The organism is Gillisia marina, from assembly GCF_000258765.1.
Classification (GTDB): domain Bacteria; phylum Bacteroidota; class Bacteroidia; order Flavobacteriales; family Flavobacteriaceae; genus Gillisia; species Gillisia marina.
The window spans coordinates 1-57,671 of record NZ_AJLT01000014.1 but is presented as its reverse complement, the minus strand read 5'-3'; the positions used below and the strand labels follow the sequence as shown (position 1 = coordinate 57,671).

The 57,671-nt window shown below is 34.3% G+C and carries 57 protein-coding genes and 2 pseudogenes (1 of these 59 running past the window's edge); 23 read left to right on the top strand and 36 right to left on the bottom strand.

Going from position 1 to position 57,671, the window contains the following annotated elements:
* The 3 genes and pseudogenes from ON07_RS04505 to ON07_RS14535 form a co-directional block, all read right to left on the bottom strand.
* Positions 1 to 340, bottom strand: the 5' portion of a protein-coding gene (locus tag ON07_RS04505; protein WP_010228540.1) for a redoxin domain-containing protein. It extends 176 nt beyond the left edge of the window; the window shows 340 of its 516 coding nt (coding positions 1-340); the start codon lies at positions 338 to 340; its stop codon lies off the left edge, out of view.
* A 98-nt stretch (positions 341 to 438) separates the two neighbouring features.
* Complete coding sequence (locus ON07_RS04500; RefSeq protein ID WP_010228539.1) at positions 439 to 1,467, bottom strand: threonine aldolase family protein; 1,029 nt, start codon at positions 1,465 to 1,467, stop codon at positions 439 to 441.
* A 138-nt stretch (positions 1,468 to 1,605) separates the two neighbouring features.
* Positions 1,606 to 4,005, bottom strand: a pseudogene (locus ON07_RS14535) (zinc-dependent metalloprotease).
* Between the two features lie 97 nt (positions 4,006 to 4,102).
* Here ON07_RS14535 and prfB point away from each other — a divergent pair.
* The 3 genes from prfB (at position 4,103) to ON07_RS04480 (ending at position 6,015) form a co-directional block, all read left to right on the top strand.
* Positions 4,103 to 5,201 (top strand): peptide chain release factor 2 gene (gene prfB, locus ON07_RS04490; protein ID WP_155807138.1). Its coding sequence is split into 2 segments (ribosomal slippage): positions 4,103 to 4,165 and positions 4,167 to 5,201, totalling 1,098 coding nucleotides; the frame shifts between segments, so codons are not numbered across the junction.
* 57 nt (positions 5,202 to 5,258) lie between these two features.
* Positions 5,259 to 5,603: an arsenate reductase (glutaredoxin) gene (arsC, locus tag ON07_RS04485; RefSeq protein WP_010228537.1), complete on the top strand. Its 345-nt coding sequence runs from the start codon at positions 5,259 to 5,261 to the stop codon at positions 5,601 to 5,603.
* A gap of 34 nt (positions 5,604 to 5,637) precedes the next feature.
* Positions 5,638 to 6,015, top strand: a complete 378-nt coding sequence (locus ON07_RS04480; RefSeq protein ID WP_010228536.1) for a hypothetical protein — start codon at positions 5,638 to 5,640, stop codon at positions 6,013 to 6,015.
* Positions 6,016 to 6,174: 159 nt separating this feature from the next.
* On the opposite strand, the gene ON07_RS17680 is transcribed toward ON07_RS04480, so the two are convergent.
* On the bottom strand, positions 6,175 to 6,303 hold the full coding sequence (locus tag ON07_RS17680; RefSeq protein WP_316928086.1) for a hypothetical protein: 129 nt from the start codon (positions 6,301 to 6,303) through the stop codon (positions 6,175 to 6,177).
* On the opposite strand from ON07_RS17680, the pseudogene ON07_RS17675 reads away from it, so the two are divergent.
* The 3 genes and pseudogenes from ON07_RS17675 to ON07_RS14530 all read left to right on the top strand — a co-directional run.
* Positions 6,248 to 6,409: pseudogene (locus ON07_RS17675) on the top strand (hypothetical protein); the annotation flags it as partial. The gene ON07_RS17680 and the pseudogene ON07_RS17675 overlap by 56 nt on opposite strands.
* Positions 6,410 to 6,466: 57 nt before the next feature.
* Positions 6,467 to 6,643, top strand: a complete 177-nt coding sequence (locus ON07_RS17670; protein ID WP_316928085.1) for a hypothetical protein — start codon at positions 6,467 to 6,469, stop codon at positions 6,641 to 6,643.
* A gap of 20 nt (positions 6,644 to 6,663) precedes the next feature.
* The gene (locus tag ON07_RS14530; protein WP_316928084.1) at positions 6,664 to 8,595 is read left to right on the top strand and encodes an outer membrane beta-barrel protein; all 1,932 of its coding nucleotides are present in this window, start codon (positions 6,664 to 6,666) and stop codon (positions 8,593 to 8,595) included.
* A gap of 120 nt (positions 8,596 to 8,715) precedes the next feature.
* Here ON07_RS14530 and ON07_RS16665 read toward each other — a convergent pair whose 3' ends face one another.
* Positions 8,716 to 8,892 carry a hypothetical protein gene (locus tag ON07_RS16665; RefSeq protein ID WP_010228534.1) on the bottom strand — a complete coding sequence of 59 codons (177 nt, stop codon included), beginning with the start codon at positions 8,890 to 8,892 and terminating at the stop codon, positions 8,716 to 8,718.
* A 207-nt stretch (positions 8,893 to 9,099) separates the two neighbouring features.
* Between ON07_RS16665 and fumC the strand changes: the two genes are divergently transcribed.
* A complete protein-coding gene (gene fumC / locus ON07_RS04465; protein WP_010228532.1) occupies positions 9,100 to 10,497 on the top strand; it encodes a class II fumarate hydratase in 1,398 nt (465 codons plus the stop codon).
* Positions 10,498 to 11,017: 520 nt separating this feature from the next.
* Here fumC and ON07_RS04460 read toward each other — a convergent pair.
* Complete coding sequence (locus tag ON07_RS04460; protein WP_010228529.1) at positions 11,018 to 11,479, bottom strand: DUF4442 domain-containing protein; 462 nt, start codon at positions 11,477 to 11,479, stop codon at positions 11,018 to 11,020.
* A 145-nt stretch (positions 11,480 to 11,624) separates the two neighbouring features.
* Between ON07_RS04460 and ON07_RS04455 the strand changes: the two genes are divergently transcribed.
* The 6 genes from ON07_RS04455 (at position 11,625) to ON07_RS04430 (ending at position 18,251) form a co-directional block, all read left to right on the top strand.
* Positions 11,625 to 12,149, top strand: a complete 525-nt coding sequence (locus ON07_RS04455) for a DUF4870 domain-containing protein (RefSeq protein WP_010228527.1) — start codon at positions 11,625 to 11,627, stop codon at positions 12,147 to 12,149.
* Positions 12,146 to 12,490, top strand: coding sequence for a PadR family transcriptional regulator (locus tag ON07_RS04450; protein ID WP_010228525.1), 345 nt, complete (start codon positions 12,146 to 12,148; stop codon positions 12,488 to 12,490). The genes ON07_RS04455 and ON07_RS04450 overlap by 4 nt, the downstream gene beginning before the upstream one ends.
* The gene (locus tag ON07_RS04445; RefSeq protein ID WP_010228523.1) at positions 12,483 to 14,312 is read left to right on the top strand and encodes a PspC domain-containing protein; all 1,830 of its coding nucleotides are present in this window, start codon (positions 12,483 to 12,485) and stop codon (positions 14,310 to 14,312) included. The genes ON07_RS04450 and ON07_RS04445 overlap by 8 nt, the downstream gene beginning before the upstream one ends.
* A 225-nt stretch (positions 14,313 to 14,537) precedes the next feature.
* Entirely contained in the window at positions 14,538 to 15,389 is an 852-nt protein-coding gene (locus ON07_RS04440) for a GIN domain-containing protein (RefSeq protein ID WP_010228521.1), read from the top strand.
* Between the two features lie 37 nt (positions 15,390 to 15,426).
* On the top strand, positions 15,427 to 15,690 hold the full coding sequence (locus ON07_RS04435) for a hypothetical protein (RefSeq protein ID WP_010228519.1): 264 nt from the start codon (positions 15,427 to 15,429) through the stop codon (positions 15,688 to 15,690).
* Between the two features lie 173 nt (positions 15,691 to 15,863).
* The gene (locus ON07_RS04430; RefSeq protein ID WP_010228517.1) at positions 15,864 to 18,251 is read left to right on the top strand and encodes a hypothetical protein; all 2,388 of its coding nucleotides are present in this window, start codon (positions 15,864 to 15,866) and stop codon (positions 18,249 to 18,251) included.
* A gap of 59 nt (positions 18,252 to 18,310) precedes the next feature.
* On the opposite strand, the gene trxB is transcribed toward ON07_RS04430, so the two are convergent.
* Positions 18,311 to 19,291 (bottom strand): thioredoxin-disulfide reductase, encoded by a 981-nt coding sequence (gene trxB / locus ON07_RS04425; protein WP_010228515.1) that lies wholly within the window; start codon positions 19,289 to 19,291, stop codon positions 18,311 to 18,313.
* A 173-nt stretch (positions 19,292 to 19,464) separates the two neighbouring features.
* Between trxB and ON07_RS04420 the strand changes: the two genes are divergently transcribed.
* A complete protein-coding gene (locus ON07_RS04420) occupies positions 19,465 to 20,106 on the top strand; it encodes a trimeric intracellular cation channel family protein (RefSeq protein ID WP_010228513.1) in 642 nt (213 codons plus the stop codon).
* Here the strand turns inward: ON07_RS04420 and ON07_RS04415 are convergent.
* The 20 genes from ON07_RS04415 to ON07_RS04325 all read right to left on the bottom strand — a co-directional run bounded on the left by ON07_RS04415 (position 20,103) and on the right by ON07_RS04325 (position 38,929).
* Entirely contained in the window at positions 20,103 to 20,516 is a 414-nt protein-coding gene (locus tag ON07_RS04415) for a DUF6691 family protein (RefSeq protein WP_010228511.1), read from the bottom strand. The genes ON07_RS04420 and ON07_RS04415 overlap by 4 nt on opposite strands.
* Before the next feature lies 1 nt (position 20,517).
* Positions 20,518 to 21,075: a YeeE/YedE family protein gene (locus ON07_RS04410; protein ID WP_010228508.1), complete on the bottom strand. Its 558-nt coding sequence runs from the start codon at positions 21,073 to 21,075 to the stop codon at positions 20,518 to 20,520.
* A 106-nt stretch (positions 21,076 to 21,181) separates the two neighbouring features.
* The gene (locus ON07_RS04405; RefSeq protein WP_010228507.1) at positions 21,182 to 21,706 is read right to left on the bottom strand and encodes a DinB family protein; all 525 of its coding nucleotides are present in this window, start codon (positions 21,704 to 21,706) and stop codon (positions 21,182 to 21,184) included.
* A 26-nt stretch (positions 21,707 to 21,732) separates the two neighbouring features.
* Positions 21,733 to 23,277: an acyl-CoA carboxylase subunit beta gene (locus tag ON07_RS04400; protein ID WP_010228505.1), complete on the bottom strand. Its 1,545-nt coding sequence runs from the start codon at positions 23,275 to 23,277 to the stop codon at positions 21,733 to 21,735.
* Positions 23,278 to 23,413: 136 nt separating this feature from the next.
* Positions 23,414 to 24,856 carry an acetyl-CoA carboxylase biotin carboxylase subunit gene (gene accC / locus ON07_RS04395; protein WP_010228503.1) on the bottom strand — a complete coding sequence of 481 codons (1,443 nt, stop codon included), beginning with the start codon at positions 24,854 to 24,856 and terminating at the stop codon, positions 23,414 to 23,416.
* Between the two features lie 64 nt (positions 24,857 to 24,920).
* Complete coding sequence (locus ON07_RS04390; RefSeq protein ID WP_010228501.1) at positions 24,921 to 25,406, bottom strand: acetyl-CoA carboxylase biotin carboxyl carrier protein subunit; 486 nt, start codon at positions 25,404 to 25,406, stop codon at positions 24,921 to 24,923.
* Positions 25,407 to 25,608: 202 nt separating this feature from the next.
* The gene (locus ON07_RS04385; protein ID WP_010228499.1) at positions 25,609 to 26,943 is read right to left on the bottom strand and encodes an MBL fold metallo-hydrolase; all 1,335 of its coding nucleotides are present in this window, start codon (positions 26,941 to 26,943) and stop codon (positions 25,609 to 25,611) included.
* Between the two features lie 15 nt (positions 26,944 to 26,958).
* Positions 26,959 to 27,855, bottom strand: a complete 897-nt coding sequence (locus ON07_RS04380) for a sterol desaturase family protein (protein WP_010228498.1) — start codon at positions 27,853 to 27,855, stop codon at positions 26,959 to 26,961.
* A gap of 288 nt (positions 27,856 to 28,143) precedes the next feature.
* On the bottom strand, positions 28,144 to 28,404 hold the full coding sequence (locus ON07_RS17015) for a nitroreductase family protein (RefSeq protein ID WP_237708867.1): 261 nt from the start codon (positions 28,402 to 28,404) through the stop codon (positions 28,144 to 28,146).
* The gene (locus ON07_RS14525) at positions 28,385 to 28,837 is read right to left on the bottom strand and encodes a nitroreductase family protein (protein ID WP_237708866.1); all 453 of its coding nucleotides are present in this window, start codon (positions 28,835 to 28,837) and stop codon (positions 28,385 to 28,387) included. The genes ON07_RS17015 and ON07_RS14525 overlap by 20 nt, the downstream gene beginning before the upstream one ends.
* 60 nt (positions 28,838 to 28,897) lie before the next feature.
* Positions 28,898 to 29,884 carry a quinone oxidoreductase family protein gene (locus tag ON07_RS04370; protein ID WP_193360278.1) on the bottom strand — a complete coding sequence of 329 codons (987 nt, stop codon included), beginning with the start codon at positions 29,882 to 29,884 and terminating at the stop codon, positions 28,898 to 28,900.
* A gap of 71 nt (positions 29,885 to 29,955) precedes the next feature.
* Positions 29,956 to 31,530 (bottom strand): GMC oxidoreductase, encoded by a 1,575-nt coding sequence (locus ON07_RS04365; protein WP_010228494.1) that lies wholly within the window; start codon positions 31,528 to 31,530, stop codon positions 29,956 to 29,958.
* Positions 31,531 to 31,593: 63 nt separating this feature from the next.
* On the bottom strand, positions 31,594 to 32,211 hold the full coding sequence (locus ON07_RS04360) for a class I SAM-dependent methyltransferase (RefSeq protein WP_010228492.1): 618 nt from the start codon (positions 32,209 to 32,211) through the stop codon (positions 31,594 to 31,596).
* A 37-nt stretch (positions 32,212 to 32,248) separates the two neighbouring features.
* Positions 32,249 to 32,626, bottom strand: a complete 378-nt coding sequence (locus ON07_RS04355) for a rhodanese-like domain-containing protein (protein WP_237708865.1) — start codon at positions 32,624 to 32,626, stop codon at positions 32,249 to 32,251.
* Between the two features lie 5 nt (positions 32,627 to 32,631).
* The gene (locus tag ON07_RS04350; protein WP_010228488.1) at positions 32,632 to 33,432 is read right to left on the bottom strand and encodes a sulfite exporter TauE/SafE family protein; all 801 of its coding nucleotides are present in this window, start codon (positions 33,430 to 33,432) and stop codon (positions 32,632 to 32,634) included.
* Positions 33,433 to 33,510: 78 nt separating this feature from the next.
* The gene (locus ON07_RS04345) at positions 33,511 to 34,143 is read right to left on the bottom strand and encodes a Crp/Fnr family transcriptional regulator (protein ID WP_010228485.1); all 633 of its coding nucleotides are present in this window, start codon (positions 34,141 to 34,143) and stop codon (positions 33,511 to 33,513) included.
* Between the two features lie 156 nt (positions 34,144 to 34,299).
* Positions 34,300 to 35,703 carry an NAD-dependent succinate-semialdehyde dehydrogenase gene (locus ON07_RS04340; RefSeq protein ID WP_010228483.1) on the bottom strand — a complete coding sequence of 468 codons (1,404 nt, stop codon included), beginning with the start codon at positions 35,701 to 35,703 and terminating at the stop codon, positions 34,300 to 34,302.
* A 358-nt stretch (positions 35,704 to 36,061) separates the two neighbouring features.
* A complete protein-coding gene (locus ON07_RS04335; RefSeq protein WP_010228480.1) occupies positions 36,062 to 37,507 on the bottom strand; it encodes a glycosyltransferase family 2 protein in 1,446 nt (481 codons plus the stop codon).
* Between the two features lie 13 nt (positions 37,508 to 37,520).
* Positions 37,521 to 38,582 (bottom strand): hypothetical protein, encoded by a 1,062-nt coding sequence (locus tag ON07_RS04330; RefSeq protein ID WP_010228478.1) that lies wholly within the window; start codon positions 38,580 to 38,582, stop codon positions 37,521 to 37,523.
* Positions 38,582 to 38,929, bottom strand: coding sequence for a DNA-binding transcriptional response regulator (locus ON07_RS04325; RefSeq protein WP_010228476.1), 348 nt, complete (start codon positions 38,927 to 38,929; stop codon positions 38,582 to 38,584). The genes ON07_RS04330 and ON07_RS04325 overlap by 1 nt, the downstream gene beginning before the upstream one ends.
* A gap of 603 nt (positions 38,930 to 39,532) precedes the next feature.
* On the opposite strand from ON07_RS04325, the gene ON07_RS04320 reads away from it, so the two are divergent.
* Genes ON07_RS04320 through ON07_RS17010 form a run of 3 tightly spaced genes read left to right on the top strand, consistent with a single transcriptional unit; the run spans position 39,533 to position 41,995 of the window.
* Positions 39,533 to 40,840, top strand: coding sequence for a YaiO family outer membrane beta-barrel protein (locus ON07_RS04320; protein WP_237708864.1), 1,308 nt, complete (start codon positions 39,533 to 39,535; stop codon positions 40,838 to 40,840).
* A 2-nt stretch (positions 40,841 to 40,842) separates the two neighbouring features.
* A complete protein-coding gene (locus tag ON07_RS14520) occupies positions 40,843 to 41,769 on the top strand; it encodes a hypothetical protein (RefSeq protein WP_237708863.1) in 927 nt (308 codons plus the stop codon).
* A gap of 16 nt (positions 41,770 to 41,785) precedes the next feature.
* Positions 41,786 to 41,995 (top strand): hypothetical protein, encoded by a 210-nt coding sequence (locus ON07_RS17010; RefSeq protein ID WP_237708862.1) that lies wholly within the window; start codon positions 41,786 to 41,788, stop codon positions 41,993 to 41,995.
* Positions 41,996 to 42,012: 17 nt separating this feature from the next.
* On the opposite strand, the gene ON07_RS04310 is transcribed toward ON07_RS17010, so the two are convergent.
* The gene (locus ON07_RS04310; RefSeq protein ID WP_010228473.1) at positions 42,013 to 44,052 is read right to left on the bottom strand and encodes an LTA synthase family protein; all 2,040 of its coding nucleotides are present in this window, start codon (positions 44,050 to 44,052) and stop codon (positions 42,013 to 42,015) included.
* 305 nt (positions 44,053 to 44,357) lie between these two features.
* Between ON07_RS04310 and ON07_RS04305 the strand changes: the two genes are divergently transcribed.
* From ON07_RS04305 to ON07_RS04280, 6 genes are all read left to right on the top strand, one after another.
* Positions 44,358 to 44,876, top strand: coding sequence for a hypothetical protein (locus tag ON07_RS04305; protein ID WP_155807137.1), 519 nt, complete (start codon positions 44,358 to 44,360; stop codon positions 44,874 to 44,876).
* A gap of 192 nt (positions 44,877 to 45,068) precedes the next feature.
* On the top strand, positions 45,069 to 47,297 hold the full coding sequence (locus ON07_RS04300) for a TonB-dependent receptor (RefSeq protein ID WP_029331480.1): 2,229 nt from the start codon (positions 45,069 to 45,071) through the stop codon (positions 47,295 to 47,297).
* A gap of 181 nt (positions 47,298 to 47,478) precedes the next feature.
* Positions 47,479 to 48,153, top strand: a complete 675-nt coding sequence (locus ON07_RS04295) for a TetR/AcrR family transcriptional regulator (protein WP_010228470.1) — start codon at positions 47,479 to 47,481, stop codon at positions 48,151 to 48,153.
* A 5-nt stretch (positions 48,154 to 48,158) separates the two neighbouring features.
* Entirely contained in the window at positions 48,159 to 49,814 is a 1,656-nt protein-coding gene (locus ON07_RS04290; RefSeq protein ID WP_010228469.1) for a peptidase domain-containing ABC transporter, read from the top strand.
* Between the two features lie 10 nt (positions 49,815 to 49,824).
* Positions 49,825 to 51,177 carry an HlyD family secretion protein gene (locus ON07_RS04285; protein ID WP_010228468.1) on the top strand — a complete coding sequence of 451 codons (1,353 nt, stop codon included), beginning with the start codon at positions 49,825 to 49,827 and terminating at the stop codon, positions 51,175 to 51,177.
* Positions 51,177 to 52,589 carry a TolC family protein gene (locus tag ON07_RS04280; RefSeq protein WP_010228467.1) on the top strand — a complete coding sequence of 471 codons (1,413 nt, stop codon included), beginning with the start codon at positions 51,177 to 51,179 and terminating at the stop codon, positions 52,587 to 52,589. Before ON07_RS04285 ends, ON07_RS04280 begins: the two co-directional genes overlap by 1 nt.
* Positions 52,590 to 52,672: 83 nt before the next feature.
* Here the strand turns inward: ON07_RS04280 and ON07_RS04275 are convergent, their stop codons facing one another.
* From ON07_RS04275 to ON07_RS16450, 8 genes are read right to left on the bottom strand one after another with little or no spacing between them, the layout of a single operon-like run.
* Complete coding sequence (locus ON07_RS04275) at positions 52,673 to 53,086, bottom strand: hypothetical protein (RefSeq protein ID WP_010228465.1); 414 nt, start codon at positions 53,084 to 53,086, stop codon at positions 52,673 to 52,675.
* An 8-nt stretch (positions 53,087 to 53,094) separates the two neighbouring features.
* Positions 53,095 to 54,573, bottom strand: coding sequence for a cryptochrome/photolyase family protein (locus tag ON07_RS04270; RefSeq protein WP_010228464.1), 1,479 nt, complete (start codon positions 54,571 to 54,573; stop codon positions 53,095 to 53,097).
* Complete coding sequence (locus tag ON07_RS16145) at positions 54,574 to 54,705, bottom strand: DUF2256 domain-containing protein (protein ID WP_010228463.1); 132 nt, start codon at positions 54,703 to 54,705, stop codon at positions 54,574 to 54,576.
* A 3-nt stretch (positions 54,706 to 54,708) separates the two neighbouring features.
* Positions 54,709 to 55,335, bottom strand: coding sequence for a flavin reductase family protein (locus ON07_RS04265; protein ID WP_010228462.1), 627 nt, complete (start codon positions 55,333 to 55,335; stop codon positions 54,709 to 54,711).
* Between the two features lie 15 nt (positions 55,336 to 55,350).
* Positions 55,351 to 56,484 (bottom strand): FAD-binding domain-containing protein, encoded by a 1,134-nt coding sequence (locus tag ON07_RS04260; protein WP_010228461.1) that lies wholly within the window; start codon positions 56,482 to 56,484, stop codon positions 55,351 to 55,353.
* Entirely contained in the window at positions 56,484 to 56,792 is a 309-nt protein-coding gene (locus ON07_RS04255) for a TIGR03643 family protein (protein ID WP_010228460.1), read from the bottom strand. The genes ON07_RS04260 and ON07_RS04255 overlap by 1 nt, the downstream gene beginning before the upstream one ends.
* Entirely contained in the window at positions 56,774 to 57,178 is a 405-nt protein-coding gene (locus tag ON07_RS04250; RefSeq protein WP_010228459.1) for a DUF2452 domain-containing protein, read from the bottom strand. The genes ON07_RS04255 and ON07_RS04250 overlap by 19 nt, the downstream gene beginning before the upstream one ends.
* 3 nt (positions 57,179 to 57,181) lie before the next feature.
* Positions 57,182 to 57,346: a Lacal_2735 family protein gene (locus ON07_RS16450; protein WP_010228458.1), complete on the bottom strand. Its 165-nt coding sequence runs from the start codon at positions 57,344 to 57,346 to the stop codon at positions 57,182 to 57,184.
* Positions 57,347 to 57,671: the final 325 nt, after the last annotated feature.

Sequence of the window (57,671 nt, the reverse complement as noted above, 5' to 3'; positions counted from 1 at the left end):
TGATGCCTTCAGAAACATATAGATCCCATTTTCTTGCATCTTCAATAGAAAATTCATAACCTAAAGTCAGTTTTTCAATATCCCATTTTGTTGCTGTTTTTTCAGCAAGCGAACTCGTGTTAGAACTTATACAAATTACATTTACACCTTTATCCCTAAAGCTATCTATTTTAGAATTTAATTCTTCTAAATAAGATTTACATACCGGACAGTGCAAACCTCTATAGAAAACAACCAACGTAAAATTCTGAGGTTGTTGATCGCGAAGATTCCACGTCATCCCGTTTACCGTATCTACAATAAGTTCTGGAACTTCTTTTCTTGGTAATACATTCTTCATATTTCTGGCTAATTTTAATATTTTCGGAAAATTATATAAAATATGAGGTTTTATAGTACTCTCGGCTTATAATCTTCTGTTAAGCTTTTAAAATATTTTTATAACTGAATGTTTTTCAGGACATTTAAAAATCGCTGGTGAAGCTCTTCAGTATAATCCAAATGAGTTACAATTCTAAGCTTCCCTTGCCCCATATTGCTTATTCTAATATTTTCCTTCTGAAGTTGTTTCATAAAGCTTTCCTCGTTGGAAGCATCCTTTAAATAAAAGATCGCGATGTTGGTTTCCACAGCTTCTACCTTCAATACATAAGGCAAACCAGCTAAAGTATTTCCTATTTCCTTTGCTCTTTTATGGTCCTCGGCTAGTCTTTCTACATGATTATCTAATGCATAGATTCCTGCAGCTGCCATAAATCCAACTTGTCGCATTCCGCCACCTAAAACTTTTCTAACACGAATGGCATTTTTCATGAGATCTGAATTTCCAATCAGCACAGAACCCATTGGAGTTCCTAAACCTTTAGAAAGACAAACAGAAATTGTATCGAATAACTTTCCATAGTCCTTTGGAGATTCTCCCTTAGCCACCAGGGCGTTGAATAAACGTGCTCCATCTAGATGCAATCCTAAACCGTTTGTATTACAAACCTTTCGAATCTTTTTGATCTCTTCCAGATCGTAACATGCTCCTCCCCCTTTATTTGTGGTATTTTCCAAACAAACCAAACTCGTTAACGGACTATGGTAAAAATCTGGCGGATTGATATTCTCTTCTACTTGTATTGCAGTGATCATTCCTCGATCTCCATCTACCAATTTACAAGAGACGCCACTGTTAAAGGAAACTCCTCCTCCTTCATAATTAAATACATGTGCCCATTTATCGCAAATTAATTGCTCGGCTGGTTGCGTATGCAACTTAATAGCCGCTTGATTCGCCATACTTCCAGTCGGGAAAAATAAAGCTTCATCCATTCCAAACATATCGGCTAATTTCTCTTCCAACTCATTTACAGATGGATCTTCTTTATACACATCGTCTCCTACTTTTGCTGAAATGATAGCTTGTAGCATCTCTTTTGTAGGACGCGTAACGGTATCGCTACGTAGATCTATTTCTTTCATATATTTTTTTCTGAATTTTTTATACAATTTACTTATTCATATATCTGCTTTTATCCTGTCTGAACTTGTTTCAGGGTCTCCTCCTTACACATTGGGATACTGAAACTCGTTAAACGTGACAAAAAAATCTGAAAATTTCTAATCAAAACTTCCAATAGGAGAGCCATCAGGAATTTTTGGCGCCTGAACCATTGGTTTAAACAATTCTGGGTGTTCTTTAAATTGTTTTATTTCTAATAAAAGCTGCGATCTAAACACTTCATTATTTGAATTGGACTCTAACCAAGCTTCCAAAGAAGTAATTGTCGAGTTGGTAATAGCTTTTACTTGATGAATAGCGTTCTTATGTGCAGCCAAATTAAACAGATGCTGTAATACATTATAATTTATGGTGTTTTGTATTTGTTGTAAATATGGATCTTTAAAAGTCTTTTTTAGAGTCGAATTAATTAACCCCGATAATAGCTCATCTAAACTTAATTGTGAATTATCTAAGGCTTTTTGCTGAATTAGTCTGGCAGCTCTTTCTGGATGAAGCAAATATTGCAAGCTAAGATTACTAGCAGTTCCCGCAGCTCCAATGGCATCGAAAACAACTCCCGTGTTGCTTTTAAAGGACTCTCTGCTTCTTCCAAATCCATACGCTCTTGGAGGGAACAATTCCAACTTATTTTTTGGGATGGCTAACACTTCAGCATCCAATGTCTTTAAGTAGACAGAAAGTGCATCTTTTTGATCTTGTACAGAGGCAGTCTTAACTGGGTTTTGCTGCTCTCTTTTTACAGCATACGTATAATCCAGACCGCCAATAACTTTCGAAACGGCTTCGGTTTGATATCTGTGCATAAAATATAACGGGACAAATACATCTTCTAAGGTAGAATAAGATTCTCCTGTTCTAATATTATCTATCGAAAAATTGGAGATTGCTTTCTTTCTTATTTCTAACAGATCTTTTAAACCTTCAGCTGGAGAGCTTCCATTATCCCATAAATGCCCAAATGCGTTAGCACCTCCAGAAGCTCTTGCGTCACTATCGGTTATAAAACGAAGTTCTTGATCATCAGCTTCTGCTATCACTGAATTTAAAAAATCCTTTTCTTGCATTTCAGAAGGAATATCGGCATATGAATACTTTACAGTAATCTTATCCCAAGCTCCAATCCCAGAACTATAAGCATCAGCTACTACAATTTCATCATTTTCAATTTTGAATTGTGGATGCGGATAATCCATAACCGAAGCATTTTCATTACTGCTCGCTGCAAAGTTATGTGTAAACCCTATTGTGTGCCCTACTTCATGAGCAGATAACTGGCGAATTCTGGCAATTGCCATTTCCATCATTTGCGAGTGGTTTTCGTCTCCTTCAGCAAATGGCTTATTCAGCAAAGCTTGTGCGATTAGGAAATCCTGACGAATTCTTAAGCTCCCTAAACTAACATGACCTTTAATGATCTCCCCTGTTCTCGGTCTATAACACTAGCTCCGTAGCTCCAGCCTCTGGTAGATCTATGTACCCATTGTATTACATTGTACCGTACATCAAGTAAATCTGCTCCTTCCGGCAACATCTTCACTTGAAATGCATTTTTATATCCAATTGCTTCATAAGCTTCATTCCACCATCTCGCACCATCCAAAAGTGCAGATTTTACTGGTTCTGGAGTTCCTGGATCCAGATAATATATAATCGGTTCTACTGCTTCACTAACTTCTTTGTTAGGATCTTTCTTTTCTAATCGGTGCCTGGTGATATATCGCTTTTCTATAGGTTCAAAAACAGGGGTGGAATAATCTAAATAAGAAATATAGATAGCTCCACTTCTGGGATCGAAAACTCGCTTTTTATAATTATCATCCGGCAGTTTCACAAAAGAATGATGCTGAGTTACTGTGATAGAACTATTATTAGGCAACACATTTTTAAGGGTCTGGCTAGTAGCTTCTCCATCAAAAGTCAATAAAGCTTCAAATTCAACATTTTCGGGAAAAGCTTTGGTTCTATCTAAAGAAAGTGCATTCTTGGATGAGTTCAAACTAAAATTCCCGTGCTTTCCCTGCTTCAGTCTGGATGCAACTCCATGAGCATCCTCCATTAGGAATGGTGTAAAATCTATTATATACGTATCACCCTTTTTCTCCTTAATTTCGAAGCCATATAATACTGAAGTTGCAAATGCTTCCTCCACGCTCTTTTTCTCTAAAGCATTATCTGTGATTGCTCTGTATTTTAGATTTGGCTGAATTAAAAGCAATTTTTTTTCCTGCCTTGATGAATTTCACAACAGCTTCATTTCCTAACTGTCCTCTATCCAGTCCAACATCATTAGATCCAATTCCTGTAGAAAGGGAATGGATATATAAAAAATCTGTATCAAGATCTTTAACTTCCAAAAAGATTTTATCCTCCTTCTCAGAATATTCAAAATTGAAAAAGCCTTTATATTTTTGAAGATTTTCTTCTTGCGAGGAATTTTGACTATAAAAAGTGGTTGTGATACTGAGGAACAGAACAATAGTTAAAAATGGCTTCATAGAGTGATATTAAAAGTTGTCTAAAACTATAAAATAAATGTAAAATAGTTTTAAGAACCTGTGTTTAATTCTATTTTTACTGAAATTAATAACAGATATGATCAATTCAGAACATATAAAAGATCTTAAAGATCGCCTGGTAGCGTTAAGGAGGTATCTTTGACGTTGATGCCAAACAGATAGAAATCTCCAATTTAGAGGAGAAAACATACGCTCCAGATTTTTGGGATGACCCTAAAAAAGCCGAAACCCTAATGCGTGATCTTAACGCTGAAAAGAAATGGGTAGACGATTATTTAGCGGGCGAAACACTTGTTGAAGATCTCGAGGTTATTTACGAGTTCTTTAAGGAAAACGAAGCCACTGAAGAAGATGTAAAAAATCGGTATGAAAAGGCGCTTGGATTAATTGAAGATCTTGAGTTTAAAAACATGCTTTCTGATGAAGGTGATAGTTTAAGCGCAGTGCTACAAATTACTGCCGGTGCCGGTGGTACAGAGAGTTGCGACTGGGCAGAAATGCTCATGAGAATGTACCTGCGTTGGGCAGAATCTAAAGGTTTTAAACTTAAGGAACTTAACTACCAAAGTGGGGAAAGCGCCGGAATAAAAACCGTTACTATAGAAATTGAAGGGGAATATGCCTTTGGATGGCTAAAAGGTGAAAATGGGGTGCATAGATTAGTACGTATTTCTCCCTTTGATAGCAATGCCAAAAGACATACTTCTTTTGCCTCGGTATATGTGTATCCGCTTGTAGACGATAGTATAGAAATAGATGTGAATCCTTCGGAAATCTCTTGGGAAACAATGCGTTCTTCCGGAGCGGGTGGTCAAAACGTAAACAAAGTAGAAACGGCCGTTAGGTTGCGCCACGCACCCACCGGAATTGTTATAGAAAATTCTGAAACTCGTTCACAACTGGAGAACAAAACAAAGGCTATGCAGTTGCTTAAAAGTCAGCTTTATGAGATCGAACTTCAGAAACAGCAAGCACAGCGTAGAGAAATTGAAGATTCTAAGATGAAAATAGAATGGGGGTCGCAAATAAGAAATTACGTAATGCATCCTTATAAATTGGTTAAAGATGTGCGAACTGCTGAAGAGACAGGAAATGTTGATGCGGTTATGGATGGTGCGCTAGATCCGTTTTTAAAGGCTTATCTCATGATGATGGGTCAACGGCATGAAGATTGATATAAAGCCTACTAATGTTGAAAAATTAATATTAATTCCGTATTTTAATTTTAAATAATGATTACAGTTTACCACAACCCTAGATGCAGTAAATCTCGAGAAGGATTAGCATTAGTTCAAAATTCAGGAAAAGATTTCTATGTTAGGGAATATTTAAAAACTCCTTTATCTGAAGAAGAATTGGAGAAGTTGATTAAAAAACTTGGGATGTCTCCAAAAGATTTAGTGAGAGCTAATGAGGAAATTTGGAAAAAAGAATTTAAGCATAAGGAATTAAGCAGTGAGGATATTATGTCGGCATTGATAAAATATCCTAAATTAATTGAAAGGCCAATTGTAGAAGATGAGGAAACAGCAGTGGTTGGAAGGCCTTCTTCAAAAATAAATGACTTGTTATCCTAATTAGGATTCTAAACAACTTTTAAAAATGGTGAATATGAAACTTAGAAATAGAATTCAACTACTAGGTCTATCGACTATTTTGGTCGGAGGCTTTGTTTTTACGCAGGTATATTTACACAATAAAAATTCTAAAGAGATCAAAGAAATCGCTTCAGAAATCGCTTCAGAGTGGAATGAGAAATTAGGTCTTACGCCAGAACAAACCAAAAAACTGGAAGCTACAATTATAGAATTTACAATTCTGAAGAATGAGATCATAAACTCAAAAAGATCTCAAAAATTTATAATTAGAGATCTTCAGGCTACTCAGCAGAGGGAACATAAAAAATTAAAGAAATTTTTAACCAATGCTCAGTTCATTGCGTATGTGGGAATTAATAGAAAAATTCCTAATGAGCTGATGGATGCATAAAATTATTTTTAAGGTTTAAGGGATTTTTAACAAAGATCACTTAAACCTTCTTACATCCTGTGGGTCTAACAACAAAAGTTTATTATGACCTTCAGAAAAATCCTAGTTTTCAGCTTACTGCTGATTTTTTTTTATCTCCGGCTCTTATTCGGGCTACTCTCAATCTAAACAATATACAATTTCCGGTAAAGTTCTAGATGATGCATTAAACGTTCCTTTAGAATATGCCACAATAGCAATTACAAGACCTAATGATCCTAAGTTTTTAGATGGTGGTGTTACAGACATCAATGGGGAATTCTCTATAAAAGTTCCTCCCGGTGTTTATAATATTACCGTAGAATTCATTTCCTACACTTCAAAAAACTTTAATAATAAAAAAGTAGAGGAAGATCTGGATCTCGGAACTATCAAATTAGGTATAAGTTCTTCCAGTTTAGATGAAGTAGTTGTGCGAGCCGAAACTACTCAAGTAGAAGTACGCCTAGATAAAAAAATCTATAACATTGGGAAAGATCTCACCACAAAAGGAGGTACTGTAAGTGATGCGTTAAGTAATGTACCATCTGTATCTGTAGATGTTGAGGGCGCAATTAGCTTAGAGGTAATGAAAATGTACGTGTATTAATTAACGGTAAACCTTCTGCGTTGGCTGGTTTTGGTTCTACCAACGTGTTAGGACAACTTCCTGCAGATGCAATAGATCGTGTGGAAGTAATCACTTCTCCTTCTGCCCGATATGATGCCGAAGGTACCGCAGGTATTATAAATATTATTTTAAGAAAAGATAAAACGCTCGGTTTTAATGGCTCTCTAACAGCCAATGTTGGTGATCCTGAAAATTACGGCATTAGCGTAAATGCGAATTTGAGAAAAGACAAATTCAACCTTTTTAATACTACAGGATTCAATTATAGTAACGGGCCTGGTAATGCCTTTTTTGATACCCGATATTTTAATGGAACTTTTGACCGGGTTATAGAAAACAGAGATTACGATAGATTGAGAAGAGGTTTTAATACAAATCTGGGTTTAGAATATTATATAACAGATATGTCTTCTATTACTGCAAGTGCTTTTTATAGACTTGGTAATAATAGTGATGTTACTAAAAATATTACTGACAGGTTTATAGATGGTGATTTAGCAGTACAAACCCTTAGACAGGAGTTGGAATCTGAAGATGACAACAGTTACCAATTTGCTTTAAACTACGTTAACAAATTTGATGAAAAAGGACATAAGCTTACTGCCGATTTTCAATATGAATATGACAAAGAAAAACAACCTTCACTGATTACTGAAGACATTCTATTTAGAGACCCTTCGCAAGAAATAGGATTTTTGGCAGATGAAGAAACTAACTCCATTGAAAAGCAGAATGAATTTCTTATTCAAGTAGATTATGTACGTCCAATTGGGGAAGATTCTCAATTTGAAGCGGGTTATCGTGGAAATTTCGAAAATGAAGTTACAGATTATACACTAAGACAACAAGATCCGGAAAGCCTTCAGCTATTGGTTAATGATACGCTAACAAATATTTTTGATTATACCGAAAATGTAAATGCCGTTTACACACAGTATGGGACAAAGTTTGGTGACTTCTCTTTCCTTTTAGGACTTAGACTGGAGAACACACAATTAAAAGGAAATATAGATTCAGAGCTTACAGATGAAGAAATCAGACAATCCTTCGGCTTTCCAATAAACACTGATTTTGATAATAACTACTTGGGACTTTTTCCTACTGTAAACCTGATTTATGAGATTGCAGAAACAGAGAATATTACGCTTGGTTATAATAGAAGGATCAATAGGCCTAGAGGTTGGTTTATAAATCCGTTCCCATCTAGATCTAGTAGAACCAATGTTTTTCAAGGGAATCCTAACCTAGCTCCCGCCTACTCCAGTGCTTTCGATCTAGGATATTTGAAAAGATGGAAAAAAGTAACACTTACATCTTCTATCTATTATCAATATGAAACTGATGCATTTGAAAGAGTGCAACAAGGTACCGGAGAATTTATTGATGGAATCGAGATTATTAGAACGATTCCTATTAATTTAGGAACTAATGAACGTATTGGTGCAGAGGCTGGGATTCTTTATAATCCCGCAAAATGGTTACGACTTAACGGAAGCATCAACTTTTTTCAATTTAAAAAAGAAGGAGAATTCAATGGGACAGATTTTGGTTCAAAAAATGAAAGTTTTTTCACTAGATTTAGTTCCAAAGTCACGCTTCCTGCAAAAATTGAATGGCAAACCAATGCTTTCTATTTTGGTCCTTCAGAAAACTCACAAACAAAATCTGATGGAATTTTTAGTTTGGATGTTGCTCTTAGTAAAGATATATTTAAGGACAACGCTACGCTTTCATTAAATGCACGTGATCTTTTAAATACCAGAAAACGTTCTTCAGTTACAACTACAGACCGATTTATTCAGGAAAGCGAATTTCAATGGAGACAAAGGCAAATCACTTTATCTTTGACATATAGATTTAACCAGAAGAAAAATCAACAACGAAGAAGAGAAAATAACGGTGGTGACGATGGAGGAGATTTTGAAGGATAATATCTAAAATCTATAAACAAATAAAGGTTGCCGTAATTGGCAACCTTTATTTGTTTATGATAAAAAGATACAGTAGCAATCGCTACGGAATCTTATATAATTAAAAGCAAAAGCTAAATACTAAGCTTTTAACTCTTTCTCTTTTTTCTTTTTTGCTCGCATTTCTTTTAAAAGCTCAGTAACCGAACCTCCAATCCAATAAGGAAGAAAAGCCACTAAAAATATCATTAACCAAAATCCCATGGTTAAAATAACTAAAAATGCTAAGAAGCCTAAATATTGATCAAATTCAAACATATTTTCTAGAGATTTTTAAATCGAAGCAAAGATAGGGAGTCTTACAGCGTTTTGCCAAATAAAATTTGATTTTTTAGCATAAAAATCAAATGATTGATAAATCACTCCAAAATAGATTATTCGTTATAAAAACTTAAAAATTTGTATAAAAATTAAAGAAATAAAAATCTTGAAACTGTAAATTTGTAACCTAATCGAAAAAAAATTATGGACTACAGAATAGAGAAAGACACTATGGGGGAAGTTAAAGTTCCTTCAGATAAGTTATGGGGAGCGCAAACTGAACGTTCTAAAAATAATTTTAAAATTGGCGCCCCAGGAAGTATGCCGTTAGAAATCGTGTACGGATTTGCTTATTTAAAAAAGGCCGCTGCATTTACAAATTGTGAACTTGGAGCTCTACCTGTAGAGAAAAGAGATTATATCGCACAAGTATGCGAGGAGATTTTAGCCGGAAAACATGATGATCAATTTCCTTTAGTAATATGGCAAACCGGAAGCGGGACTCAGAGCAATATGAATTTAAATGAGGTCATTGCTAATCGCGCACATCAATTGGCTGGGAAAGTTATTGGAGAGGGAGAAAAAACCCTTCAACCAAACGACGATGTAAATAAATCTCAATCTTCTAACGATACATTTCCAACCGGAATGCACATTGCGGCATATAAAAAAGTGATAGAAGTTACTTTACCCGGAGTTGTGAAATTAAGAAATACGCTTAAAAAGAAATCGGAGGAATTTAAGGATGTGGTTAAAATTGGTAGAACCCATTTTATGGATGCCACTCCCCTAACCTTAGGCCAAGAATTTGGTGGTTATGTAGCGCAATTGGATCACGGAATTAAGGCTTTAGAAAACACATTACCCCACTTATCTGAATTGGCTCTAGGGGGAACTGCAGTAGGAACAGGTTTAAACACTCCAAAAGGTTATTCTAAACGTGTAGCAGAATTTATTGCAAAGTTCACCGGCCTTCCATTTGTATCGGCTCCAAATAAGTTTGAAGCTTTAGCTGCACATGACGCTTTTGTAGAATCTCATGGCGCTTTAAAACAATTGGCAGTTTCTTTAAACAAAATTGCTAATGATATAAGAATGCTTTCTTCCGGTCCAAGAAGTGGAATTGGAGAAATAAGTATTCCAGCAAATGAGCCTGGTTCTTCTATTATGCCCGGAAAAGTAAATCCTACACAATGTGAAGCATTAACTATGGTTTGTGCACAAGTAATGGGGAACGATGTTGCTATAAGTGTTGGTGGAATGCAAGGCCAGTTTGAATTGAATGTCTTTAAACCGGTAATGGCTGCTAACTTCTTACAGAGTGCGCTACTTATTGGAGATGCTTGTACTTCTTTCGATGAGCATTGTGCTAAGGGAATTGAACCTAATAAAAAAAGAATCAAAGAACTTTTAGATAATTCGTTGATGTTAGTTACTGCTTTAAATACCAAAATTGGATACTATAAAGCTGCTGAAATAGCAAATACTGCGCATGCTAACGGAACTACCTTAAAACAGGAAGCTGTGAATCTAGGATATGTTACTGAGGAAGAGTTTGACGAATGGGTGAAACCAAAAGATATGGTTGGAGGATTAAAATAATTTAAATTCTCTATACTTCCTTAAAAAAGCCGCCTTGAAAGAGGTGGCTTTTTATATTTATTTGTCATTCCGACGCAGGAGAAATCTAAGAAAATGGTTATCCTATTTCAAACCTGAGATTCTTCCATCCGCTGCGCTTCTTTCAGAATGACACCTAAAACCAAATGGCAGGGTCTCGAAGCATCGATATGTCGAAGCCACTTTAAAAATTAGAGTACATTTCGACAAGCTATTAGCTTAGCATCTTATATTTATTGGAAGTTTAATCCTATTGAATTTCTTGATTAGACATAAAAATAAACCTTACTAAAAATAATAGATTACAAGTAGAGTGATAAACATTTTCAAATGCGTCAAAATTAAGGAAAGATTCCTTACTTAAAAAAAATTTATTATAATACCTATCGGTTAATTATATCATTTTCATTGTGATAAATTTGCCTCAGGTTTTAAGCTATTTAAAAGAATAGAAGAATTTCTTTCTAAAAGATTTTTGAAAACTGAGAAATTCACTTTTGACTTACTTTTTCTGCTTTAACCGAACTGTCCATTCAAACTTAAAGGTAGATACTGCAATCCCTTCTTCATTTAAACCTACAGATTTCATCCAAAAGGTTTGGCCTTCTCCCGTTTTAATGGTTTGTTGAATTGCTTCAGAAATTAAATGCCCATCATTACAGGTAAATTCTAGTTTTCCGGTCGCCTTTTTAGTAAAACTGGCTTTGTTTTGTGCCACTAACATTGAAATTTTTTGTCCGCTATCTTTTATCTGACCAATAACCATTGCTCCGGTACTCAATTCCGCAGCCATAGCTTGAACTGCAAAATACATCGAGTTAAACGGATTTTGATTGATCCATTTATGACGAACTTTTACAGTACAGCTTTCTTGGTTAATATTCTTTACCCTCACCCCACACAGCCATGCGCTTGGTAATTTCAGCATTAAAAATGTATTCAGTTTTCCGGGAGTCATTTTCATTATGGGTCTAATTTTTTATAAAAGTATTTAAAATATAATTAACCTCTAAATGTTAAAATTTTCTTAAATTTAATATCAATACAGTACTTTGTTTTGCATAATACCATCTTAAAGATATATATTTGTATAAGAAAATCAATCAATTATGGAAACCACATCATCAAATCCAGACAAAACAGTAGCAGCTTTTATTCATCTCTCTACGTTTAGCAAGTATTTTATTCCGTTAGGGAATTTTATCCTTCCATTAATATTTTGGAATGCAAAACAGAAAGATCCATTTGTGGATCATCATGGAAAACAAGCCTTAAATTTTCAAATTAGTATGTTCCTCTATTTTATACTATTGGTATGTATTGCATTAGCAGGAGTTATTTTTTGGGGAGTTCATTTTAATTTAAACGACCCGTTTATTATTTCTGAAGATTTTATAAGTACAGGGCATCCAAGAAATTTAATTTCTCTATTTGTTTTCGCTACAATTATGGGCCTTTTATTACTGGGCTTATTTATTCTAGATATTGTTGCCGTTATTCTTGCTACCATCAAAGCAAGTGAGGGACAATTATATAAATACCCTTTAACTATCAATTTCATCAAGCCAACTCAGGTTGGTGACCATCAATCAAAAAATGAACAGTTTAACAACATTCAAAACCAAACGCTATGAAGATTGAAAACACCAAAGCACAAATGCGTAAAGGAGTGCTGGAGTATTGCATTCTATCGGTGTTGCGAGATAACGATGCCTATGTGGCAGAGATATTAGACACCCTTAAAGACGCAAAATTATTAGTGGTGGAAGGAACAATTTATCCTTTGCTTACCAGACTTAAAAATGCTGGTTTACTAAGCTATCGCTGGGAAGAATCTACCAGTGGACCACCAAGAAAGTATTATGGCTTAACAGATACGGGCCAATTATTTTTAACTGAACTTACCCATACCTGGGATGAACTTCAAACCGCTGTAACCATTGTAACCACTCAAAAAAACAAGAATCATGAATAAGACAGTAAATATAAACCTTGCCGGCATTTTCTTTCATATTGATGAAGATGCATACGCTAAATTACAGCATTATCTAGAGGCTATTAAACGCTCACTTACAAATACGCAAGGCAAGGAAGAGATAATTGCTGATATTGAAGCTCGTATTGCTGAACTTTTTAATGAGAAAATTAAAGATAAAAAGCAGGTAATAGGAAATACCGAAGTGGAAGCTGTAATCGCTACAATGGGACAGCCAGAAGATTATATGTTAGACGACGAAATCTTTGAAGACGAACCAACGTATGCTAAATCTTCTACTACCGGAAAACAACTTTTTAGAGATCCCGAAAACTCCTATGTAGGTGGGGTATCATCCGGATTAGGTCACTATTTAGGTATACAAGCCCTTTGGGTACGTTTATTATGGGTTATTTTAACCATCGCATCCAGTGGAGCATTTGTACTTATTTACATAGCACTTTGGATCTTTGTTCCTGAAGCTAAAACTACAGCAGATAAACTTTCCATGCGTGGAGAAGAGGTTAATATCTCCAATATAGAACGTAAGATCAAAGAGGGTTTTGATGATGTTGCAGGGAAAGTTAGAAATGCAGATTTTGACAAATATGGTAGACAAGTGAAATCTGGAGCCAGTTCTGCTGCTACAGGTATTAGCTCTGCCGTTCTTGCCATCCTAAACATTTTTGTGAAATTTATAGGTTTGTTAATTCTGCTAATTGCAGGATCTACACTTATAGCTTTATTCATAGGCCTATTCACTGTTGGGACTTTTGGAATTGTAGAAGCGCCTTGGACAGATTATATTGAAATGGCTGCCATTGGTGCACCAATTTGGGTAATCTCTTTACTTACATTCTTTGCCGTTGGAATCCCATTTTTCTTCCTTTTCATCTTAGGATTGAAAATAATGGTGAGAAAATTAAAATCTATTGGAACGCTTGCAAAATTGGTATTACTGGGAATCTGGTTATTATCTGTGTTTGGACTAGCATTTTTAGGAGTTAAACAAGCTACACTAAGAGCATTCGATGGAGAAGTTGTACTTACAGATAAATTACCAATCACTCCTCAGGATACATTGTATTTAGCAATGAGGTCTAATCCGGAATATTCTTCTAATACCAGAAGAAGAGGTTTAGAGATAAAGTATGACGACAATGACACAAAGATCATGTATATCACAGATATCAATGTGGTTGTGAAATCTACAAAGGATTCTCTTGGTAAGATTGAAATCATTAAAACTGCAGACGGCAGCGACTATAAAGATGCTAAGGACAGAGCGAAAAGCATTAGTTACAACACCAATTTAGAGGGTAACAAGCTTTACTTGGACTCGTACCTGACCTCCAATTTAGATGAATACTACAGAGATCAAGAAGTTAAGGTTACCATTTATGTGCCGGAGGGAAGTGTGCTGTTTGTAGATGACAATGTTGGTGATTTTTACAGATATTCAGATTACGCCGGTGGCATTTTAAAGTACAATCAAGAAGAGCACTTTGTGAAGGTAATTGAAAACGGTACTATATGTGAAACCTGCCCAATTGAAAGTTTCGATTCCAGCGACGATTCTTGGAATAGTGATGATAACTGGGACGAGTCAGATTCTTTTGATGATGATGACAATGTGAACATTCGAATTAATTCTAATGGAGTACAAATCAAAAAGAATTCAGATAACTGGGAGGAGTCAAACCGTTATAGCGATGATGATAACGTCAAAGTGAAAATTAGTTCAGATGGTGTTCAAATAAATAAAAATAATAAGAAGAAGATAAAAATTGATGAGAACGGAATAGAAATTAAAAAGAACTAGTCATGATAGCATTAATCAAACTTATAATCGTTTTGGTTTTATCCATTTTCTCCGGAGAACCAACTGAAGGAAAAATAACTGAAAACAGTCAGTATCTAGAGCTTTTGCAAGAGCAAAAAATAGACATGCTCACCAGGTGTTCCAAGACCTGCGTAGCAAGCTAAATAAAGCCTCCAAAGTATGGGGGCTTTTTCTATATTTGCTTGAATTTTAATTTATTAAAAAATGTATAAATATATACTCGTTGCTTTTCTTTTTGTTGGGTTAAATTCTCAGGCGCAAAAAAGTGTGAAAGGAAGTAGAAATGTTACCACCGAGCAAACTGATATCAATTCGTTCACATCTATAGAACTGGATGGAGAATTTGAAGTTGGACTTTTAAAAGGAAGTCGCTTTATGGTAGAAGTTGAAGCAGATGACAACTTGCATGAGCTCATTCAGATTGAAGTGGTGAATAATGTACTTTACATTAAGCCTTCAACAAAAATCTCCAACAGTAAATCTCAGCAGATAACTATTACATTTGCGGATACCTTGACCAAGATCACGGTAGATGGAAAGGTAGAATTTGAAACCCTTCAGGAATTATTTCTAAACGATTTTGAATTTATTGCCAAAGGAAAATCGAAAAGTAAATTTGCTGCAACTACAAACTCTTTCAAATTAAACAATTCAGGAAATGCTAAAGTTGAAGTAGAAATTACTTCAGAAGATGTTTCCCTTGAATTAAAAGAATCCAGTGATCTGGAAGGATCTTTAAAATCTCCTTTATTAAGTGTGAAAGCATTGGATGATTCTTCAACAAAACTTAAAGGATCTATTGACGATTTAAGCCTTAGCGCTGCAAAATCTTCTAAATTTAATGGTGAAAAACTTACCTCTAAAAATGCTGAAGTGTTTACCACCGGGAATTCTAAAAACAGCATAAATGTTTCTAAAACCTTAAAGCTTTCAGCAAAAGATAAAAGCGAAGTAGATCTTTATAATACTCCGGAAGTAGATTTAGTGGAATTTTCTCAAAAAGCAATACTTTCTAAAAAAAAGTTAAAAGGCATTCCTCTATATTTTAAAAAGTAGTAAGTTTATATCTTAGTAACCCCTAATTTTCAATAAAATGAAAAATGTTTTAAGAAATGGTTTAGTCTTTACTATGCTATCTATAGCCTTGGTTTCTTGTAGAGATGAAAAAAATGAAACTGATGATATGGACGATGAAAGTGCAATTCGCCAAGAAATGAATTTAAATGATGATGATAAAGTAGAAATAAGTGAAGATGGCGATAAGATTAAAATTGAAACCGCCGAAGGCGACGAAATTAAAATCAAGAAAGACGATGGAGAGTACAAGAAAAAAAGTAGACAGAGCAGACGGATCTGAATCTAAAGTAAAAGTTGATGATGGAGAAGTTAAAATAAAGAGAGATAATTAACCGATTCATTTTAATAAAAAAACGCCTTTGTAAATGTTCAAAGGCGTTTTTTTATTAAAAATGTTAATTTTTTGGCTTAATAATTGATTATTCTTCAGTTCCATTAAAAAATCGATAATTCATGAAACAACTTTTCACTATTTTACTGTTATTCGCTTTTTCTCATAATCTAAGTTCACAATCAAAACCGGAATCAATAAGATCTTTATTAGACGAATATTACAAATTTGCAATGGAGTCAATTTATCTCCATATTAATAAGACTGAATTTATTAAAAATGAAGAAATATGGTTCAAAGGATATATAATAGATCAACAAAATTTTAAACCATTCCTAGAAACCTCCAATATCTATGTGACTCTATTTGATTCAAAAGGAAAACTGAAAGAGAGTAAACTCTTTTTAGCAAAAAGCGGTTATCTAGAGGGATCCATAAAATTAGATTCTACTTTCACTGCTGGTAATTATTATATACAGGCTGAAACTTCTTGGATGAGAAATTTCAAAGAATCAGAACCATTTCTTGAAAAGATTGAAATTTTAGACGAAACCGTTATAACCAACGAGCCTTCACTGATTACTTACGACGTACAATTTCTTCCAGAAGGAGGAAATATGCTTATAGGAGTGAATAACGTTGTAGGCGTTAAGTCCGTAAATAATTATGGTTACGGTATTGAAATTAAAAATGGAGAAATCTTTGATCAGGATGATAATTTTATAAAATCCTTCGAAACGAAAATACATGGTTTGGGAACTTTTTTATTTAACCCAGAAAACAATAAAAACTATTATGCTGTCATAGAATTTAAAGATGGGAACAGGCAAACTTTTGATCTGCCAGATTCTAGTTCAAAAGGAATCTCCTTAATTCTTCAAAACAATTTTGACCAAAAAAATATCGGTTTTAAACTTTCTACTAATCTTAAAAGTTTAAATTCAAACGGCTTGTTAAAAGCATATTATCTTATTCACAAAAATGGAAATTCTTCTATGCATTCTGTAGAATTTGATAAATCAAATCTTTCTAAATCATTTTTATTAAAAAAGGCAGACATTGCAACAGGCGTTAATACTATAACTCTATTCAATCAAGATTTAACGCCGATTTCTGAAAGAAAATTTTTCAATAATTATAACTTCAAATTACCAGATGTACAGTTGGAAAATATAAAGAAGGATAAAGATTCGATTTCTTTAAAACTTAATATAGAAGGAATCGAAGATAATTTTAATGTCAGTATTTCTATACTTCCCGAAGCAACAGCTAGTATGCTGAATAACAGCATAGTGAGTCAATTTTATTTACAACCTCATTTAAGAGGTTTTATTCAAGACCCTGCTTATTATTTTAGGAATTTTTCAAAAGAGAAATTATTTCATTTAGAGCTGCTACTTCTTAATCAAGGCTGGAGTAAATATGAATGGAACGAAATTTTTAAAGAATCCAAGAAAATTAACTTCCCATTTGAAAAGGGGTTAAGTTTGGTTGGAACCATAAATAGAGATATTAATGACGAAAATGAAATTTTATTTCACAATAGTCTACACCATTTAATGAAATCTATAAAACTTAGTCCAGGAGAGAAAGAGTTTATAATGTCCGGAATGTATATAGAGAAAGAAGAAAAGTTGAAATTTTCATTAATTGATAAAAAATTTCAGCTATCTAGGCCTCCGATATATCTGAGGGTGGATCCATTATACAAAGTAGAAAATCTCGATTTACAATGGCCAGATAATCCTGACTTTACCTCTAGAGATTTTAGCAATCAAGAATTTTCTAAATTTCTAAATGATTTTAATAGGATAGAATTAAATACTGTAGAGTTAATTGGAAAAAAGAAAAAAATTATACCAAGAACACAAACTTTACCTGGATATCTTGAAAGTAAGGTTACTATTGTAGACGAAGACTTGATTAGAATTTTTCCTGATATGATATCTCTCATAAGGTCAAAAGGATATGATGTAAGAGAAGGTTTGCAAGGCTATGGAGGCGGTGCTTCTAGTGCTTCAATTTCAAACATAACTATAAGATCTTACAGGGGTGGAGGTCTTAGACTTATATTGGACGGACAAAGAATGCCAAATTTTGATGAACTTACTTCTTTACCTACTTCAAGAATTGAAAGTTTTTACTTTGACAGACTTGGAAGTTATGAGGGAGCTATGGGTGGGTTCAATGAAGTACTATATTTGTTTACTCGTTTGGGTCCCACTTTAGAAGACTTAAATCGAGAAGAACTTAAAAACCTTGTAACTTTTACTCCAAATATAGCTTTTGAAAAACCAAAACAATATTATTCACCAAAATACGCTGATTATACAAGTGAACCTTTTAAAAAATTTGGTTCTGTTCATTGGGTTCCCAGTGTAACATCTTTTAATCATACCATGAATGTAAAACTGCCAGATTTCGGATTAAATAATATAAAATTATTTATTGAAGGCATGAACGCAGAGGGTGTTTTAATATCTAAAGTCATCAACGTTAATCTAAAATAATGATAATAAAAAAGCCTCAACATTTGTTGAGGCTTTTTTACTTTTAATATAAATTATAATTACATATTAGCTTCTACTTTCCTTTCTTTGATTTCTTCCACAGAACTTAAGTAACGCTCTGCATCTAAAGCAGCCATACATCCGGTACCGGCGGCAGTAATCGCTTGCCTATATTCTTTATCTTGAACATCTCCGGAAGCAAAAACACCAGGCATATTTGTCTTAGTAGATTTTCCTTTAGTAATTAGATAACCCATATCATCCATCTCCAACTGGCCTTTAAAAATATCGGTATTTGGCTTGTGACCAATAGCGATAAATAATCCGGTGATAGCGATTTCTTCTTTTTCACCAGTTTGGTTATTCAGCATTCTTAATCCCTCAACCACTTGCTCTCCAATAACCTCATCTACTTCAGTATTATATTTAAGGTCAATATTTTTTGTATTGGTAACTCTGTGTTGCATTGCTTTAGATGCTTTCATCTCATCTTTACGAACCAACATCGTTACTTTTTTACAAATATTAGCAAGGTAGGTAGCTTCTTCCGCAGCGGTATCTCCCCCACCAACTATAGCAACGTCTTGATTTTTATAAAAGAAACCGTCACAAACGGCGCAGGCAGAAACTCCACCTCCACGTAAACGTTGCTCACTAGGCAGTCCTAAATATTTTGCAGTTGCACCCGTAGAAATTATAACAGACTCTGCTTCTACCCATGTAGCATTATCGATACATGCTTTATGTATACCACCCGGTTCTTCATTAAACTGAACCTCTGTAACCATTCCAAATCTTACTTGCGTACCAAAACGCTCTGCTTGTTTTTGAAGATCCACCATCATGGCCGGTCCATCTATACCATCTGGATATCCAGGAAAATTATCTACTTCTGTAGTAGTAGTTAATTGCCCTCCCGGTTCCATTCCAGTGTACATAATTGGTTTCATATCTGCTCTGGCTGCATAAATAGCTGCTGTATACCCAGCAGGTCCAGAACCTATTATTAAACATTTTATTCTTTCTAGTGTATCTGACATTTCAATATTTATTTAGTCCTGTAAAAGTAGGGAGTTTAGTCAAAAACTTACAGGAATTGTTATTAAGATTTACTATTTGTTTATAATTCAATTGAATTACTAACTCCATAAATGGCACTTTTGATAGCTGCAGTTAATAAATAGAATTATATAAAGTAACTTTGCGCCCAATTATGGATATATCTCTTTTTAGTACTTTCGATGTTTTAGGAACCATAGCTTTTGCTATTTCTGGTGCTTTAGCAGCTATGACCAGAAAGCTTGATCTCTTCGGTATTTTTATAATTGCATTCGTTACTGCGATTGGCGGCGGGACAGTACGAGATATTTTAATAGGAAATAACCCAGTTATGTGGATGGAAAACACGTTCTATATCTACTTAATTAGTGTTGTCACTTTCCTTACAATCGTGTTTCGGCATAAAATAAATCATCTAAAAACTTCCCTCTTTCTATTTGATACTATTGGATTAGGAGTTTTTACCATTACCGGTGTGGAAGCAGGTATTAGTAATGGGTTAAGCCCAATAATTTCTATTGCACTTGGGGCCATAACAGGAACATTTGGAGGTGTTATACGTGATATTCTTTGTAATGAAATTCCAGTTATTTTTAGAAAAGAAATTTACGCCACCGCTTGTTTGATAGGAGCCTTAGGTTATGTGATCTTGTATAATTTAAATGTAGATAATGATGTTATCTACGTCGTTACTTCGCTAATCGTTATTAGTATTAGGCTAGTTGTGGTGAAATTTAAAATAGCACTTCCTTCCTTTACTATGGAACCAGATGATATTAAACCACCAAATATCTAGTGTGGCAATTTCTTCTGAAGCAAACCATAAATAAAGGTTCCTAGAATTGCGCCTAATAACACTACCAATATAGAAACATATCCGGCGCCTATTAAGGTATAGATTGGCCCGGGACAAGATCCGGCTAAAGCCCAACCTAGTCCGAAGATAATTCCACCCACAATATATCTTGTAAATCCTTTATCCTTCGGAACAAATTTAATTGGCTCTCCAAAGAAAGATTTTATATTATTTCTCTTGATCAATTGTACTCCTAGAACTCCAAGCATTAAAGCTGATCCAATAATTCCGTACATGTGAAACGATTGAAACTGAAACATTTCATAGATCCTAAACCAAGAAGCGGCTTCAGATTTATACATTACAATTCCAAAAAAGATTCCTATAAATAAATAACTAAGTGTTCTCATTCTAAAATATTAAAGGGAATAAAACATGGATCATAAAAAGTCCACCAATAAAAAATCCGATTACCGCAATTAACGAAGGTAATTGCAAATTGCTTAATCCAGATATAGCATGTCCAGAAGTACAACCTCCTGCGTATCTAGCTCCAAAACCAATAAGCAAACCTCCAATTAAAAGGATGGCTAAAGACTTCATATTCAATAAAGCATCTATGCTAAATAATTCATCTGGTAAATAGGCATTTCCTGCACTACTAAATCCTAGATCTTGAAGCGTAGCAATAGTTTCCGGATTTATAGCAACGGCTGCATCGTTAGTTAAAAAGTGAGCTCCAATAAAACCACCTATAACTGCTCCTACCACCACCACTAAATTCCATCGCTGAGCTTTCCAATCGAAATTAAAAAAGTCTGCGGCATTATCTGCGCCACACATGGTACACATGGTTCTAAGATTAGAAGACATTCCGAATTGTTTCCCGACGAAAATTAGGAGAAACATAATAAGTGCTATTAAAGGACCAGCCACATACCAAGGCCAAGGTTCAAAAATCCATTCCATAATGTATATTTTCATTTAGCAACAAAGAACTTACTTTTTAGTCTTGCTTACAGTAACATTTGTTACAGTCGGGAAGAATGGAAAAAACTTAAGATAAATATCGTTTTTAGGAATTTAAAATTCTAAGATATGCATTCCATGGGCCGGCTTCCTTTTTGTATTGAGAAGCCATTACTCTTGAAATTTGAGAAATATGGTTTAGATCGTGTACCACCCATGTAGAAAGCAATTGTTCTAAAGTCACTTTTCCAAATGCCGGGTGTATCCCTTCCAGCTTCAATTGATCTTCCCTAATTTTTAGTGCTCGTAATTTTTCAATATTTGCAATTCGCAAGCTTTCAAATTCTTCTAATAACTGTACAAGTGTCTTCCCTTTACTTGCTTCAAACTGTGCAAACCTATCAAAAGGAACAAATTCTTTATTTCCCACATCACTTAAAATAATTTTAGCGCGCGGAATCCAGTCTTTCTTTTCTCCTTGAATAAAATGACCAACCACATCGTAGGGACTCCAAGTTTCTGTTCCTTCATTATTCTCTATCCAGTCTCTGGAAAGACCGGATAACATCGAAATTAAAACCTTTGGAGTTCTTTCTAGTATTTCTATAGACTTTTCAAGATCAAATTTCATAGGCTATTAAATTTTATTAATAAATTCTATAACGGAATATTCCCATGTTTACGATCTATTCTTAAAACCGACTTTTTCTCTAGCATGCTAAAAGCTTTCAGCAATTTCTTTCTGGTATCCCTTGGCATAATTACCTCATCTATAAATCCGCGTTTTGCAGCTTCAAAAGGGTTGGCAAATTTCTCTGCATATTCAGCTTCTTTTTCAGAAAGTTTTAATTCCGGATTATCAGACTCCTGAATTTCTTTTCTGAAGATGATCTCACTAGCCCCTTTTGCACCCATTACCGCAATTTCTGCAGTAGGCCATGCAAAGTTAAGATCGGCTCCAATGTGTTTGGAATTCATCACATCATAAGCTCCACCATAGGCTTTTCTGGTAATAACTGTTACTCTTGGCACCGTTGCTTCACTTAAAGCATATAACAGCTTAGCGCCGTGCAAGATGATTCCGTTCCATTCTTGATCTGTTCCCGGTAAGAATCCCGGTACGTCTACTAAGACCAAAAGCGGAATATTAAAACAATCGCAAAAACGTGTAAATCTAGCTGCTTTTTTTGAAGAATCTACATCCAGAACGCCTGCCAGACTCATTGGTTGATTGGCAACAATACCTATGCTCCTTCCTCCTAATCTCGCAAAACCAACAATAATATTATCGGCGTAGTCTTTATGAATCTCGAAAAATGAATCCTCATCGATAATTCCCTTTATCACCTCGTGCATGTCGTAAGGCTTATTGGCGCTGTCCGGAATAAGTTCGTCCAGACCTTCTCTTATTTCATCGGTTAGCACATAAGGAAGTTTTCCTGTAGTTTCCTTATTATTTTGAGGTAGATAACTTAGCAAGGTTTTGATATCCTCCAAGCAGGCGATATCGTTATTGGAAGTTAAATGAGTAACACCAGATTTTGTAGAATGGGTACTTGCGCCTCCCAATTCTTCTGAAGTCACTTCCTCATTGGTAACGGTTTTTACCACGTTAGGCCCGGTTACAAACATATAACTGCTTCCCTCTACCATTACCGTAAAATCTGTCATTGCCGGAGAATAAACAGCGCCACCTGCGCAAGGTCCCATAATTGCAGAAATCTGCGGAATTACTCCGGACGCTTGTACATTTCGGTAAAAAATATCGGCGTATCCACCAAGAGACCGAACTCCTTCCTGAATACGTGCTCCACCAGAATCATTCAGCCCAATTATAGGTGCTCCAACTTTCATGGCGTGATCCATCACTTTACAAATCTTTTCGGCATGAGTTTCAGAAAGTGCTCCTCCAAAAACAGTAAAATCCTGAGCAAACACATACACCAATCTTCCATTTACGGTACCATAGCCAGTAACAACTCCGTCTCCATAGAACTGTTGTTTCTCCATCCCGAAATCTGTAGTTCGGTGAGTCACCAATATTCCAATTTCTTCAAAAGAACCTTCATCTAAGAAATAATCTACACGCTCTCTGGCTGTTAATTTTTTCTTTTCGTGTTGTTTTGCAATGCGCTTTTCGCCTCCACCTAAATGAGCTTCAGCAATTTTATTATTTAGGATCTCTATATTTTTCTTGCTCATAATTTTATTATGAAATTTTTAATTTAAAACTAGTTACTTTCAAGTTTCTCGTCATGCTGTCTAGACAATTCAAAAGTTTCAGCATCTAAGTAAACTATAGAAAAGACCCTGAAATAAATTCAGGGTGACGAGATAATTAATTATTTGGCAACCTTGTTAATTGTTGATCTTTTAAATATTGCTTCAATGCAATTAAACCTGCTAGTTTCGCTTCTTCTTCAATTCTATCCGCTAATTTTTCAGCTGAATAATACTTTTTCACAAAATGAGTATCAAAATTTCCACTTCTAAAGGCCTCATGTTCGAATACGAACTTCCCAAAAGGCAGTGTTGTTTGCACTCCTTGTACTTCATATTGGTCTATCGCTGAAATCATTAATTGAATAGCTTCTTCTCTAGTCTTTCCGTAAGTAATCAACTTAGCCAACATTGGGTCGTAATAAATAGGAACTTCCATCCCTTCTTCAAAACCATCATCCATTCTAATCCCTTCTCCTTTTGGAGTACGATATCTTTCTAATGTTCCTACACTCGGCATAAAATCTTCCATAGGATCTTCCGCATAAACCCTTAGTTCCAGTGCATGCCCCTTTATCTTAAGGTCTTCCTGACCAAAAGCTAAGGTTTCACCTCTAGCTACTTTTATTTGTTGTTCCACTAGATCGATACCTGTAATAAGTTCGGTCACCGGGTGTTCTACCTGTAAGCGTGTATTCATTTCTAAAAAGTAGAAATTTTTGTTTTCATCCATCAAGAATTCAACAGTTCCCACACCAACATAATCGCAGGCTTTAGCAACCTTTATGGCAGCCTCGCCCATTTCATTTCTAAGCTTTTCATCTAAAACTACCGATGGCGCCTCTTCCACTACTTTTTGGTGCCTTCTTTGAATGCTGCATTCACGCTCAAAAAGATGTACAAAATTGCCATGAGTATCTGCCAGAACCTGAATTTCGATATGTCTCGGAGAACCTACATATTTCTCTATAAAAACCGATCCATCTCCAAAAGCAGATTCTGCTTCACTAATCGCTCGTTTCATTTGATCTGCCAGCTCCGATTCTTTCTCAACCACTCGCATTCCTTTACCTCCACCTCCGGCAGAAGCCTTTATTAAAATTGGAAAACCAATTTCCCTTGCTATTCCTTTGGCTTTCTCTACGTCTGTGATCGCTTCATCTATCCCAGGAACCATAGGAATATCATACGCTTTTACAGCATCTTTCGCTGCAAGCTTACTTCCCATAACTCTAATTGCTTTGGATCCCGGGCCTATAAAAGTGATTCCGTTCTTTTCTGCTTCCTCGGCGAAATCGGCATTTTCACTTAAAAAACCGTAACCTGGATGGATAGCATCTACTTGGTGTTCTTTTGCAACCTGAATAATCTTGCTTCCCATTAAATAGGATTGATTAGAAGGCGCCTCTCCAATGCATACCGCCTCATCGGCATATTTTACGTGAGGAGCATTTCTATCTGCCTTAGAAAAAACAGCAAGGGTTTTAATCCCCATTTTTCTAGCAGTCTTCATTACTCTTAAGGCGATTTCTCCTCTATTGGCAACTAATATTTTTTTCATGAATTTTGAATTGTTTCTGAAAGTATTGCTACATCAGAATATATATACATCTCCTTTGAAGAAATTATTCCATTTCTATAAGTAACTGATTTTTATCTACCGCATCTCCTTTAGACACGCTAATAGATTTCACTATTCCGTCTCTTGGTGCGGTAAGTGTATTTTCCATTTTCATTGCTTCTAGCACCACCAAATAGTCTCCTTCTTTAACCTCGGAGCCTTGAGATACCAGCACATCTAAAATTAAACCCGGCATGGGCGCTTTAATATCGTTTACTTGTTTAGCAGTATTAATAGACAATCCCATGTCCTCTATCTTAAGATCCAACTCGTTAGAGATATTTATCCTATAGGTATTGGAGTTTATCTTTACTGTGTAATTTTTGCGTAGAAAATCTGCCTCCAAGATCTCGGCACTAAAAGATTTTTCCTTTTGTAAAACATGAAATTTAGAATTGGAGAGTGATTGAGTATCTAGAGAAAGTATTTCATCATTGGTAAAACGATGCTCATAAGAGTCGTTTACTTTTACCTTATATTTTTTATCCATTATGCGCTTTTTAATGCCTAATTTCTTTGAAAGTTGTAAATATAGAAAAATGCTTAAGGATTTTTTAATAATACATTAATAAGCATGCGTTAATAAAACCAAAAAGTCCCTCAAATATAAATATCTGAGAGATCTTTTTTAAGTTTCTAATTGGAGGTAGAAAAAGTTTTAAAAATGAAAAGATTTCATTTTTATATTATCATTATTTAAAATCGTTTATTGCATCGCTAAGGTCATAGATTTTCGTATTCTTAAATTCATTTTCTAAAATACTGCTCCCGGCTGCAGATCGATATCCTCCGGCACAATGAACAACAATTGGGTTATCTGTTGGAATTGCATTAAGATTATCTCTCAGATCGTTTAAAGGAGATGCTATTGCATTCTCAAAGATCTTGCCATCTGCAATTTCACCTTCATTTCTAATATCTACAATAGTGTAATTGTCAAGATTATTCTTGAAATCATTAAGATCTAATACATCTGAAGTTGTGGATACATCTTCGGCTAAGGTTACTATCGCTTTTAATTGCTTCTCATAACCTATTTTTACAACTCTACTAATTAACTCTTCAATATCATCTACACTTTCAACAACCAAGTAAAAAGCTTCATTTGGTTGAACAATGGCTCCTAACCAGGTTTCAAATTTTTGCTTAGGAGAACTTGCCATAATATTAATGCTATTTGGTAAGTGATCTTTTTTATATTTTTCTTGATGCCTTGCGTCTACAATTAAGACACTAGGATCCAGTTGAGAAACATTCAATCTTAACTCTATTCCTTTAGCCAGATTTACATTTACAGCTCCTTCTTTATTAATATCTACATTGAAACCAAAATAAGAGGGTATAAATGGCTGATCTTTCAAAATTTCTTCTACAAATTCAGCTTCGGTTTGTTCTTGAAATGCCCAATTCCCTTGACGCTCGTTTCCAAGCGTGCTAGAAGAATCAGTACTCATATTTTTTCCGCATAAAGAACCGGCACCATGAGCAGGATAAACTATGGCATCATCTGGAAGATCTGTAAATTTATTTTGAATGCTATGGTACATATCTTTTGCAAGCTCTACTCGCTTAGCAGTCATATTCCCGGCATTCTCACGTAAGTCCGGTCTACCCACATTCCCTATAAATAATGTATCACCAGTAAAAAGTATCGTTTCCTTACCCTCTCCAGCAATAATGGTAATACTATCTGGAGAATGTCCGGGGGTATTTAAGGCTTTAAAATTAACGGCTCCCATTGCGAAAGAATCACCATCATCGAAGGTTTTATGATCGTAATCTGCGCCTAATAATTTACTCACATAAATATCGGCACCTGTCTCTTGGCTTATTTGAAGATGACTACTCACAAAATCGGCATGTGGGTGCGTTTCAAAAATCGCTGCTATTTGCGCGTTCTCTTGTTCTGCATATTTGTAATATGGCATTGGGTCCCTACTTGGATCTACTACAGCCATTTTTCCGTTACTTACAATTGCGTAGGAATAATGAGCTAAAGCTTCATCATTAAATTGTTTTACTTTCATTGTACTACGTATTTGTTATTTATTTTCTTGAATTGGTTTATTATGATGTTTAAATGGAAATAGTAACTGATTGCCAAAATCTTCTGGAAAATCTTCATCCCCTTTAAATCCTATTTCTATATTTTTCCCGCTCTTCGGAATATATGCCGTTTTAAATATGTAATCCCAAATACTTAATGTTAAGCCGAAGTTCATGCCGTAAGGATGTTCTTTGGGTAATTCTTTTGAATGATGCCAGATATGCATTTTTGGGTTATTGAAAACATATCCGAAGATGCCATAGCTCCATCCTACATTCGCATGATTTAGATGCCCTACAAATACAGCGAACATATGCACTATAAAGAACTCCTGAATCCCAAAGCCAATCATGGCCAAAGGGATATATTGAATTGTTTTATATACGATGGTTTCCATAAAATGAAACCTGAATTGCGCAGCGAACCCCATTTCTTTAACGCTATGATGCACTTTATGAAATTCCCACAACCACGGTCTTCTATGTAATTGCCTGTGTATATTCCACTGAATGAAATCAGCAATAATAAACATGATTAATAACTGTGCCCAAGCTGGGAAATTCTGAATGTTGATGGCTACCAGATTTTCGATCCCAAATAAGCCCAGAAAATCATTAAAAAGCTCTACGCCAACATTAGAAAGCGCATTATATCCAATAAGAGAAAAGAGGAAAAAATTAAATAGAATATAAAATGAATCTAGCCAGAAACCTTTTCTAAAAGCCGATTGATTCTTTCTCCATGGAATTAACACTTCCAGAATCCACACTAAAAGTGACAATCCAATGAGCCAGTAAAAATAATTAGTCCATGACGGATTTAATATTTCCTGAACGAGATAATTAAAATATCCCGAGAATGATTCTTGTATTATTTTTAAGTACTTCTCCAATTTTTAATAATTCACTTCGCAAAAATAGTCATTTGAAGAAGTTAAGGAAGTAACATTTGTTACAGTTCTATTTATTTTATGATAACCGAAATTGATTTATTTTTTTATGCTTGACCTTTAAAGCGCCTAATAGTCAAATCATAACTAAAATTGTCACGTCGAGCGCAGTCGAGACGTTTTTGTTTGATCTTTCGACTTTAGCTTGTCTTGAGCGAAGTCGAAAGACTCAAGTTGACAAAAACTTAAGTTAGGTGTCTAAACGGATATGCTTATAACTCTTAAAAGAACTTAGTCATAAAAAACGGCGACTGCTTCTAGTGCTTTTCTTTCTATATCCGGCACATAAGCCGGTTGTTTGGCATAACCCACAGGCAATAACAAAAAAGCTCTCTCATTTTCCGGCCTGTTAAGTACTTTGGTTAAAAAATTCATAGGACTAGGCGTATGAGTTAAGGTAACCAAGCCGGCGTTATGAATAGCCGAAATAAGCATTCCACAAGCAATCCCTACAGATTCATTTACGTAGTAGTTATTTTTTTTTAGATCCATCGTTCTCCATTTCGTAAGCTCTTTTAAAAACTACAATAAGCCATGGCGCTTCCTCTAAAAATGGTTTTTCCATCGTAGTACCAAGAGACGCAAGATCCTTTAGCCATGTCTCGCTCATTCTCCCGGTATAATTCTGCTTTTCCTCCACTTCGGCAGCTTCCCTGATCTTCGATTTTATTTCCTGATTGGAGATGGCACAAAAAGTCCAAGGTTGTTTATGTGCACCGGAAGGAGCTGTAGAAGCCGACATTATGATATTCTCTATCACTTCTCTTGGCACTTCTTGATCTGAAAAATCTCTTACAGAACGTCTTGTATCCAGCCATTTATAAAACTCCTGACTGTTTTCTTTCATTTTAACTTCTGAAAAAGATGCTGTTTTATGTAAGCTATGTTTGTAACCGTTAACGATTTTATGCTGGTCTGGATTCATATAAATGAAAATTTCACTTTAATAATGCAACTTTAAAACTCTAAAGTATTACTGTAAGACTTAAAACTCACTATCCGGAATCAATAATATTTTACCAGAACTTTTCCCAGCTTCAAAAAACTCATGTGCTGCTTTTCCTTCAGAAAGCTTAAATCGGACAGGCTCTTCAAGTTTAAGCTTATCATTCAAAATCCAATCGAATAAAATTGAAGCTCTCTTGTTTCTTTCTTCATGCGTTGTAATATAACTCCAAAGATCTCCACCACTTAGGGTTTTGCTAGTATCCATAAGCATCCGAGGATCTACGGGGGCGGGATCTCCACCACTCATTCCGTAAAATACAACATGACCTTTTTCTCTAGTAACCTCAAAACTCTTTTGCAGTGTAACACCTACACTATCGTAAACCACATCTACACCGACCCCTTTTGTAATATCCAACACTTTATTCGTCCATTTATCATCTAAAAGGACACTATGATTTGCGTTATGACGTGAGATAACTTTCAATTTTGCCTCACTCCTACTCATTCCAATAACGATAGCCTCTTTCATTTTACATATTTGAGTAAGGATTTGCCCAACGCCACCTGAGGCAGCATGAATCAAGACTATCTCGGCTTTCTTAACATTATGAGAATCTTCAGAAAGATAATGAGCCGTAAGGCCTTGAAGTAAAACCGAAGCAGCCACATCGTAAGTTATGGCATCTGGAAGCGCTATTACTTGAGATTCTGGTACATTCACATACTCTGCATTTGCATATGGCACATCTGTAAAAGCTACCCGGTCGCCTATTTCGTATTTAGAAGATTTAGTAGCAATTACTTCTCCAGCACCTTCATATCCTGCTATATATGGGGAATTTCCTTTTAAATGATAATTTCCTTTTCGCCTGTAAATATCGGCATAGTTCAAGCCTATCGCCTTCATTTTAACCAAGACTTCCCCGGTATCTATCGTTGGCGTTGGCAAGGTTTTATATTCCAACACTTCTGCAGTACCAAATTCTGAGAATGTTAGGGCATTCATTTTTAAATTTTGCATAGTTTAATTTTACGCTTTAGACAACTATATTGAAGTCTATAATAACAAGAATAAGTAAGAATTGCTAACTCTTAAGACAACTTTTTATTAGGAATTTTAGACATTGCTCGTTCTGCTATTGCAGTAATGGAAAGCGATGGATTGACCCCTGGATTCGCAGAAATCATTGATCCATCTATAATATACATATTTGGATAACCATAGACTGCATTGTCCTTATTTATAACTCCTTCTTCGAAATTTGCTCCCATAACCGCTCCTCCTAAAATATGTGCCGTAGTAGGGATTCCCGCTAAGGCCTCTAAAGCAAAAGAGGTAGCTTTCCCATTCACTTTTTTACTGAATTTTTCGGTTAAAAATTTAGATTCGGGGATATCTGAACTCGGCTTTTTCCCGGTGCTAATACTTGTAGACATTCCAAAGATCCGATTTCTTTTAAATTTTATGGTACTATCCAAGGTTTGCATAAAAAGCAAAACACTGGTGCTTTTAGACCAACTATTCAAAACATAAATTTTAAAATATGTCCAGGGAGCACTAACAAATTTTGTGAAGATTTTCAATACTCTTACAGCCGGATTCTTCCCTGTTACATAAGGCAAATGCAATATCTTCCAAAACCCGGAACCTTTGGAATATCTAACTACTTCTAAATGGCTATTATCATCTGTATGCAGTAAACTGCCAATAGCGACTCCCTTAGACATATCCTTACTTTTATCTAAAGTAGAAACACTAATCAGCGTTTCGTTATTTGTCCTAATATCGTCTCCTAACTTATCAGATAATTTAGGCAACGATTTCAATTTCAGTTTTAAAAGTAATTTGATTGTACCTAAAATACCTCCTGAAAAAATAACAGCTTTCGCGGTATATTTCTTTTTTGAGGCAAATAATTTAGTGCTGGATTTTACATGAACAATATATCCCGAATCAGATTCATTTTTAGTTATTAAAGGGGTCACATCATAAACTTCATTTTCGGCTAAAATAGTAGCGCCAAGATTTTGGGCTAAATACAAATAATTTTTATCCAGGGTATTTTTAGCATTATGTCTACAACCCGTCATGCAAGCTCCACAAAAAATGCAACCAGTTCTATCGGGACCTTTGCCATTAAAATAAGGATCGCTTGTAGTTTTACCTTTTTCGCCAAAATAAACTGCCACGTTTGGTTTTTCAAAATCTTGCTCTTTTCCAAGATCTTTAGAAATTGACTCCAAAGCAAGATCAGCATCAAAAAGTTTTGGGTTTTTAGTTGCTCCTAGCATTTGTAATGCTAACCTGTAAAAGGGTTGTAATGTATCTTCCCAATTTTCCAAGGCTTTCCAACTACCTGTTTTAAAAAATGCTGATTTTGGAATGGGTAAGGTATTAGCATAAACAAGCGAGCCGCCTCCAACGCCAGTACCGGAAATCACGGCGACATGTTTAAAAATACTGAGTTTCATAATGCCGAAGAATCGCAGACCCGGCATCCATAACCATTTCCGAAGGTTCCAATTGGTTTTTGCAAAATCTTTAGAAGTATACCATTTACCTTTCTCTATTACCAAAACTTTGTAACCCTTTTCAGAAAGTCGCAAGGCACTCACAGAACCGCCAAAACCGCTTCCTATAATAATATAATCGTAATCATAAGGCATGAAATAGTTTCTATTTTAAAAATAGAAAGATATAGAAATGTTCAAAAAGAAATTAAAACGGATTTACTTTATCTTCTGAAACTGGCAAAAAGTAAAGTTTTGTGATGTATTAGAAGGAGTGCTATGATCTATATTTTCGCAATCGAGCGTTTTGAAGTTAGCTGAAAGAAATTGAGATAAATCGGCCTTAGAATATTGTTTTATTTCTATACCACTACATTTCGTTGGGCCATCTTTAGAAAAAGTACCTATAATTACTTTTCCACCTAAAGCAATCGAATTTTCCAGAATTTGCTTGTACTTTTCTATTTCAACTTCTGAAGTTAAAAAATGTAAAACCGCCCGATCATGCCATAAATCATATTGAGCATCAGGTTCAAAAGAAGTTATATCTGATATGATCCATGTTACCTCATCGGCTTTCCTTCCTAGTCTAGTTTTAGCTCTATCAATAGCTTTTTCAGAAATATCTAAAACTGTAATATTCGTGTAACCTAAAGCAAGTAAAATATCTACCAAAAAACTATCTCCTCCACCTACATCTATAATCCTTGCCGACTTAGGCAAATCGAACATTGCTATATATTTTAAAGATGGCTGGGGCTTCCGTTGATACCAGCTAACTTCCTCTAATTTTTTAGTAGTATAAATAGTTTCCCAATGCTTCTTTTTATCTTCCATAATGTTCCTGTAGATTTACAATACATTTAAAACCCTACTAACATTGCGATTTCCAAGCTGTATATCCACCTTTTAGATCATAAATCTTAGTAAAGCCTAATTTAGCTAACATTTTTGCAGCTTTATTGCTTCTCCCACCACTATGACAATAAACATAGATAGGTTCGTCCTTTTTAAAATTGGAAAAACAATTCGAAAAATCGCGATCATAGAAATCGATGTTTTCAGAATTTTTGATATTTCCATCGTTAAACTCAGAAGGAGTTCTTACATCTATTAAAACAACCTTTTTATCACTTATATGTTCTTTAAATTCTGTAACATCAAGTACTTTAATATGTTCAGATGTTTGTGCTTTAAGCCCAAAGAGGGATGTGAAAAAACCCATAATAATCAATATTTTTAGTTTAGACATATCTTTTATTTACTTAATTCTTTCCAGATTATATAAACTCCCATTACCAGAACAAACCAGCCGAAGGATTTCTTTAATTTTTTACCATCAATAAATTTACTCAAATAAATTCCTGCGAAAATACCAATTATGGAAAGTCCGGAGAAAATTAACAGAAATATCCAATCGATCTCCATATTCTGAATATCTCCAATAAAACCAATTAAAGATTTAATTGCAATAATTAAAAGTGAAGTTGCCACCGCCTTTTTCATAGGAAGCTTTGCGAGTAACACCAAAGCCGGAATAATCAAGAAACCTCCACCTGCTCCCACAATCCCGGTTAGCAATCCTACTCCAACTCCTTCAATAACTATTAGCGGATAATTATATGTTACTTTTCCATCTATATCATTATCCCCATTTTTATCGAGTATCATGGAGATTGCTGAAACCACCATAATAATTGCAAAGAACAACATGATTCCTATATTCTTGGTTATTTCCAATCCAAAAATATTGAACAAATGATCTGGAATTGCGGGTACCAAATACATTCGAGTAAGGTATACAGCTATAAATGCAGGAACTGCAAATACAAAAGCTGTCCTAAAATCTACTAATTTTCTTTTAAAATTTTTAATTGCCCCAACTAGGGAAGTTATTCCTACTACGAAGAGTGAATATGCGGTAGCAGTTATAGGATTTATAGCTAGCAAGTAAACTAAAATTGGCACGGTAAGTATAGAGCCTCCGCCACCTATTAAACCAAGAACCAACCCAATTACTAATGCACCAAAATAACCAAGAATTTCTAATAAACCCATTTTTAAAATTTAAGCTGAAGCAAAAGTATCCTTCTCATAAAACGTGTACAGTAACATTGGTTACATAGGATATTTAGTTTATAAATCTATTACTTGGATGCTGTTTCGTTGTAAGCTAATTTTTCCTTTTAATTCCAACTTTTTTAGTAATCTAGAAATCACTACTCTGGAAGTATGCAAATCGTATGCGATTTGCTGATGCGTTATTTGTACAATTTCATTCTGATTTATTTTTGCCTTATCTCGTAAATACTTCAGCAAACGCTCATCCATGTTTAAAAATGCAATGGTGTCTATGGTATCTAACATTTCTGAAAGTCTTGAGTGATAACTTTCAAAGACAAAATTTCTCCAACTTTTATATTTCGATGTCCATTCCTCCATCTTTTCAATAGGAATCATCACCAAACTTGTTTCCATTTCGGCAACTGCGCGGATTTCACTTTTAGTATGACCTAGGCAGCAAGAAAGCGTCATGGCACAGGTATCGCCGCGTTCTAAAAAGTATAAAAGGAGTTCATCTCCTTCTTTATCTTCCCTTAAAATTTTAATTGCTCCATTTAAAAGCAAAGGCATAGAAGTTACATGATCTCCAATTTCTATGATTCTATCATTTTCATCAAACGTTTTAAGGTTTCCTACTTCGGAAATTTCCTGAAGTAGTTCCTTTTCAAAAACAAATGAATAAGCATCTTCTATCTCTTGGATCATGTTATAATTTCTGAATGATTAAAATTAAGATTTAATTTTAGAATTCAATAAAATTAGTCTCGCTATTGAAGCATCTTTTGATGATTTCATTCCTAAAAATGAAAAAGGCTGATATATTATATCAACCTCTTTTTCTTATATCTAAAAAAATTCTGTTTAGTTTTTCAATACCATCACAGCTTTTGCATTTACAAATTCATGCAATCCAAAACCTCCATGTTCTCTCCCGTATCCGGAGTTTTTAACTCCACCAAATGGCATATTTGGTTGTGCCAGCCCAAAAGAATTAATAAATACCATTCCGGTATCAAAATGTTTGCTCGCCAGTTCTATTGCTTTTTTCTCATTTTTCGAGAAAATTCCTCCACCCAGACCAAATCTACTGTCATTTGCAATTCGCATTGCATCTTCATCATCTTTAGCATGAATAAGCGAAGCAACAGGCCCAAATAATTCGTCATCGTAAGCCGGCTGACCCGGTTTTACATTCCCTAGAACAGTTGCAGGGTAATAATATCCTTTACCATCAGGAATTTTTCCTCCACATAGAATTTCAGCACCATTTTTCACACTTTTAGAAACTTGATCGTGTAATTTCTCACGTAGATCCTTACGAGCCATCGGCCCTATATCACTATCTTCTTTGGTTGGGTCTCCGGCTTTAATTTTATCCATTTCAGAAACAAATGCTTTTTTAAAATCTTCGAAAACTGCATCCACAACAATAAAGCGCTTCGCAGCTACACAGGTTTCACCATTGTTATAAAGACGTCCTTCTACACATTTTTCAACAGCTAATTCTAGATCTGCATCTTCTAATACTAAATACGCATCGTTAGATCCCAATTCCAAAACTGTCTTTTTAAGATTCTTACCTGCTTTCTCACCTATGATTTTGCCTGCTTCCGGACTTCCTGTTAATGTAACACCACGTACAAGCTCATGTTCGATAATTTTATCAGACTGATCATGTGTTATTCTCAAAACTGTAAATAAATCTTCAGGTAAGCCTCCATCCTTAAATATCTTTTCAATTAATAAAGCAGAACCCATAACATTCTCAGCGTGTTTAAGAAGAACTCCGTTACCAGCCATCAAATTAGCTATTGAATAACGTATTACTTGATAAGTTGGGAAATTCCATGGCTGAATTCCATATATAACACCCATTGGTGCGTAAGTAACATAACCTTTCCCTCCATCTGGAAGCTCACGCTCATCTGATTTTAGTTCCTTAGGGCCATTTTCTGCAGTCCAATCACAAATCCCTACACATAATTCAACTTCATCATGGCTTTGAGAAACTAGCTTTCCCATTTCCTGAGTCATTAGTTTCGCTAATTCATCTTTATGCTTTGCTAAACTCTTCCCCAAATTCTTAATCACCTTGGCTCTCTCTTCTGCCGGTTTTAAACCCCAACTTGTAAAAGCTTTATGACACTTTTTTACAGCATCATCAGTTTCCTTATCTGTCATTAAAGGATATGATTTAATTTTTTCCCCGGTTGCAGGATTTATAGTTTCTAAGGATTCTTGCTTTTTGTCTTTATTTGTAGCCATTTTAAAAATGTTTTTACGTGAATAATTCTCTCCTTTTAAAATTACACAAAGACTTATGGAAGGCTCTTAAACCCACGTTAAACATTTATTTCAGCAATAGAATTAATACTGATTTAACAATTGATGAATCATTTATTTTTAATAACTAGTGCTTCTGAAAGATTTACTTTTTTAAAAAGAATAGAAATCAGACTAATTTTTGAGACTTTAATAAGCGTAAGCTAATGGGCTTGGACGCTAAATTAGCACTAGAGTTCTATTCTCCTAAAATTGTATAAGTGTTTTAAAAATAACAGAGTATTTAGTTTTCCAAATATCCTGAAAATACGCAAGTAGAAATGTGGCAAAAAGCATCTAGTTATATTTTATCCTCCGGAAGGGTTTTAAATCCCTTTCTTTTCATATTGCCCCAAACAGATTTTACTCCAAAGATCTTCTTATAATATCCTTGAACTTGCCCTAAAACTAACAAAGGATGGTAAAAGAATGGTTCGAGATAAGCAGCTAGCAAAAGTTCGATAACCTCTTTCCCCGAATCGTAATGTTTAAAATTTTTGACATAAATAAAGATGGATATGGTAGAGAAAATACATCCTAATAAATACACGCAGGTAAATAGTAAAATAGCCATATTCCAATTTATAAGTCCCAGAAGGCCAAATACTATTAAACTTAGTATCCCCAGAAATTCTACAATTGGGGCTCCTAGTTCAAAAAACATCCAGTATGGGTAATAAAACATACCCATATCCCGATATTTCCTATTAAAAAACAAATCTTTATGAAGTGCCATGGTTTCCCATAGACCTCTTGCCCACCTATCACGTTGCTTGATTAAGACTTCTGTATTATTAGGAGCTTCTGTCCAACAAAGTGTTTCGGGTATGTAAACCATCTTATAAGGCACTTTAATATCTTCCATATGCTTCCTTAAACGAATACCCAACTCTAAATCTTCTCCAACTGTATTTATGTTAAAGCCATTTACTTCTATAATTCGGTTTCTTGCATATAATCCAAAAGCACCGGACACAAGCATTACACCATTTATCTCACTCCAAGCCATTCTCCCTAAAAGGAATGCTCGAATATATTCTACTACCTGGATCATTGGTATAAGATTTTTGGGAAGCTTCAATTCTACAACAACTCCATTCTTAACCACAGAGTCATTTATAATTCCAATAGCTGCACCACAAGCTATCACCTCCTGTTCGGATTCTTCTAGATAAGGTCGTACCATTTTTAAAAGTGAGTCCTGCTCGATAATACAATCGGCATCTGTAAAAAGCACTAGTTCTGTACTTGCAAAGTTGATCCCTGCATTATTGGCATCAGATTTTCCTCCGTTGTTTTTATCAATAACCGTAAGCTGCTTATACTGAAGCTTCCTGCTTTTATAAATTTTATTAACGGTTGCGGTTGGAATTGGTTGCGTTATAAATGTAGAATCGAATGACTCCAAATCGTATTTAGCTATTAACAGATCTAAGGTATTATCTGTACTACCATCATTTACCACTATAAGTTCGTAGAAAGGATATTGTAGTGCTAATAGTGATTTTACATTTTCTACTATAGTTTGTCCTTCATTATAAGCTGGTGCAATCAAGGTTATAGAGGGAATATCCGTTGCACTAACTATATCATTTACTTGTAAAAACCTCGCTTTTCGCTTATTTCTGGTTACAGATCTGTTTGATAAAATTATAGCAAAGAAATAAAGAGCAACTAGAGTTAATCCATAGAATAAGAAAAAATAATTTAGAGTCCAGTAGATATAGTAAGAAAGATCAAATTCCATTTAAAATTGAAATTTAAACTGGTACTTTTTCTCCATCGTTTTGCATTGCATACTGCTGGTAATAGTATTCTTGTACTTCTTCTTTATAGCCATTATTCCATAAAATATCTGCAACACTAAGTTTTATAATATCATTACCATTATATAAAAGATTTTTATAAAACGGCAAATCAATTTCATAAGAAATCTTTTGAATATATTTTAATAGTTGAAGCTTTTGCTCCACATTGCTAATATTATAAAATTTTTCCTTTATTTCTCCTAATTGATCATTGTTTAAAGAAAATGATGAGATACAATAAAGTGCACATTCCCGAATATCGAATTTTTGATTATCTAAAAATTGAATTATATAATGTACATCTTCCTGTAAATTAAATTTTCTAATAATCCTCATAATTAACCCAATAGCATAAGGTTTATCACTTTCATATGCTTTTCTTAAATATGCTAAATCCGGTTCTGGATAAAGATCCTTCAATTTTTCAACGATCTTAATTTGTTGCCATAAAGTCATTTGCCTTTTTAGATAAGGTAATAATCGAAGACTTTTCCAACCTAAAAATATAACCAAGCCTATTTGAGCTTCCCTTCTTACATAAATGTTAGAATCGTTTCGAAGCTTAATAAGGTCTCTTGTGTATTGGTTTTGATTCATCTCATAGATTTCCCGTATCCCCCGAGCCTTGATATACCACTTCCTGCTATTAAGTTTATTTGCAGAAGCGCCATAGGGTGGGATTTGAGTAAAAAGCGTCTTTAATTTTGTGTAGTTCTCGCCAAGAATAGATCGTTGTGTGCGTATCATTAGATCTATTAAGTATTGAACATTTCTAGGTTTGGATGGAACAATACCTAAATTTCTAAACGTACGCTGAATTTTTATTAAATCAGGCTCTTCGTTTGGGTTTGGATAGAGATACATAGAAGTTACATTTGCAAAAGTGTCTTCTATAAGATTTAAGTGTTTTTTACGCCATTTTCTATATAGCATTGTAAAGGCAATAGAGCCATATACTATTAGCATAATAACCAGTAAAGACTTAATTATGATCTTTAAGATTATCGCTTCCATTATGCTATCAACTTTTTAATATTGTCCATATCTAAAGGAATCGCGAAAAAACCATTCACTTTATCTGAAGCGAGCACCTCTCTTTGAATATTTTTTTGTCCCATATTGGTAACAATTATCAAAGATTGATGAAGAATAATTTCTTGAATTTGGAATACAAAATCTAATGGCGCTATTCCGTCAAATAGAATATCAGATATTATGATATCAAAATTTGCAGATTGATCTTCGATGTTTAAATCATTTATAGAGCGTATTGCTCTACATTCATAATGATTTAACATTACCAACCGTTCTAAAATTTTAAGGATAATAATATCCTCCTGTATAACCAGCGCCTTTCGCATTAGGAAAGGTTGATTAATAAATAATCAATCAATAGGGGCATCATAGGGCTTTTAATGGGCAATCAGTAATTTTTCTTTATAAGCAGTAATTATAATTCGGGTTAAATGTAATGTTATTGTAATAAGACTTTTATAAAAAAATATAATTTTTATTAAAATAATATAAAGTCTCTAGATTTTATCTAATATACATATACGATGAAAATGATATTCAGGTTTAAATAATTCTGAAAAATATAAAAATTTTAATTATTAGCCTATTTGCTAAGTATTTGCATTTGCTTATCAAGTTTCAATTAAACCTTTATATATCATTATTTAGAAATAAAAATCATCACGCACAGAGGTATCAATTAAAAAATGTTTGCCTATTTAACGCTAGCTAATACCTTCTCTAAGATTTGGAATTTATTCTGTGGATTTACTTCGAGGTTTTAATTCTACTTTACAGCTTAAGGTGAGGTTTTTATTATTATAAATTGATTACTAATTTTTTGATAGGTTGCTAATTATATATTTTTGTTTTTTATTAGCTTTTAACTAATCTAGTAATATATTGAGAAAACTGTTACATTTAGATTTTAATACCCTAAAACCAAATTTGTGATAAATCCCCTACTTAACCTGAAGTTACAGTCCCCAAAATCACTTCAATTTTATAGTATCGTTTTGCTCTTCGTGCTCACTATAACCAATAGTATGGCTCAAGACACCTTATCGGCAGACGAGTTATTTATAAATGCAAGAACCGCTGCTTTCGATGAAGATGATTATCCTAAGGCTATTAGAATTACAAAACAAGCTCTCGAAAAAAGTCCTGATTACGCCGATATTAGAATTTTTCTTGGCAGACTTTATACTTGGACGGACGAAGTAGAGTTGGCAAGAAAAGAATTCGAGAGAGTTATAACAAAAAGTCCCGGATACGAAGATGCACATTTAGCATATGGGTATTTAGAATATTGGAATGATAATCCCGAGAAAGCCTTAGAGATTATAGAACCGGGAATTCTACGAAATCAGGATTCTAAAGGTCTAATGATGCTGAAGGCTAAAATTTTAAATAACCTCGAACGATTTGCTGAAGCTAATAATACGCTAGACGACCTACTGGGCTTTTACCCTAATTATTCTGAAGCCAGAGCTTTTAGCCAGACAATTAAGAATCTTTCTTCAAAAAATCAAATCGGGGTTGATTATGATTTTGTTTATTTCGACGAACGTTTTAGCGACCCTTGGCATTTGGCAAGTATTAGTTATGGAAGAGCAACTCCAATAGGCTCGGTAACAGCAAGATTTAATTACGCAAATAGATTTACTAGGAATGGAATACAGTTTGAAGTAGATGCGTACCCTAGAATATCAGACACTTTTTATGCATACGTAAGTGGGGGAATTTCAGAAAATGGAGGGATCTTCCCGAGGTATCGTGCCGGATTTTCTCTATATGCCAATCTCCCAAAATCCTTTGAAGCTGATGCCGGGTTTAGATTTCTAAGTTTTAGCAAATCTACTTGGATCTATACTGCAGCAATTGGTAAGTATTACAGTAACTATTGGTTTAATTTAAGAACCTATTTAACGCCCTCTAATAACTCGCTATCTAAATCTATTTCTCTTACCGTAAGGTATTATTTAGCCGGTGCAGATGATTTCTTGAGCTTCAAAATAGGAACCGGACTTTCTCCAGATAGGCCTGAAAATTATATCCTATTTAATGATGAAGATGAAATTATTGGAACGATTAAACAAGAAGATCTAAAGTCCAGTAATATTAGTTTAGGCTATAGAAAGTCTATAAAGAAAACAACTATTCTTTCTATAGATGTAGGTGCTGAAAATCAGGAATATAAATTAGGTGAAAAAGGCTATCAATTAACTATTGGCGCAGGCATTACCAAAAGGTTTTAAGAATGAAAAAAAACATTGTATTTACAATTATTTTGCTGCTTCTATTCCTACCAGTATTTATGTGGCTAGCATGGGTTTTTACACCTAAAATCAAATTTGTAGCAGCTATTATAGATAAAACAGTACTTACAAAAGAGGGCCAGGAACATGTCTCTTTTAATTGGATTCTTAATTATAATAGATATACCAAAACTTCCAAAGATCCTTATGAAATAGATCACGATTATTTTGGATTTTTTCCATTGGAAGACGAGGAATACAAGTTAAAAGGTTTAGAACGATTTACATCCAAACAATTAGAACAATTAAGTGAAGATGCCGATATGGTATATTTTACTGACACTTACGGCATTTACAACAATGAGTGGTTTCAGAAGACCAATGTAAGTGAACGCTCTGGAATGCTATATGGTGGGCTTAGTGCTAAAGATGTGGAATTACTAGCTTTGATGAAAGAGAAGAAAAAGCTTATAATTACTGAATTCAATACAATTGGCTCCCCAACACAAGCTAGAAATCGTGCACTTTTTGAAGAAATGTTTGGCTTAAAATGGACCGGTTGGACTGCACGCTATTTCGACAATCTTGATCTGGAGGTAAATAAAGAATTACCTAAGTGGCTCATAAATAATTACAAAAAAGCACACAACGACAAATGGCCCTTTAAAAAATCCGGAGTTGCATTTGTTAACGATAAGGATCAAGTGGTTATCTTAGAGGAAGACTGGCACCTCAGCAATCCTATGCCCCATATTATTAGTACGAAGTTTGGACAAGATCACTATGGATTACCAAAAGAGATTAAATATTCTTTCTGGTTTGATGTCATGAAGCCCGACCCACAAGTTAATCAGGTTATATCATCATTTAATATTAGTGCTAATAAAGAAGGTTTAAAAGAACTTAAAAAAATACAGCATTCCAAATAACTTCCCTGCAATTACAATGCATAGGGATTCAGATTATAGCTTCTTTTATTTTTCAGGAGACTTTAGCGATAACCCAATTGGGTACAACTCTTCCTACTTTAAAGGTATAGGATACTTTAAAGGCATTTTCTACGATGAAGATGATATTGCTGAAAGAACTAGTTTTTTCTGGAAATACTATCGCCCCTTAATAAATACCATACTTGAAGAATATATTGAAGAATAGAAAAATGCTTTCTATTTCTATTTTGGAGTGTACTTCGAATAAATTGAATCGGGTATTATTTGTTTTCCGGTTATAATTCGAGAGTTACGCTGCTTAAATTGTTCGAAAGCTCCCAGTAATTGATTCTTTTCAGTTTCATCTTCAACTAGATTCTCTCCAAGCTCATTATTCAGTTTATAGAGATCTGTTCCATTCAAATGATATTCTCCCATAATGAAATCGTCCATATTCGTCTTAGTTTGCATCAAGGGCAAATAATGAATATTCTGAAAGCTTCTTGTGGTATCTAAACCTTGCCCTACCCAACTTGTATATTTTGGCATCTTTATATTATGATTGCTCTTTAAGTAGGCCAAAATACTAGGAGTAATATTAAAATGAGTAGAAATAGATGCTATCTCTGCTGTTCTCTTCAGCAAAGGGGAATACACAATTAATGGCACATGATATCTATCTATTTTTGTGCTCATCGGAATTTCTGGAATCCTGTGATCCCCAGTTATTAAAAATATGGTATTATCGTAATCTGCTCTTTTTTCGTATTCCGTAAAAAAGGTTTTCAAGGCATCATCGGCATATAAAATGGTAAGATATTGTTTTGTGTAATTTCTGTGCGATTCCTTTTCAGATTCGTTGAACCTTAATTCATCCATACGCTCTTCGAACATAGCAGTGTATTTTTCTGTTTCATCTATAAGAAATGGACTGTGCGTGGTAACTGTTAAAAGAACACTTAACTGAGGCTTTTCTTCTACTTCTTTTCTTGAATTAAGAAAATACCTATACAGTTCCTTGTCGTTATACCCCCATGTAAAACCATTGTTCGCAGGCAGTTTTTTGTAACCGGAAGGAAATGTTCTTTCATCATTTAATTCATCTATTTTATTCTCATTTAGGTACAGCGCCATATTATCAAATTGCGCATCACCACCATAGTAGAAAGAAGTGTTATAGCCATTGTATTTTAGCATATTTAATAAAGACAGTTGCTTTGGCATGTTATTCCCCATTCCTAAATATCCGTTCTCAGCAAATGGTAAGGAACCAAGTAGCGAAGGTAGTACCGCAAATGTTCTCCCTCCCTGACTTAAGAAATTTTTCCAGTACAACCCATCTTCGGCAAGATCACTTAAAAATGGAGTAAAATTACCTAGATATGCTCCTTCATTTGTAAATGCCCTACCTAATCCTTCAACAAGGATAATAACAATATTTGGAGCTTTTTCTTGAGGTGTAAAAAACGGAGTTAAAACATCCTCGGTTACTTCTTCATGTAAAAAAGGGAAATTTTCTTCATCAATAAAATTAAATGTGATACCCTCACTTAGCTTGTTGAAAAAGTCTCCTATATAATTATCGGCATAAATATCGGTTTCAAAAATCTCAGGGTTATAATAGGTGTAAGCACTACTGTAAAAATGATCTGATTTATTAGTCACCAAACTATTTGCATAATCTGATTCTAAATTAACCTTACCAACCACTTTATAGCCACTAAATGACATGAATAATAATGACAGAACAGGCAAGCCTATGGCTATATATAAATTAGGACGCACTTTCTTGGTGAAAAAATGTGTGGATACCAACACTATGCTAATTAATACTATAAAAACTAAAATTGAAGTAGCATTTAAACTACCAGAAGAACCTACTGTTTGTTTAATATCTTCTATGCTGTATCCAAAAAGATCGGCTCCCAGCATTACTAGAGCTGCATTAAAATAATTTAACAACAAAATTTGAATAACAAAAAAGAGAACCATTAACACCTGAAAACTGGTTCTTGCCAATCTTGGAGAAAGCAGGTAGATAGGTGCATATATTATATAAATTATAAGCACCCACTTTAACCAGAACAACAAATCTAAATAGCCACTCCAAAGCACCAAATTGAAAAATCCGGATGGTAAACCATTGGTAAATGAATTCAAGGTGATTTCAGCAATGCTAAAAATGAACATCAACACGAGCCAGATAAGTGAAAAACTTGCATAAGATCTAGTTGCATGTTCTAATCTTTCCCTGATTGAAAATTTATTTTTATTCTTAGCCATACTGAAAATTTAATATAGGTGATTTGAGGTATGCGGTATTTTTAAGCTATTCAAAAATAGAATTATTTTTGAATAGTCTTTGATACTTTCTATATATTCTAAAAATCTGAAGAACTGCATATTTGATTATTTCAATACTACTAAGTGTAATTATACTTTATGATGGTTTGCTAGAACTTTCAAAGACAAGAACAGAAAAATAATAACGAATATTTCTCGCTATAATTTAACATTTCCAAAACCTTCAACTATTTATTCCCGTAGATATAGTAGGAATAGCTATTTTTAAAGCATAGATTCAAAATTTGAGAACCAACCCATATAAAAACTCTTTCTTAGTTCGCAGCCTGTTGGTTGTGATGTCCGTAATGTATGTGGCGTCTCCTTTACATTCAGAATTCAATCTACTTTTACATAATTTATCTCATAAGCTTACTTCTGAAGTACAGCATTCTGATGAGCATCATGCTGGAAAATTATCAAATAAAGAAAAGCATCATCATAATGAAAGTCATCATCACGAATCTTTAACTTCAAAGCACGACAAACAAGCTAAACACCATCATAAAAAAGCAACGACGGAAACACATACCCACGAAATACTTTCCGTTTTCTATGCTTTTTTTAATACAGATACTTCACAAAATAATAATGCAAAGGATTTCATTGAAAATAAAGTAGATAAACATATTCTCTCTTTTAAAGCTGATCTTCCCTACTCGATTCAGCAGTATGAAAAGAAGAATTTGTGGTATTATTATTCCATAACACAAAGCTTGAAAATAGAAGTTATTATTCCCCCTCCGCAAACCACACACGCTTAAACATATTATTTTTTACTTCAACAGAAATAGATCATTTATGGATTTTATATTCATTTTATCAATCTTATTTTTTGCTGAGTAATCCTCTATTCCTGAAATTTATTGGGATTAGACACTAATGATATGTCCTCTTATACCCTAACCTCATCAAGCGATCTTATATAAGATCCTACAACCCAATTAATTCAAAAAATGAAATATTTAATATCAGCATTAATGATGCTTACTACCACTGTGCTAATTGCGCAAAAAATAGAAGGTGTCGTCGTTAATGCAAACAATCAACCCTTAGAATATGTGGGGATTTTTAATAAAATTTCCGGACAGCATAGCCATTCTGATGCTTCAGGTTCATTTAACCTATCTAAAAGTAACTTAAAGGACTCCGTATACTTTTCTAACCTCGGCTTTAAAACAAAACTCGTAATTATTTCGCCTGAGAATCTGAAGCTACCTTTAAAAATTGTAATGGAAGAGTCCAGTATATCTTTAGAGCAAATAGTTCTAGTTTCTGAGGTAAATGCACTTAGCAGATTAATGGAAATTGATATACAGACCAACCCCGTAAAATCATCTCAGGAAATTCTTAGAAAAGTACCCGGTTTAATCATAGGCCAACATGCAGGCGGTGGAAAAGCAGAACAAATATTTTTGCGTGGCTTTGATGTAGATCATGGAACCGATATCGCTATTAGTGTAGATGGAATGCCTGTAAATATGGTTTCCCATGCCCATGGACAAGGCTATGCAGATCTACATTTTGTAATTCCCGAAACCATAGAAAACTTAAATTTTGGGAAAGGACCTTATTATTCAGATAAAGGAAATTTTAATACTGCAGGCTATATAGATTTACAATTGAAAAAGAATTTGGATAAAAATTTAATTTCTTTGGAAGCTGGGCAATTCAACAGCAAGCGTTTAGTAAGCATGTTTAAGCTTGTGGAGTCCGGAAATAGCAACGCCTATGTGGCATCCGAATTATCCTTATCTGATGGTCCATTTAAATCTCCTCAGAATTTTAACCGAATAAATATCATGGGCCGATATAATTATAATTTAATTGGAGACCAGGAATTAACAGTTACCGCTTCTCATTTCCAAAGTAAGTGGGATGCATCCGGACAAATACCACAACGGGCGATAGACCAAGGTTTAACTGGACGATTTGGCGCGATAGACGATACTGAAGGTGGAAAAACAAGCAGATCTAACTTGCTTTTTAATCATTATAAAAGAATAGATGAAAATAGCAGTTTAAAATCCAAGGCATTTATATCTCAATATGATTTTGAACTCTACTCGAATTTCACTTTTTTTCTTGAGGATCCGGTAAATGGTGACCAAATTAAACAAAAAGAAAATCGCGTCCTTATGGGCGCAGAAAGTGTTTTTGAAAGAAAAAATATTGATTTGGGAAGTGACTATGAGTTTGAATATGCTTCAGGAATTGGGTTTCGCTATGATAATGTAGACGATGTAGAATTATCAAGCACATTAAATCGCAAAACAACTTTAAATCAAATCTCTTTTGGAGATATAGATGAGATAAATACTTATGCTTTTTTAAACACAAAGTTTAAATTGGGAAAGTGGACCTTTAATCCCGCCCTTAGATTAGACTATTTTAAATTCGATTATTTAAACGAGCTAACCAACACTTACGATAACCAAAGTGAATCTAAGTTCGCATTTAGTCCAAAATTCAATACGATCTATTCTGTTAATAGAAATTGGCAACTTTTTCTAAAGTCCGGGATAGGATTTCACTCCAACGATGCCAGAGTGGTTGTAGCAAACAATGGAAAATCTATACTGCCTGCTGCTTATGGAGTAGATTTTGGAACAATCCTCAAGCCTGTGGAAAAGTTAGCTGTTAATGCAGCACTTTGGAGTTTGTTTCTAGATCAGGAATTTGTGTATGTGGGAGATGCCGGAATTGTAGAGCCAAGCGGTAAAACAAAGCGATTAGGTGTAGAACTTGGAGCGCGTTATCAGGCCTTGGATTGGTTATATATTTATAGTGATGTTAACTACACATATGCAAGAAGTACAGAGCAAGCAAACGGGCAAGATTATATCCCTTTATCTCCAAGCCTTACTTCCTCTGGAGGGATTGTTGTAAATGAATTTAATGGCTTCTCTGGAGGTCTAACTTATAGATTTATAGATGACAGGCCTGCTAATGAAAATAACTCTATAATTGCTGAAGGCTATTTAGTTACAGATTTTAATATCATTTATAATTGGAAAAACTGGTCTTACGGAATTATTATAGAGAATCTATTTGATACCGAATGGAACGAAACTCAATTTGCAACGGAGAGCCGTTTATTTAATGAACCCAGCTCTGTAGAAGAAATACATTTTACTCCCGGAACCCCATTTTTTCTAAGAGGTAAAATTTCAGTTACATTTTAGTATAGCAACATTTCAAAAGTATATTCAAGGAAAAGCTCTGTAGTTATTACAGAGCTTTTCCTTTTTTCTTAAATATTTCTATGAGCGAATTACTGAAAAATATCAAAAAGTTCAATTTCAATAATATTACTATTGCATATTAATAGTATTACTATTATCTTTGAAATCTAAACTTTTGCTAATGCACAATTTGCTGAAAAATTTACAGATTAAAGTTCACGAAAAAACTTACGTAAAGGACCCGGAAACTTCAGACCTTGGGAAAAGAATCGTCCAAAATAGTATCAAATTGATAGATGAAATTGGTTTTGAAGCTTTCACTTTTAAAAAGCTTGGTACCAAAATTTCATCTAATGAAAGTTCTATCTATCGGTATTTCGAAAATAAACATAAGCTGTTGCTCTACCTCACTTCTTGGTATTGGGCATGGATGGAATATCAAATAGTTATCCACACCTTCAGTATTGCAAATCCTAAAGAGAAGTTGCAAAAGATTATAGAACTTATCACTGCGAAAACAGAGATGGATTCAGATTTTTCACATATCAATGAAAAATTACTCAATAAGATTGTCATTGGAGAATACTCGAAATCCTTTTTAACCAAAGAGGTAGATATAGAAAATAAGAAAGGTCTCTTTTCAATATATAAAAGACTTGTTTCTAGAATTAAGGAAGCTATTGTTGCTGTGAATCCGGAATACCTTTATCCTACTTCTTTAGCTAGTACACTAATAGAAGGCTCTTTACATCAACATTTTCTTTCAGATCATTTCCCTACACTTACAGATTGCGAAAATGATACTACACCAACGGAATTTTATTCCAATTTAATTTCCAACGTACTAAAAAAATAGACCCTATGAATAAGGAAATTACCCCTTGGCAGCGTTTTGTAAACCTGCTTAAACTTGATAAACGTGATATAAGACAAATTTTTTATTATGCCATCTTTTCCGGTCTTGTGGCACTTACGCTACCTTTAGGAATACAAGCTATAATTAACCTTATACAAGGTGCTCAGGTTTCTACATCGTGGATCGTTTTAGTCACTTTGGTAACTTTAGGTGTGGCCTTTCAAGGGATTTTACAATTAATGCAAATACGCATTCTTGAAAACATTCAGCAAAAAATTTTTACGAGATCTTCTTTCGAGTTTGCATATCGCTTTCCAAAGATAAAATGGAGTGATCTTCGAAACGATTATCCCCCAGAACTGGCTAACAGATTTTTTGATACGCTTACAGTACAAAAGGGATTATCTAAAATCTTACTGGATTTCCCATCAGCCATTCTTCAAATTTTATTTGGACTAATATTATTATCACTGTATCACCCTTTCTTTATAATATATGGACTCTTATTAGTAATTCTTGTTTATCTGGTATTCAATTTCACTGCACGCAAAGGTTTGGAAACTAGTCTTTATGAATCTAAAAGCAAATATGCTGTAGCTCACTGGTTACAAGAAATTGCCAGGTCTCTTACCAGTTTTAAACTTTCAGGTAGAAGTTCTTTGGCAATGGAACGCAATAATAAATTGACTGAAAAGTATTTAGAAGCACGGGAGAGCCATTTTAGAATTTTAATGTTACAATTTATTCAAATGGTAGGCTTTAAGGTTCTGGTAACTGCTGGTCTTCTTTTAATCGGTGGTTTATTAGTACTCAATCAAGAGATGAATATTGGTCAATTTGTTGCTGCAGAGATCATTATTATTCTTGTAATTAGCTCTGTAGAAAAATTAGTAACGGGTTTAGAGAGCTTCTACGATGTACTTACTTCACTAGAAAAAATAGGCCAAGTAGTAGATAAAAAACTAGAAGCACAGGACGGTATAGATCCATTTGAATTATATGAAACCGCAAAAATCTCATTAGAAAAAGTATCCTATTCAAAAGCTAATGGCGACTCTATTCTTAATGCACTAAATCTAGAAATTGAACCTACAGATAGATTGTTTATCGAAGGGCCATCCGGCTCTGGAAAAACTACGTTATTAAAAATGTTATCCGGTCTAATAGATCCTACTTCTGGAGCGATCTATGTTAATGATTTCAGCTTTAAAGGAATGCGTACTAATGCCTATAGATCTCAAGTAGGGCAGGTATTACCAGAGCAAATGCCTTTTGAAGGAACTATATTTGAAAACATCACCTTTGGTAATAAAGCCATCACTCCAGACACCGTTAACCGTATTGTTAAAGAAGTTGGTTTGCAGGAGTTTGTTCGAAAAATGCCTAATGGGATAGATAGCCCAATCTTCCCTCAAGGACAAAGAATTCCTCATACGGTATCTAAACGTATCCTACTTGCAAGAGCAATTGTTCATGATCCAAAAATATTAATTCTCAAAGATGCTTTGGAGCATTTTGAAGTTCAAGAAGCTAAAAGACTGATGGAATATTTGGCACATCCAGACCGTCCTTGGCTCCTCATAGCATCCGGAAAAAATGAAAATTGGAAAAAAGTTTGTAATAAACATTTAAGACTCAACAACGGTAGTTTCACATTATAACAAAAATTCCATGCTCAATATATCTTATAATCAATTAAATAAAAAGGTGAACCTCAGCGGGTATTCCGCATATACAAAAGCGCACCAAATAAGACATTTTAAATATTTCAATCAGTTTTTAGCTGCATTCGCTATTATTGGAATAATAATCTTATTTCTCCCTTGGACCCAAACGGTCTCAGGGACCGGTTTTGTAACCACACTAACACCAGAACAAAGACCGCAAACAATACAATCTCCAATACCTGGACGTATAGAACAATGGTATGTAAGAGAAGGAGATTATGTTGCAAAAGGAGACACTATTTTATTTATTTCAGAAATAAAAAACGAATACCAAGATCCTAGATTAGTTGAGCGTACCCAAAATCAGCGAGAAGCTAAAAGTAATGCCGTAGTATCTTATCAAGGAAAAGTACGTGCTCTAGAGAGCCAAATTAATGCCCTTGAAAATGAAAGAGCGCTAAAAACTCAACAAGTTCAAAATAAATTAAAACAAGCTCAATATAAAATAAAGAGTGACAGTATAGATCTTGTGGCAGCACAAACCAATAGAGATATTGCACAAAAGCAATATGTCCGTACCGTAACCCTACAGGAAGAAGGTTTAAAATCTACTGCAGATGTAGAAGATAAACGACTCAAATTTCAAGAGACTGAAGCAAAATTAATAGGTCAGGAAAACAAATTATTAGCAAGCAAAAATGAATTTATAAATGCCCGACTTGACATAAATAGAACCGCTGCGGAGTATGCTGAAAAAATAAGCAAAGCGCAAAGCGACAAGTTCACGGCAAGTTCGGCTCAATTTGATACTGAAGCGCAAGTATCAAAATTGGAAAATGCAACTGCTAATTACGAATTAAGAGATAAAATGCGATTTATCCTCGCCCCACAGAACGGGTATATAAATAAAGCTATTAAAGCAGGGATTGGAGAAACTTTTAAGGAAGGAGAAAAACTTGTTGGGATTATGCCTTCAGATTACGATCTGGCCATTGAAACCTTTGTATTACCTATAGACCTACCTTTAATACATGTTGGAGAAAACATTCGAGTTCAATTTGATGGTTGGCCTGCGATTGTATTTAGTGGATGGCCAGATGCATCTTTTGGTACCTATGGAGGGAAAGTTGTAGCTGTAGAAACTTTTATTAGTACTAACGGTAAATTTAGGGTTTTGGTGGCACCGGATGAAAATACAGAACAATGGCCTAAAAATGTGCGAGTAGGTTCTGGGGCACGAACAATCGCATTACTAAAAGATGTTCCAATATGGTATGAATTATGGCGAAAATTAAATGGTTTTCCTCAAGATTTCTACATACCAAAAAATGGAGATAATTCTAAAACAAAAATATAATGAGAAGTTTTAGAAAATTGGTATTCATATTTTTAGCGGTACTAACTCCAAGTATTATAATTGCTCAGGAACTTAATCAGATACTTACATTCGAAGAATATCTTGGTTATGTAAAAGAGCACCATCCATTAATGAAGCAAGCTGATTTAACCTTGAGCATTGGGGAAGCAAATTTGTTGCGTGCTCGCGGTGGTTTCGACCCAAAAATAGAGGTGGATTATGACCGTAAAAAATTTAAGAATACAGAGTATTACGATCTGCTTAATGCAACATTTAAAATTCCAACCTGGTATGGTATAGAATTCAAAGCAAATTTTGAAGAGAATTCCGGGCAGCTTCTTAATCCGAGTTTAAAAGTACCTGATGAAGGCTTATACAGTGCAGGAGTTTCATTTTCTCTCGCACAAGGATTGTTAACAAACGAACGTATGGCTAGTTTAAAGCAGGCCAAATTCTTTTTACAACAGTCGCAAGCAGATCGTGATTATTTAGTTAATGATATTCTATTTAATGCAAGTATAGCTTATTTTGAATGGCTGGAAGCCACAAATGAACTACAGATATATTCAACTTTTTTAGACAACGCGGAAGTTAGATTAAAAGCGATTACTAGAAGTGTTGAAGAAGGTGACAAAGCAGCTATAGATATTACCGAAGCTAGAATATTAGTACAAAATAGAAAGCTCGATTTGGAAATGTCTCAACTAAAAAAGAGAAAGGCAGAACTTAAGGTAAGTAACTATTTATGGATAAATAATATTCCTTTGGAGTTAGAGGAAAATGTTATTCCTGATTTTCCCAGCAATAATGTGCTGGAAAGGGTTTTAATTCTTGAAGGAATTACAAATACGGCTGAATTGGCAAATAGACACCCTAAAATTAGAAGCTTGAACGCAAAAATTGATGGTCTTCGAATAGATCGAAATCTCAAGCGGAATAGATTATTACCTAAGATTGATTTACAATATAATTTTCTGTCTCAGGATTATGAGCAGATAAGTAGTTTTAATCTAGAGAATTATAAAGCTTTCGTAAATGTGAGTTTTCCAATATTCCTTAGAAAAGAACGAGGCGATCTTCAACTAGCAAGCTATAAGATTGAAAACGCAGAATTCGATCAGGCTACTGCTGAATTAATTATCGCAAATAAAATTGCAGCAATAAATTTTGAAATTAATTCCCTAAAGGTTCAAAATCAGCTCATAAAAGAGATTGTGAAGGATTATGAGTTATTGGTAAATGGAGAAGAACGTAAATTTTTTCTGGGGGAAAGTTCCTTGTTCTTAATTAATTCCCGTGAACAGAAATTGATTGATGCTCAAATAAAAGAAAATTTACTTTTAATAAAACAGCTGAATGCTACTGCTAAATTATTTAATGCCTTAGGGGCTTCAGAGATTAGTTTAAATTAATTTTATTATTAAAGGTAGGAAATAAAAATACTTCCGAAATAACATAAACTATTGGTTAAAATTTGAATTCAAAAATTTCCTAATTAGTTAACCACACTATAAATGCTCCATCCAAAAATTAAAGTCCATAGAAAAGTTCGTAACCAATTTTTAGTTACAAGCTGACTCAATAATTTATCAGATATTAAACCCTTGGCAATTTTATTATGGATTGGCACAAACTGCAAAAAAGTAGATAACCAAACTGCAATAATAAAAGACAAACCTAAAAGTGTTTTATAATTTTGAAGTTGAAACACTTGGAAAATTGCCATAATCAACTGGCCGAACATTAATGGGATGACGATGAAAGAAATATTCGTTGTATAGCGCTTGTGCCATTTAATTAAATCCACTTTATTATAATATTCAAAGCTAGGATATACCACTAGCTGTATCATCCAAATTAATACAACTAAACCTGTATCAAAAAGTAATCGAATAGTAGCAATTTCCATTCTTGATTTTAAAGTTTAGCTAAAAAATTTTCGGCAATTTCAACATGATTTTGCCTTCTTTCAGCAGGCATTTTATCAAATGAAGAAACCAGAATTCCCAGTCTTGGATTTTGTTTAAAGAAATTTCGATACGTATCCATAAAACGCCAAAATAGCCCATCCCAGATCTCTTGCCACTCCCCATTTTTGTAGTTACTCATTTTCATAAGATAATTACTACCACTTATATATGGTTTTGTCGCCATTAAACCACCGTCTGCAAATTGACTCATACCGTACACATTTGGCACCATAACCCAATCGTAACTATCTATAAAAAGCTCCATAAACCATTTATAAACTTCATCGGGATCAATTTCACACAGCATCATAAAGTTGCCTAAAACCATCAAGCGCTCTATATGATGACAATAGCCGGTTTTAAGAATCTTTTTTATCGTTTGATCTATGGGATATATACCAGTAGTACCATCGTAAAAAGATTGCGGAATCTTTCTGGTAAAATTCCAATAATTACGAGTTCTCGCGTCGACGCCCCTACTCTCATACATCCCGCGAATAAATTCCCTCCAACCAATTATTTGGCGTACAAAACCCTCTACTGAATTTATTGGAATATCATTTTCCTTAGCATAATCAATACTTTGTTCAATAATATTTTCTGGAGAAATCAACCCCACATTCAGCATAGGTGTTAAAACGCTGTGATTTAATATAGAATGTTCTGCTACAATTGCATCTTCATAAGTTCCAAATTCCATGAAACGCTGCTCTAAGAATTGCTGAAACCATTTTTTACTTGCTTCAAAACTTGTTGGATATAAAGAGTATGCCGGCAGCTCTCCTATATTATCTGAAAAATTTGAAGAAACATACACTCTAGCCTCTGTATAAAATTCATCCACATCTGGATATTGGATCGCTGGTGGTGTTTTTCTTGCCGGATATTTCTTTCTGTTTTCATGATCGAAAGACCATTTTCCACCTGTCGGATTTCCATCCGGATCTATTAATAAACGCCGCTTTTTACGCTGATCTTTATAAAAATTTGTTTGATAATATTTCTTTTTATCACTTCTAAAAAAGGGCTGAAGATCCTCTTTTGTGTTTAAAAATAAGGGAGATTCAAGAACAGTTTTTTCAATATTACTATTTAAACAGCAAGTTTCGATACGTTTTTGAAGCCAGTTATCTACAGGATCGACATAGTGTATATGTGTAACATCTTTAGACTTTAAATATGGAATCAATTCACGGATATCAGAAATAAGTTGTGATGATTCTACATAATTAACTTCAATATTCTTTGAAGTTAAATACGCTTCATACTGCTTCATAGTAGCTCTATGATAGGCTATTTTCTGTTTATGAAAATTATAGTGTTTAAAGAAAAGAAATTCTTCAATGAGATATATGGGATATCCGTTATCTATAAGCGAAGAGTTCTCAAATAGCTGGTGCGGAAAAACTAAACTTATTGCCTTCATTTACGTTTTATTTTTTCTACAGCGCTCACTGCAATACTTCACTTCGTCCCAATTCTTTTCCCATTTCTTACGCCACGAAAATGATAACTGGCAAACCACGCATATTTTAGTAGGAAGATGCTGTTTCTTCATCGTCTAAAATTCAGGAACTTCATTAATACGCACATATGGATATCTGGCTATTTTCTTTAACTCGTAATAGCTATTTAAGCCAGAAATCCCCAGACTATTTGTTAGTTCCAAATCAATATCATCATTTACAAAGGACGCATCTGGCAGAACTAAATGTTCTATTTCACCAATTACCAAAACTGTCCCATTTAATCTAATATCTAGTGCTTCTTTAAACTTCATTCCTATTTTAAAATAGCTTTCCTTGACGAAAGGCGCCTTAAAATCTGTAATATATTCTTCAGTTAAATTACAACGTTCAAATTCTGAAAGCTTTTTATCAAATTTTCCGGAAGTGTAATGTGCATTTTTAACGAAACCGGGATGAATATGATTGATCGTGTAGTATTCATTTTCTTGAATATTTCTATACGTATCGCCAACCTCGGCAGTTTGAGGTCTGGATATAAATCCTAAAAGTGCGGGATCGCTTCCCAAATGAACAATAGAGCTAAAGATCGCAACATTGGTTTCCCCTGCATTAGAAATAGTTCCAATAAGATTAGCGGGTTTAATTCCAGTTACCGAATTGATGATCTTTAAACGAGAAACCCGGTCCATTGCTAATATATCCTCCTTCGTGTAATGCATATTTTTCTTTTGAATTTAAACTGACTTATTTTCAGTGAAAATGATTTCCTTTTTGCACTTCTTCCAATAAGCAAAAAATGAAGGAAAATACCCTCTAATAGAAAACATCCAATCTCTTTGAACATCGGTTCCCTGATAATGTCCATTCAAAGGGTGCTCTTTATAATAAATGCTTCCTAAGTTATAATACGCATTAAGCTCACTAAATTCTCCCACATATATTTGAATATTGTCAATGTTTTTAGATAGCTCAACAGTAAAATCTATTGTTTTTTGAGATACAGGGTATTTTTCAAAATGTGAGGGTTCCAGCAAAAGAATTCTATTTGCAGAGCGTCCTTTTTCCCAATATGGATCTAGATTATAAAAATTGTAGATAAGAGTGCGGTGATCGCTATTTATAAGTAAATCTGTTTTCTCTGGTAGCGGTGTTTTTAAATTTATTTCTTCTGAAGGAATAAGAATTTCAGGAATTGCTAAACCTTCAAAATCATCATAAGAAATATCTAGAAAAGTGTCTCTTTGATCGCTATAACAGAAGTTATTGATGTTCTCTTGATTGGCATAATATTTCTTGTTACTATTTGCACCCGCAACCCACTGCCAACTCAAGGCATTACTTGCCCAGTCTGCGTCTAACAAATGATAATACATCCACTTTGCCGGAGCTTTCCAATGGTTATGACCAATGTTACACGCAATAGATGCAATGTACATTCGTATGTGATTATGAAGATAACCGGTTTTATAAAATTGCTGAATAGCATTGTCAATTACCTCAATTCCGGTTTCGGAAGTACGAATTGCTTTGGACATTCCATTTGTTACTACAGGTTCTTGTGTGTGTTTTAAATCTTGATTAATTGCATCTCCTTTAGAAATCCAAACCTGCTGCGAATAATCTCGCCAAGCCAATTCTTGAATAAATTTTAAAATACGTCCTGTAGGAAAACGACGCTTCAACAATTCGAAATAAATAAATTTTGTAGAGATAACCCCTCGAGAGATATATGGGGATAAATAGCTTACTGCGCCATCCACGTAATTTCTAGTGGAGCCATATGCCACAGGATCTATCTTTGCTACTCTATCGAGAATTGCATCAATGTCTGTTGGGAAATTAGCTTTTCGGTTTATTTCAACATTCATTAACGCTTGCTTATTTTATTTCCGGAAATGGCTCTTTGCCTAGAACACTTAAAACGCGTGATATCATCGCTGCGTTTTTTTAAGTGTTTTGTGCTTACGCCACTATTTACGCGTTTCCTCCATCGCTTAAAGCTAGATTCCTTAAGATTACCACGCATTAACTTAATTACATCTTTCTCTGAAATTTCAAATTGAAATTCTATAGCTTCAAAAGGTGTTCTGTCTTCCCAAGCCATTTCTATAATTCGGTCTAATTGTCTTTCTGTAAATTCTTTTTCTTGAATGATTTCTAAACTACTTCTTCCCATATTTGATCTGCATTTAAACGAAAACTTCCAATTGAATTAAAATTGCACTGATTTGGAGCGATAAGAGATAAAAAAGTTTCCTCATTATCGCGCTTATACAAATAGTAAGTATCACCTATGATAGGCTCGAAAGAAAATTTTGCATTATATATAAGATTGTTATATTCAAATTCTTGCATTAAACGCTCATACTGTTCTTTGATTTCTTGATACCTCGTTTGAACTTTTTGATTTAGCTTATTGATGCTTCGATTCTTCCAGGCAATTGTATCTGTAACTGTGATTACGGGAGCACCCACATTTGTTGCATAAGGCTTTAGTGCAGCATCGTATTTTTCAGTTTCTAAATCAAAAACTACATTATCAGGTTTCTTTTTAGTGCTCATAGCTTACTTTAACACCTCCAATTTTTTCATTATTTCGTCCGCTTCATAGGCTTTTTGATCACTTAACTTTCTATTACTTGTAGAAAGCTCATGCGATTCTTTTAAAAGCTTTTCATATTGCTTATATAATTTATCTTTTTCTGATTCTTTTTTAAACAGTCCGAACATAGTTTTATAATTTAAATGAGGTAATCAATAATTATTTTTATAAAGATATGTAATGTTTAACTATAATTAAAAATAGTTAAACAAAATTACGAGAACTTTAGGAGTTTTGAAGAACTGAGTTTTTAAAACAGGGCTTAAGAATCACTAGAAAACCTTGCTGTTAATAATATATACTCAAGGAAAGCCCTGAACTTTCGTTCAAGACTTCTGTTAGTCGGGGTGGCAGTCCCGAAGCATCGGGAGCACCTGCGTTATCTATTCTTTTTTAAACAAAAAAAGCCCTGAACTTTCGTTCAAGGCTTCTTGTGGTCGGGGTGGCAGGATT

What these genes read in the sequence shown, in the direction of transcription:
- ON07_RS04370 (WP_193360278.1), bottom strand. Translation starts at nt 29,884, where the DNA reads ATGCAAAATTTAAAAATGAATGCCCTAACATTCTCAGAATTTGGTACT.
- ON07_RS04325 (WP_010228476.1), bottom strand. Translation starts at nt 38,929, where the DNA reads ATGCGAAAGGCGCTGGTTATACAGGAGGATATTATTATCCTTAAAATT.
- ON07_RS04270 (WP_010228464.1), bottom strand. Translation starts at nt 54,573, where the DNA reads ATGAAGGCAATAAGTTTAGTTTTTCCGCACCAGCTATTTGAGAACTCT.
- ON07_RS04330 (WP_010228478.1), bottom strand. Translation starts at nt 38,582, where the DNA reads ATGGAAGCGATAATCTTAAAGATCATAATTAAGTCTTTACTGGTTATT.
- ON07_RS04450 (WP_010228525.1), top strand. Translation starts at nt 12,146, where the DNA reads ATGAAGATTGAAAACACCAAAGCACAAATGCGTAAAGGAGTGCTGGAG.
- ON07_RS04285 (WP_010228468.1), top strand. Translation starts at nt 49,825, where the DNA reads ATGCTCAATATATCTTATAATCAATTAAATAAAAAGGTGAACCTCAGC.
- ON07_RS04290 (WP_010228469.1), top strand. Translation starts at nt 48,159, where the DNA reads ATGAATAAGGAAATTACCCCTTGGCAGCGTTTTGTAAACCTGCTTAAA.
- ON07_RS04310 (WP_010228473.1), bottom strand. Translation starts at nt 44,052, where the DNA reads ATGGCTAAGAATAAAAATAAATTTTCAATCAGGGAAAGATTAGAACAT.
- ON07_RS04295 (WP_010228470.1), top strand. Translation starts at nt 47,479, where the DNA reads ATGCACAATTTGCTGAAAAATTTACAGATTAAAGTTCACGAAAAAACT.
- ON07_RS04420 (WP_010228513.1), top strand. Translation starts at nt 19,465, where the DNA reads ATGGATATATCTCTTTTTAGTACTTTCGATGTTTTAGGAACCATAGCT.
- ON07_RS04440 (WP_010228521.1), top strand. Translation starts at nt 14,538, where the DNA reads ATGTATAAATATATACTCGTTGCTTTTCTTTTTGTTGGGTTAAATTCT.
- ON07_RS04405 (WP_010228507.1), bottom strand. Translation starts at nt 21,706, where the DNA reads ATGAAATTTGATCTTGAAAAGTCTATAGAAATACTAGAAAGAACTCCA.
- ON07_RS17680 (WP_316928086.1), bottom strand. Translation starts at nt 6,303, where the DNA reads ATGTCTGTAACACCACCATCTAAAAACTTAGGATCATTAGGTCTTGTA.
- ON07_RS17010 (WP_237708862.1), top strand. Translation starts at nt 41,786, where the DNA reads ATGCATAGGGATTCAGATTATAGCTTCTTTTATTTTTCAGGAGACTTT.
- ON07_RS04250 (WP_010228459.1), bottom strand. Translation starts at nt 57,178, where the DNA reads ATGAGCACTAAAAAGAAACCTGATAATGTAGTTTTTGATTTAGAAACT.
- ON07_RS04360 (WP_010228492.1), bottom strand. Translation starts at nt 32,211, where the DNA reads ATGGAAGATAAAAAGAAGCATTGGGAAACTATTTATACTACTAAAAAA.
- ON07_RS04275 (WP_010228465.1), bottom strand. Translation starts at nt 53,086, where the DNA reads ATGGAAATTGCTACTATTCGATTACTTTTTGATACAGGTTTAGTTGTA.
- ON07_RS04500 (WP_010228539.1), bottom strand. Translation starts at nt 1,467, where the DNA reads ATGAAAGAAATAGATCTACGTAGCGATACCGTTACGCGTCCTACAAAA.
- ON07_RS04345 (WP_010228485.1), bottom strand. Translation starts at nt 34,143, where the DNA reads ATGATCCAAGAGATAGAAGATGCTTATTCATTTGTTTTTGAAAAGGAA.
- ON07_RS17015 (WP_237708867.1), bottom strand. Translation starts at nt 28,404, where the DNA reads ATGGATCTAAAAAAAAATAACTACTACGTAAATGAATCTGTAGGGATT.
- ON07_RS04460 (WP_010228529.1), bottom strand. Translation starts at nt 11,479, where the DNA reads ATGAAAATGACTCCCGGAAAACTGAATACATTTTTAATGCTGAAATTA.
- ON07_RS04255 (WP_010228460.1), bottom strand. Translation starts at nt 56,792, where the DNA reads ATGGGAAGAAGTAGTTTAGAAATCATTCAAGAAAAAGAATTTACAGAA.
- trxB (WP_010228515.1), bottom strand. Translation starts at nt 19,291, where the DNA reads ATGTCAGATACACTAGAAAGAATAAAATGTTTAATAATAGGTTCTGGA.
- accC (WP_010228503.1), bottom strand. Translation starts at nt 24,856, where the DNA reads ATGAAAAAAATATTAGTTGCCAATAGAGGAGAAATCGCCTTAAGAGTA.
- ON07_RS04335 (WP_010228480.1), bottom strand. Translation starts at nt 37,507, where the DNA reads ATGGAATTTGATCTTTCTTACTATATCTACTGGACTCTAAATTATTTT.
- ON07_RS04435 (WP_010228519.1), top strand. Translation starts at nt 15,427, where the DNA reads ATGAAAAATGTTTTAAGAAATGGTTTAGTCTTTACTATGCTATCTATA.
- ON07_RS04445 (WP_010228523.1), top strand. Translation starts at nt 12,483, where the DNA reads ATGAATAAGACAGTAAATATAAACCTTGCCGGCATTTTCTTTCATATT.
- ON07_RS04385 (WP_010228499.1), bottom strand. Translation starts at nt 26,943, where the DNA reads ATGAAAGTAAAACAATTTAATGATGAAGCTTTAGCTCATTATTCCTAC.
- ON07_RS04430 (WP_010228517.1), top strand. Translation starts at nt 15,864, where the DNA reads ATGAAACAACTTTTCACTATTTTACTGTTATTCGCTTTTTCTCATAAT.
- ON07_RS04480 (WP_010228536.1), top strand. Translation starts at nt 5,638, where the DNA reads ATGAAACTTAGAAATAGAATTCAACTACTAGGTCTATCGACTATTTTG.
- ON07_RS04340 (WP_010228483.1), bottom strand. Translation starts at nt 35,703, where the DNA reads ATGGCTACAAATAAAGACAAAAAGCAAGAATCCTTAGAAACTATAAAT.
- ON07_RS04350 (WP_010228488.1), bottom strand. Translation starts at nt 33,432, where the DNA reads ATGGGTTTATTAGAAATTCTTGGTTATTTTGGTGCATTAGTAATTGGG.
- ON07_RS16665 (WP_010228534.1), bottom strand. Translation starts at nt 8,892, where the DNA reads ATGTTTGAATTTGATCAATATTTAGGCTTCTTAGCATTTTTAGTTATT.
- ON07_RS14520 (WP_237708863.1), top strand. Translation starts at nt 40,843, where the DNA reads ATGAAAAAAAACATTGTATTTACAATTATTTTGCTGCTTCTATTCCTA.
- ON07_RS04300 (WP_029331480.1), top strand. Translation starts at nt 45,069, where the DNA reads ATGAAATATTTAATATCAGCATTAATGATGCTTACTACCACTGTGCTA.
- arsC (WP_010228537.1), top strand. Translation starts at nt 5,259, where the DNA reads ATGATTACAGTTTACCACAACCCTAGATGCAGTAAATCTCGAGAAGGA.
- ON07_RS04365 (WP_010228494.1), bottom strand. Translation starts at nt 31,530, where the DNA reads ATGCCTTATGATTACGATTATATTATTATAGGAAGCGGTTTTGGCGGT.
- ON07_RS04265 (WP_010228462.1), bottom strand. Translation starts at nt 55,335, where the DNA reads ATGCATTACACGAAGGAGGATATATTAGCAATGGACCGGGTTTCTCGT.
- ON07_RS16145 (WP_010228463.1), bottom strand. Translation starts at nt 54,705, where the DNA reads ATGAAGAAACAGCATCTTCCTACTAAAATATGCGTGGTTTGCCAGTTA.
- ON07_RS14525 (WP_237708866.1), bottom strand. Translation starts at nt 28,837, where the DNA reads ATGAATCCAGACCAGCATAAAATCGTTAACGGTTACAAACATAGCTTA.
- ON07_RS04400 (WP_010228505.1), bottom strand. Translation starts at nt 23,277, where the DNA reads ATGAGCAAGAAAAATATAGAGATCCTAAATAATAAAATTGCTGAAGCT.
- ON07_RS04355 (WP_237708865.1), bottom strand. Translation starts at nt 32,626, where the DNA reads ATGTCTAAACTAAAAATATTGATTATTATGGGTTTTTTCACATCCCTC.
- fumC (WP_010228532.1), top strand. Translation starts at nt 9,100, where the DNA reads ATGGACTACAGAATAGAGAAAGACACTATGGGGGAAGTTAAAGTTCCT.
- ON07_RS04410 (WP_010228508.1), bottom strand. Translation starts at nt 21,075, where the DNA reads ATGGAATGGATTTTTGAACCTTGGCCTTGGTATGTGGCTGGTCCTTTA.
- ON07_RS04415 (WP_010228511.1), bottom strand. Translation starts at nt 20,516, where the DNA reads ATGAGAACACTTAGTTATTTATTTATAGGAATCTTTTTTGGAATTGTA.
- ON07_RS04260 (WP_010228461.1), bottom strand. Translation starts at nt 56,484, where the DNA reads ATGAATGTTGAAATAAACCGAAAAGCTAATTTCCCAACAGACATTGAT.
- ON07_RS16450 (WP_010228458.1), bottom strand. Translation starts at nt 57,346, where the DNA reads ATGTTCGGACTGTTTAAAAAAGAATCAGAAAAAGATAAATTATATAAG.
- ON07_RS04455 (WP_010228527.1), top strand. Translation starts at nt 11,625, where the DNA reads ATGGAAACCACATCATCAAATCCAGACAAAACAGTAGCAGCTTTTATT.
- ON07_RS04390 (WP_010228501.1), bottom strand. Translation starts at nt 25,406, where the DNA reads ATGGATAAAAAATATAAGGTAAAAGTAAACGACTCTTATGAGCATCGT.
- ON07_RS04280 (WP_010228467.1), top strand. Translation starts at nt 51,177, where the DNA reads ATGAGAAGTTTTAGAAAATTGGTATTCATATTTTTAGCGGTACTAACT.